The sequence below is a fragment of the Alphaproteobacteria bacterium genome (assembly GCA_025800285.1).
Taxonomy (GTDB): Bacteria; Pseudomonadota; Alphaproteobacteria; order JAOXRX01; family JAOXRX01; genus JAOXRX01.
This window is the reverse complement of record JAOXRX010000037.1, coordinates 115344-172533: the sequence shown is the minus strand read 5'-3', so window position 1 is coordinate 172533 and position 57190 is coordinate 115344. Positions and strand designations below refer to the sequence as shown.

The 57190-nt window shown below is 30.6% G+C and carries 61 protein-coding genes, 4 tRNA genes and 1 other RNA gene (1 of these 66 running past the window's edge); 25 read left to right on the top strand and 41 right to left on the bottom strand.

Features of this window, described 5'->3' with window-relative positions:
• Window positions 1-2197, top strand: partial view of a preprotein translocase subunit SecA gene (gene secA / locus OIF36_01790; protein ID MCV6599199.1) — the 3' portion only. Its footprint begins 491 nt before the window's first position; only the last 2197 of its 2688 coding nucleotides appear in the window; the start codon falls outside the window, past its left edge; it ends in the stop codon at window positions 2195-2197.
• A gap of 50 nt (window positions 2198-2247) precedes the next feature.
• Here the strand turns inward: secA and lpxB are convergent, their stop codons facing one another.
• The 4 genes from lpxB to tkt all read right to left on the bottom strand — a co-directional run bounded on the left by lpxB (window position 2248) and on the right by tkt (window position 7123).
• Entirely contained in the window at window positions 2248-3345 is a 1098-nt protein-coding gene (lpxB, locus tag OIF36_01785; protein MCV6599198.1) for a lipid-A-disaccharide synthase, read from the bottom strand.
• A gap of 10 nt (window positions 3346-3355) precedes the next feature.
• Window positions 3356-4168 (bottom strand): UDP-2,3-diacylglucosamine diphosphatase LpxI, encoded by an 813-nt coding sequence (gene lpxI, locus OIF36_01780; protein MCV6599197.1) that lies wholly within the window; start codon window positions 4166-4168, stop codon window positions 3356-3358.
• Between the two features lie 122 nt (window positions 4169-4290).
• Window positions 4291-5076 carry an acyl-ACP--UDP-N-acetylglucosamine O-acyltransferase gene (lpxA, locus tag OIF36_01775; GenBank protein MCV6599196.1) on the bottom strand — a complete coding sequence of 262 codons (786 nt, stop codon included), beginning with the start codon at window positions 5074-5076 and terminating at the stop codon, window positions 4291-4293.
• 91 nt (window positions 5077-5167) lie between these two features.
• Window positions 5168-7123, bottom strand: coding sequence for a transketolase (tkt, locus tag OIF36_01770; protein MCV6599195.1), 1956 nt, complete (start codon window positions 7121-7123; stop codon window positions 5168-5170).
• Between the two features lie 155 nt (window positions 7124-7278).
• On the opposite strand from tkt, the gene infC reads away from it, so the two are divergent.
• Window positions 7279-7818: a translation initiation factor IF-3 gene (gene infC / locus OIF36_01765; GenBank protein MCV6599194.1), complete on the top strand. Its 540-nt coding sequence runs from the start codon at window positions 7279-7281 to the stop codon at window positions 7816-7818.
• A 47-nt stretch (window positions 7819-7865) separates the two neighbouring features.
• Here the strand turns inward: infC and OIF36_01760 are convergent, their stop codons facing one another.
• Together OIF36_01760 and OIF36_01755 are read right to left on the bottom strand one after the other, a co-directional pair.
• Entirely contained in the window at window positions 7866-8402 is a 537-nt protein-coding gene (locus tag OIF36_01760; GenBank protein MCV6599193.1) for a hypothetical protein, read from the bottom strand.
• A gap of 234 nt (window positions 8403-8636) precedes the next feature.
• Window positions 8637-8712: transfer RNA gene (locus OIF36_01755), tRNA-Phe, on the bottom strand.
• Between the two features lie 129 nt (window positions 8713-8841).
• On the opposite strand from OIF36_01755, the gene OIF36_01750 reads away from it, so the two are divergent.
• Genes OIF36_01750 through OIF36_01740 form a run of 3 tightly spaced genes read left to right on the top strand, consistent with a single transcriptional unit; the run spans window position 8842 to window position 11835 of the window.
• On the top strand, window positions 8842-9546 hold the full coding sequence (locus tag OIF36_01750; GenBank protein ID MCV6599192.1) for a Bax inhibitor-1/YccA family protein: 705 nt from the start codon (window positions 8842-8844) through the stop codon (window positions 9544-9546).
• Window positions 9547-9561: 15 nt separating this feature from the next.
• Window positions 9562-10215: an alpha/beta fold hydrolase gene (locus OIF36_01745; protein ID MCV6599191.1), complete on the top strand. Its 654-nt coding sequence runs from the start codon at window positions 9562-9564 to the stop codon at window positions 10213-10215.
• Between the two features lie 3 nt (window positions 10216-10218).
• Entirely contained in the window at window positions 10219-11835 is a 1617-nt protein-coding gene (locus OIF36_01740; GenBank protein ID MCV6599190.1) for a ribonuclease J, read from the top strand.
• Window positions 11836-11921: 86 nt separating this feature from the next.
• On the opposite strand, the gene OIF36_01735 is transcribed toward OIF36_01740, so the two are convergent.
• Entirely contained in the window at window positions 11922-12197 is a 276-nt protein-coding gene (locus OIF36_01735) for an HU family DNA-binding protein (protein MCV6599189.1), read from the bottom strand.
• 361 nt (window positions 12198-12558) lie between these two features.
• On the opposite strand from OIF36_01735, the gene OIF36_01730 reads away from it, so the two are divergent.
• Window positions 12559-12828 (top strand): hypothetical protein, encoded by a 270-nt coding sequence (locus OIF36_01730; protein MCV6599188.1) that lies wholly within the window; start codon window positions 12559-12561, stop codon window positions 12826-12828.
• A 25-nt stretch (window positions 12829-12853) separates the two neighbouring features.
• Here the strand turns inward: OIF36_01730 and lon are convergent, their stop codons facing one another.
• Entirely contained in the window at window positions 12854-15157 is a 2304-nt protein-coding gene (gene lon, locus OIF36_01725; GenBank protein MCV6599187.1) for an endopeptidase La, read from the bottom strand.
• Between the two features lie 199 nt (window positions 15158-15356).
• Between lon and OIF36_01720 the strand changes: the two genes are divergently transcribed.
• From OIF36_01720 to OIF36_01705, 4 genes are all read left to right on the top strand, one after another.
• Window positions 15357-15500, top strand: coding sequence for a hypothetical protein (locus OIF36_01720; GenBank protein ID MCV6599186.1), 144 nt, complete (start codon window positions 15357-15359; stop codon window positions 15498-15500).
• Window positions 15501-15607: 107 nt separating this feature from the next.
• Window positions 15608-15994, top strand: a complete 387-nt coding sequence (locus OIF36_01715) for a hypothetical protein (GenBank protein MCV6599185.1) — start codon at window positions 15608-15610, stop codon at window positions 15992-15994.
• Window positions 15995-16072: 78 nt separating this feature from the next.
• A tRNA-Thr gene (locus tag OIF36_01710) sits at window positions 16073-16149 on the top strand.
• 276 nt (window positions 16150-16425) lie between these two features.
• Complete coding sequence (locus tag OIF36_01705) at window positions 16426-17445, top strand: porin (GenBank protein ID MCV6599184.1); 1020 nt, start codon at window positions 16426-16428, stop codon at window positions 17443-17445.
• 60 nt (window positions 17446-17505) lie between these two features.
• On the opposite strand, the gene OIF36_01700 is transcribed toward OIF36_01705, so the two are convergent.
• The gene (locus OIF36_01700; protein ID MCV6599183.1) at window positions 17506-18249 is read right to left on the bottom strand and encodes a UDP-glucose 6-dehydrogenase; all 744 of its coding nucleotides are present in this window, start codon (window positions 18247-18249) and stop codon (window positions 17506-17508) included.
• A 14-nt stretch (window positions 18250-18263) separates the two neighbouring features.
• Window positions 18264-20246 (bottom strand): [FeFe] hydrogenase, group A, encoded by a 1983-nt coding sequence (locus OIF36_01695; protein MCV6599182.1) that lies wholly within the window; start codon window positions 20244-20246, stop codon window positions 18264-18266.
• 212 nt (window positions 20247-20458) lie between these two features.
• Here OIF36_01695 and OIF36_01690 point away from each other — a divergent pair, with 212 nt between their 5' ends.
• The 3 genes from OIF36_01690 to OIF36_01680 all read left to right on the top strand — a co-directional run bounded on the left by OIF36_01690 (window position 20459) and on the right by OIF36_01680 (window position 21138).
• The gene (locus OIF36_01690; GenBank protein MCV6599181.1) at window positions 20459-20737 is read left to right on the top strand and encodes an integration host factor subunit beta; all 279 of its coding nucleotides are present in this window, start codon (window positions 20459-20461) and stop codon (window positions 20735-20737) included.
• 2 nt (window positions 20738-20739) lie between these two features.
• A complete protein-coding gene (locus tag OIF36_01685) occupies window positions 20740-20994 on the top strand; it encodes a LapA family protein (GenBank protein MCV6599180.1) in 255 nt (84 codons plus the stop codon).
• A gap of 67 nt (window positions 20995-21061) precedes the next feature.
• A tRNA-Met gene (locus tag OIF36_01680) sits at window positions 21062-21138 on the top strand.
• A 167-nt stretch (window positions 21139-21305) separates the two neighbouring features.
• Here OIF36_01680 and OIF36_01675 read toward each other — a convergent pair.
• The 3 genes from OIF36_01675 to dnaA form a co-directional block, all read right to left on the bottom strand.
• Window positions 21306-22007 (bottom strand): AsmA family protein, encoded by a 702-nt coding sequence (locus OIF36_01675; GenBank protein ID MCV6599179.1) that lies wholly within the window; start codon window positions 22005-22007, stop codon window positions 21306-21308.
• Window positions 22008-22069: 62 nt separating this feature from the next.
• On the bottom strand, window positions 22070-22285 hold the full coding sequence (locus tag OIF36_01670; protein ID MCV6599178.1) for a hypothetical protein: 216 nt from the start codon (window positions 22283-22285) through the stop codon (window positions 22070-22072).
• A 165-nt stretch (window positions 22286-22450) separates the two neighbouring features.
• The gene (gene dnaA / locus OIF36_01665) at window positions 22451-23779 is read right to left on the bottom strand and encodes a chromosomal replication initiator protein DnaA (protein MCV6599177.1); all 1329 of its coding nucleotides are present in this window, start codon (window positions 23777-23779) and stop codon (window positions 22451-22453) included.
• 443 nt (window positions 23780-24222) lie between these two features.
• Between dnaA and dnaQ the strand changes: the two genes are divergently transcribed.
• The 3 genes from dnaQ (at window position 24223) to OIF36_01650 (ending at window position 26665) form a co-directional block, all read left to right on the top strand.
• Window positions 24223-24894 carry a DNA polymerase III subunit epsilon gene (dnaQ, locus tag OIF36_01660; protein ID MCV6599176.1) on the top strand — a complete coding sequence of 224 codons (672 nt, stop codon included), beginning with the start codon at window positions 24223-24225 and terminating at the stop codon, window positions 24892-24894.
• Between the two features lie 65 nt (window positions 24895-24959).
• Window positions 24960-25397, top strand: coding sequence for a ribose 5-phosphate isomerase B (rpiB, locus tag OIF36_01655; protein MCV6599175.1), 438 nt, complete (start codon window positions 24960-24962; stop codon window positions 25395-25397).
• 14 nt (window positions 25398-25411) lie between these two features.
• The gene (locus OIF36_01650) at window positions 25412-26665 is read left to right on the top strand and encodes a serine hydroxymethyltransferase (GenBank protein MCV6599174.1); all 1254 of its coding nucleotides are present in this window, start codon (window positions 25412-25414) and stop codon (window positions 26663-26665) included.
• Window positions 26666-26668: 3 nt separating this feature from the next.
• On the opposite strand, the gene OIF36_01645 is transcribed toward OIF36_01650, so the two are convergent.
• Together OIF36_01645 and OIF36_01640 are read right to left on the bottom strand one after the other, a co-directional pair.
• On the bottom strand, window positions 26669-27244 hold the full coding sequence (locus OIF36_01645; GenBank protein ID MCV6599173.1) for a DsbA family protein: 576 nt from the start codon (window positions 27242-27244) through the stop codon (window positions 26669-26671).
• Window positions 27241-27705 carry a DUF721 domain-containing protein gene (locus OIF36_01640; protein ID MCV6599172.1) on the bottom strand — a complete coding sequence of 155 codons (465 nt, stop codon included), beginning with the start codon at window positions 27703-27705 and terminating at the stop codon, window positions 27241-27243. The genes OIF36_01645 and OIF36_01640 overlap by 4 nt, the downstream gene beginning before the upstream one ends.
• A gap of 77 nt (window positions 27706-27782) precedes the next feature.
• Between OIF36_01640 and OIF36_01635 the strand changes: the two genes are divergently transcribed.
• Complete coding sequence (locus OIF36_01635) at window positions 27783-28568, top strand: DUF4852 domain-containing protein (GenBank protein MCV6599171.1); 786 nt, start codon at window positions 27783-27785, stop codon at window positions 28566-28568.
• Here the strand turns inward: OIF36_01635 and addA are convergent.
• From addA to OIF36_01615, 4 genes are read right to left on the bottom strand one after another with little or no spacing between them, the layout of a single operon-like run.
• On the bottom strand, window positions 28537-31815 hold the full coding sequence (addA, locus tag OIF36_01630; GenBank protein MCV6599170.1) for a double-strand break repair helicase AddA: 3279 nt from the start codon (window positions 31813-31815) through the stop codon (window positions 28537-28539). The genes OIF36_01635 and addA overlap by 32 nt on opposite strands.
• The gene (locus OIF36_01625) at window positions 31802-34588 is read right to left on the bottom strand and encodes a PD-(D/E)XK nuclease family protein (GenBank protein ID MCV6599169.1); all 2787 of its coding nucleotides are present in this window, start codon (window positions 34586-34588) and stop codon (window positions 31802-31804) included. The genes addA and OIF36_01625 overlap by 14 nt, the downstream gene beginning before the upstream one ends.
• The gene (tsaE, locus tag OIF36_01620; GenBank protein ID MCV6599168.1) at window positions 34572-35039 is read right to left on the bottom strand and encodes a tRNA (adenosine(37)-N6)-threonylcarbamoyltransferase complex ATPase subunit type 1 TsaE; all 468 of its coding nucleotides are present in this window, start codon (window positions 35037-35039) and stop codon (window positions 34572-34574) included. Before tsaE ends, OIF36_01625 begins: the two co-directional genes overlap by 17 nt.
• 8 nt (window positions 35040-35047) lie before the next feature.
• Window positions 35048-35641: a hypothetical protein gene (locus tag OIF36_01615; protein ID MCV6599167.1), complete on the bottom strand. Its 594-nt coding sequence runs from the start codon at window positions 35639-35641 to the stop codon at window positions 35048-35050.
• Between the two features lie 118 nt (window positions 35642-35759).
• Between OIF36_01615 and OIF36_01610 the strand changes: the two genes are divergently transcribed.
• The 3 genes from OIF36_01610 to OIF36_01600 all read left to right on the top strand — a co-directional run bounded on the left by OIF36_01610 (window position 35760) and on the right by OIF36_01600 (window position 38656).
• Complete coding sequence (locus OIF36_01610; protein MCV6599166.1) at window positions 35760-37388, top strand: DNA polymerase III subunit gamma/tau; 1629 nt, start codon at window positions 35760-35762, stop codon at window positions 37386-37388.
• A 174-nt stretch (window positions 37389-37562) separates the two neighbouring features.
• The gene (locus OIF36_01605; protein MCV6599165.1) at window positions 37563-38126 is read left to right on the top strand and encodes an A24 family peptidase; all 564 of its coding nucleotides are present in this window, start codon (window positions 37563-37565) and stop codon (window positions 38124-38126) included.
• Entirely contained in the window at window positions 38123-38656 is a 534-nt protein-coding gene (locus tag OIF36_01600) for an HNH endonuclease (GenBank protein ID MCV6599164.1), read from the top strand. Before OIF36_01605 ends, OIF36_01600 begins: the two co-directional genes overlap by 4 nt.
• Before the next feature lie 84 nt (window positions 38657-38740).
• Here the strand turns inward: OIF36_01600 and der are convergent, their stop codons facing one another.
• From der to OIF36_01585, 3 genes are all read right to left on the bottom strand, one after another.
• Window positions 38741-40087 carry a ribosome biogenesis GTPase Der gene (gene der / locus OIF36_01595; protein MCV6599163.1) on the bottom strand — a complete coding sequence of 449 codons (1347 nt, stop codon included), beginning with the start codon at window positions 40085-40087 and terminating at the stop codon, window positions 38741-38743.
• Window positions 40088-40111: 24 nt separating this feature from the next.
• Window positions 40112-40204: signal recognition particle sRNA small type (gene ffs / locus OIF36_01590), an RNA gene on the bottom strand.
• Between the two features lie 39 nt (window positions 40205-40243).
• Entirely contained in the window at window positions 40244-40594 is a 351-nt protein-coding gene (locus tag OIF36_01585; GenBank protein MCV6599162.1) for a hypothetical protein, read from the bottom strand.
• 98 nt (window positions 40595-40692) lie between these two features.
• Between OIF36_01585 and OIF36_01580 the strand changes: the two genes are divergently transcribed.
• The gene (locus tag OIF36_01580) at window positions 40693-41181 is read left to right on the top strand and encodes a cytidine/deoxycytidylate deaminase family protein (protein ID MCV6599161.1); all 489 of its coding nucleotides are present in this window, start codon (window positions 40693-40695) and stop codon (window positions 41179-41181) included.
• Window positions 41182-41256: 75 nt separating this feature from the next.
• On the opposite strand, the gene rpsU is transcribed toward OIF36_01580, so the two are convergent.
• The 9 genes from rpsU to OIF36_01535 form a co-directional block, all read right to left on the bottom strand.
• The gene (gene rpsU, locus OIF36_01575; protein MCV6599160.1) at window positions 41257-41457 is read right to left on the bottom strand and encodes a 30S ribosomal protein S21; all 201 of its coding nucleotides are present in this window, start codon (window positions 41455-41457) and stop codon (window positions 41257-41259) included.
• 63 nt (window positions 41458-41520) lie between these two features.
• A tRNA-Gly gene (locus OIF36_01570) sits at window positions 41521-41595 on the bottom strand.
• Between the two features lie 58 nt (window positions 41596-41653).
• On the bottom strand, window positions 41654-42094 hold the full coding sequence (rnhA, locus tag OIF36_01565; GenBank protein ID MCV6599159.1) for a ribonuclease HI: 441 nt from the start codon (window positions 42092-42094) through the stop codon (window positions 41654-41656).
• Between the two features lies 1 nt (window position 42095).
• Window positions 42096-42770, bottom strand: a complete 675-nt coding sequence (locus OIF36_01560) for a dienelactone hydrolase family protein (protein MCV6599158.1) — start codon at window positions 42768-42770, stop codon at window positions 42096-42098.
• Window position 42771: 1 nt separating this feature from the next.
• Window positions 42772-42981 (bottom strand): hypothetical protein, encoded by a 210-nt coding sequence (locus tag OIF36_01555; protein ID MCV6599157.1) that lies wholly within the window; start codon window positions 42979-42981, stop codon window positions 42772-42774.
• Window positions 42982-43017: 36 nt separating this feature from the next.
• The gene (locus OIF36_01550) at window positions 43018-43452 is read right to left on the bottom strand and encodes a DUF192 domain-containing protein (protein ID MCV6599156.1); all 435 of its coding nucleotides are present in this window, start codon (window positions 43450-43452) and stop codon (window positions 43018-43020) included.
• 107 nt (window positions 43453-43559) lie between these two features.
• Window positions 43560-44021, bottom strand: coding sequence for a hypothetical protein (locus OIF36_01545; GenBank protein ID MCV6599155.1), 462 nt, complete (start codon window positions 44019-44021; stop codon window positions 43560-43562).
• 87 nt (window positions 44022-44108) lie between these two features.
• On the bottom strand, window positions 44109-44702 hold the full coding sequence (locus tag OIF36_01540; GenBank protein MCV6599154.1) for a ribonuclease HII: 594 nt from the start codon (window positions 44700-44702) through the stop codon (window positions 44109-44111).
• Window positions 44702-45244 (bottom strand): recombination regulator RecX, encoded by a 543-nt coding sequence (locus OIF36_01535; protein ID MCV6599153.1) that lies wholly within the window; start codon window positions 45242-45244, stop codon window positions 44702-44704. Before OIF36_01535 ends, OIF36_01540 begins: the two co-directional genes overlap by 1 nt.
• Before the next feature lie 110 nt (window positions 45245-45354).
• Between OIF36_01535 and OIF36_01530 the strand changes: the two genes are divergently transcribed.
• From OIF36_01530 to OIF36_01520, 3 genes are read left to right on the top strand one after another with little or no spacing between them, the layout of a single operon-like run.
• Complete coding sequence (locus OIF36_01530; protein ID MCV6599152.1) at window positions 45355-45819, top strand: hypothetical protein; 465 nt, start codon at window positions 45355-45357, stop codon at window positions 45817-45819.
• A 42-nt stretch (window positions 45820-45861) separates the two neighbouring features.
• Window positions 45862-46107, top strand: a complete 246-nt coding sequence (locus OIF36_01525) for a hypothetical protein (protein ID MCV6599151.1) — start codon at window positions 45862-45864, stop codon at window positions 46105-46107.
• Window positions 46100-46381 (top strand): cell division protein ZapA, encoded by a 282-nt coding sequence (locus OIF36_01520; protein MCV6599150.1) that lies wholly within the window; start codon window positions 46100-46102, stop codon window positions 46379-46381. Before OIF36_01525 ends, OIF36_01520 begins: the two co-directional genes overlap by 8 nt.
• An 80-nt stretch (window positions 46382-46461) precedes the next feature.
• On the opposite strand, the gene OIF36_01515 is transcribed toward OIF36_01520, so the two are convergent.
• Genes OIF36_01515 through OIF36_01505 form a run of 3 tightly spaced genes read right to left on the bottom strand, consistent with a single transcriptional unit; the run spans window position 46462 to window position 51465 of the window.
• Window positions 46462-48198: a prepilin-type N-terminal cleavage/methylation domain-containing protein gene (locus OIF36_01515; protein ID MCV6599149.1), complete on the bottom strand. Its 1737-nt coding sequence runs from the start codon at window positions 48196-48198 to the stop codon at window positions 46462-46464.
• Between the two features lie 10 nt (window positions 48199-48208).
• Window positions 48209-49483 (bottom strand): type II secretion system GspH family protein, encoded by a 1275-nt coding sequence (locus OIF36_01510; GenBank protein ID MCV6599148.1) that lies wholly within the window; start codon window positions 49481-49483, stop codon window positions 48209-48211.
• Between the two features lie 14 nt (window positions 49484-49497).
• The gene (locus tag OIF36_01505; protein MCV6599147.1) at window positions 49498-51465 is read right to left on the bottom strand and encodes a prepilin-type N-terminal cleavage/methylation domain-containing protein; all 1968 of its coding nucleotides are present in this window, start codon (window positions 51463-51465) and stop codon (window positions 49498-49500) included.
• Between the two features lie 132 nt (window positions 51466-51597).
• Here OIF36_01505 and OIF36_01500 point away from each other — a divergent pair, with 132 nt between their 5' ends.
• A complete protein-coding gene (locus OIF36_01500) occupies window positions 51598-52107 on the top strand; it encodes a LemA family protein (protein MCV6599146.1) in 510 nt (169 codons plus the stop codon).
• On the opposite strand, the gene OIF36_01495 is transcribed toward OIF36_01500, so the two are convergent.
• From OIF36_01495 to rsmG, 7 genes are all read right to left on the bottom strand, one after another.
• Window positions 52097-53149: a DNA methyltransferase gene (locus tag OIF36_01495; GenBank protein ID MCV6599145.1), complete on the bottom strand. Its 1053-nt coding sequence runs from the start codon at window positions 53147-53149 to the stop codon at window positions 52097-52099. The genes OIF36_01500 and OIF36_01495 overlap by 11 nt on opposite strands.
• A gap of 114 nt (window positions 53150-53263) precedes the next feature.
• Window positions 53264-53818, bottom strand: a complete 555-nt coding sequence (locus OIF36_01490; protein ID MCV6599144.1) for a hypothetical protein — start codon at window positions 53816-53818, stop codon at window positions 53264-53266.
• 2 nt (window positions 53819-53820) lie between these two features.
• Window positions 53821-54666, bottom strand: a complete 846-nt coding sequence (locus OIF36_01485; protein MCV6599143.1) for a ParB/RepB/Spo0J family partition protein — start codon at window positions 54664-54666, stop codon at window positions 53821-53823.
• Between the two features lie 3 nt (window positions 54667-54669).
• Window positions 54670-55449 carry an AAA family ATPase gene (locus tag OIF36_01480; protein MCV6599142.1) on the bottom strand — a complete coding sequence of 260 codons (780 nt, stop codon included), beginning with the start codon at window positions 55447-55449 and terminating at the stop codon, window positions 54670-54672.
• Window positions 55449-56000, bottom strand: a complete 552-nt coding sequence (locus OIF36_01475) for an isochorismatase family protein (GenBank protein MCV6599141.1) — start codon at window positions 55998-56000, stop codon at window positions 55449-55451. The genes OIF36_01480 and OIF36_01475 overlap by 1 nt, the downstream gene beginning before the upstream one ends.
• A gap of 12 nt (window positions 56001-56012) precedes the next feature.
• Entirely contained in the window at window positions 56013-56546 is a 534-nt protein-coding gene (locus OIF36_01470; protein ID MCV6599140.1) for a cysteine hydrolase, read from the bottom strand.
• A complete protein-coding gene (gene rsmG, locus OIF36_01465; GenBank protein MCV6599139.1) occupies window positions 56546-57154 on the bottom strand; it encodes a 16S rRNA (guanine(527)-N(7))-methyltransferase RsmG in 609 nt (202 codons plus the stop codon). The genes OIF36_01470 and rsmG overlap by 1 nt, the downstream gene beginning before the upstream one ends.
• Between the last annotated feature and the right edge of the window lie 36 nt (window positions 57155-57190).

Genomic DNA, 57190 nt, shown 5'->3' with positions numbered 1-57190 from the left:
AAAAGAAGCTTATGCCTGTGATATAACATATGGAACAAATAATGAATTTGGCTTCGACTACCTAAGAGACAATATGAAACTAAGAGAAGAAGACAGAGTACAAAGAGACTTTAACTTCGCTATAATTGATGAAGTTGACTCTATTTTAATTGACGAGGCTAGAACTCCATTAATTATATCTGGTCCAACAGAAGATTTCTCTGAGGAATATAAAAAAGTTAATAAAATAATACCTCTATTAGAAGATGATGATTTTGAAAAAGATGAAAAACAAAAAACAGTTGTTCTTACAGAGCAAGGTAATGATCATGTTGAAGAGTTACTAATAAAAAATAAAATGCTTAAAGGCGAAAGCTTATATGATATGCAAAATGTAAATTTAGTTCATCATATAAATCAAGCTTTAAAAGCTCATAAATTATTTGAAAAAGATAAAGACTATATAGTAAAAGACGATCAAGTGATTATCATTGATGAATTTACAGGAAGAATGATGCCTGGCAGAAGATACTCTGAAGGCTTGCACCAATCTTTAGAAGCAAAAGAAGATGTTAAAATACAGCAAGAAAACCAAACTCTTGCCTCTGTAACATTTCAAAACTTCTTCAGAATGTACCCTAAATTATCTGGAATGACAGGTACAGCTCTTACAGAAGAAGCAGAGTTCTCTGAAATTTATGATTTAAATGTTTTAGCAATACCAACAAATTTACCTATTGCTAGAATAGATCAAGATGATGAAATCTATAGAACAAGAAAAGAGAAATATAAAGCTATCGTTGATCAAATTCTACAATGCCACGATAGAAATCAACCTGTTCTTGTTGGAACAACTTCAATTGAAAACTCAGAAGATTTATCTAAACTACTAAAGAAACATAAAATAAAACATAACATTCTAAATGCTAAGTTCCATGAACAAGAAGCATATATAATTGCTCAAGCTGGTGTACCAGGAGCAATCACTATTGCTACAAATATGGCTGGTAGAGGTACAGATATTAAACTAGGTGGTAACCTTGAAATGAGACTTGAAAAAGAACTTAACGGTATCACAGATGAAAAGAAAATAAAAAAAATCACAGAAAAAATTGAAGCAGAAATTGAAAAAGCTAAAGAAGTAGCGATGGAAGCAGGAGGGTTATATGTTCTTGCAACAGAAAGACATGAATCCAGAAGAATTGACAATCAATTAAGAGGTAGAACAGGTCGTCAAGGTGATGCAGGTGAATCTAAATTTTTCCTATCTATTGAAGATGACCTAATGAGAATTTTTGGTTCTGAAAGAATGGATGCAGTACTTAAAACTCTTGGTCTGAAAGATGGTGAGGCCTTAGTTCATCCTTGGATTAACAAAGCTATAGAAAAAGCTCAGAAAAAAGTTGAAGCACAAAACTTTGAAATTCGTAAGAATCTACTTAAATATGATGATGTTATGAATGATCAAAGAAAAGTTATTTACGACCAAAGAAAAGAAATAATGGCTGCTAATGACCTTTCTGAAACAATTAAAGATTTCCGTCATGAAGTGATTGAAGACATTGTTTACAACCATGTACCAAAGGGGTCTTATAAAGAGCAATGGGATGTTGAAGGCATGGATATAGCTTGTAAAAAGTTCTTAAACATCGAATTTCCATTCTCAGATTGGATAAAAGAAGAAGGCTTAGGCGAAACAGAATTACTTGAAAGAATTATTAACCTTTCTAATAAATATATGGCAGAAAAAGTCTCTAAATATGGGCCTAAAGTAATTAGAAGTGTTGAAAAAGGTATTTTATTACAAGTTATGGATCACCTGTGGAAAGAACACCTTCTTTCTCTAGATCATTTAAGAACTGGCATCTCATTAAGAGCTTATGGACAAAAAGATCCTCTTAACGAATACAAAAGAGAAGCATTCAATCGTTTTGAAATGATGCTAGCATCATTAAAGGAAGGAGTTACTTCTATTCTTACTCATGTAGAGTTCCAAACTAATGAAAAAGCTATTGGAGCTTTAAGACCAGAGCAAGAAATGCACGAAACTCGCGTAGATCCAGCATTAGAAAAAACTGAAAATGAAGAAGTTAAGACAATTAAGAATGCTAAATTTAATAAAAGCAAACCAGAGACATGGTCTAAGTTACCAAGAAACTCTCTTTGTCCTTGTGGAAGTGGTAAAAAATATAAGCACTGCCACGGCAAAGTTAATTAATTAAAAAACCCGCGAAAGCGGGCTTTTTTTTACATTATAAAGTCATCTAATTATAAGAACTTCATTATAGCTTTAGCAGCTTCAATATCTGGATTAACTCTACCAACTTTTAATTTATTTTTCATCTTCTTAAAGTTATTTCTTTGTTTCAATATTTCTTTATCGTTATAAAGAAGTTTTTCCAGCTCTTCTCTAATCGCTTTTTCATTACATTTTCTTTGTAACAACTCTGGAACAATTTGCTTATTCATAATGATATTAGGCAAAGTAACCCACTTAGATTTAATCATTATCTTACCAATAAGTCCTGCAACCCTACCCATTTTATAAGCAGAAACAGTAGGTATCTCTTTTAGAGCAATTTCAAAAACAGCAGTTCCACTTGCAACCATCGCAATCTTACCATTTAGCTTTTTCTTTTTATCATCATCATGAATTAGAGTTACTTTAGCATTTATTTTTTGAGATAGTTTTTCTACTAACTCTGCAACATTTGGAGCGACAGGAATAGCAACAGATATTGTCTTATCTTTTTCATAAAGCTTATTAATAACTTTTGTAAACACAGGCAAAAGCTTAGATACTTCTTTTTTTCTTGAGCCAGGCAAACAAAGAATTTTATTTGTCTTTATTTCTTTTAACTCTTTAAACCTCATTGTTGCAGGATGCCCAACATAAAAAGTTTTTATATCTGGATAATATTTCTTCTCAAAAGGCCATAACAGCAAAACAGCATTTAAAAATTTAGATATTTTCTCTGCTCTTTTTTCTCTCCAAGCCCAAACACTAGGAGAAACATAATGAACCAATTTTATATACTTATTTTTAGCTCTAAGTTTTTTTAGAACTCTAAAAGAAAACTCTGGAGCATCTACTGTAACAACAACATCAGGATTAACTCTTAATATCTCTTCAACTGTTTCATTTATTCTCCTCAAAAAGTGTGGTATTTGAGGAACAATATCTAGCCCCATGACAGATAACTCATCCATAGAGAAAAAAGACTTTTCTAAGCCTTCCGCTTTCATTAAATCTCCACCTATGCCGAAGTATTGAACATCTGCTTTAGTGTTTATTCTTTTCATTAAACCAGAAGCTAATATATCTCCTGAATCCTCTCCTGCTATAATAAATATTTTTTTTGTCATTATCTTTCCTCTAAAATGCCTTTATGAAAATTTTAAGCTCATTAGCTTTTTTTATTAGTTCATCTTGATTTATAACCAAAACATTACCTGATTCAATTGCTATACCAGAAAACCCAGCCTCGTAAACTTGCTCTACGGTTTTAACACCTATAGTTGGCATATCAACCTTATCGCTTTGAGAAGATTTTTTCATCTTAACAAGAACTCCACCTTTTTCACTAAGCTTGTGTTTACCACATCTTTTTATAAGCTCTTCAGTTCCTTCAACAGCCTCTATTCCTACCACTACACCCTCATCAATAACTATTGATTGCCCCATGTCTAAATCTGCAGTTGCTTGTAAAACTTTTATACCTCTATCAATATTTAAAGAATCTTTTTTTGAAGGCTTAACCTTGCCCAAAACACCTTTGTTCATTGTTAGAGAAGGACAAATTTCATGAGCACCAACAACAGTTGCCCCGACTTTATCAATCTCTTTCATTATTAATCTAAGAAGAGCATCATCTCCTAGACCCTGCATTACTGCTTTAGCTAATATCTTATAAGATAAAGAGTCTAATCTTACATCAAATATAGATGGTCTTTTTAGACCCCCAGCTAAAACAACTTTATTAACTTTGCATTCTTTTAACTTACTTAGAATCTTTTTCATTTGTCCTGGGTAAAAAGAGTAATTCTCATAATCAGCATAATCATTTATATTTATAGCTCCCAATAAGGATATAACTATAAACTCTTTATTATCTTTTTTTAGTTTATTTATAATCTTCTTTGGCAATTCACCATTACCAGCTATAACTGCAATTTTATCTTTCTTCATAATTATTTCCTATTTTAAAGTTGGGGGATTTAATACTCCTCCTAACTATTATATAACATATTTATTATTAATAATATGTAACAACTTTGTCAAGTTATAATAAAAAACTGATTATATATATTTTAATGCTTAGGAGTGCAAAGAGATTGATGTCTCTCATCTGAATCAATAAAATCTAAAATCTCTGCCATAAATTGATTATCTTTATACTCTTGTCTAACTCTTTCTTTTCTTTCAGCAAAAGTTCCATCGCTTTCAAATAAATCTTTAAATGCTAACAACATCTCTTTAGTAACTTTCTTATCAATTCCACCTCTTGATAAACCAACTAAATTAAACCCTGCTAAGTTAGCTCTTTCTCCTTTTACTAAACCATAAGGGATAACATCTCCATCAACACCTGACATGCCTCCAACCATTACACCTTTACCAATTTTAGTAAATTGATGAACTGCTGACAAGCCTCCAATAATAGCTTTATCATCTACCTCAACATGTCCAGCAAGAGTTGCATTATTTGCTAAAATAACTCTATTTCCAACTTTACAATCATGAGCGATATGAGATCCAACCATAAACAAACAGTCATCACCAACTTGAGTTAAACCGCCACCTTGAACAGTTCCATTATGGATTGTTACATGTTCTCTGATTCTATTTCTTTCTCCGATGATAACTCTTGTGTCTTCACCTTTATATTTTAAATCTTGATTAACTTCTCCAATTGAAGCGAAAGGATATATAACAGTGTCTGCTCCAACTTTAGTATTTCCAACAACAGAAACATGAGACTTCAAACAAACTCTATCTCCAAGTTCAACATTAGAACCAACTATGCAGAAAGGTCCAATTTCAACATCTTTTCCTAATTTTGCTCCATCTTCAATAATTGCTGTCGAGTGTATCATGTGTAAATATCCTTATATCTTTAAATTAAACTAATTTTTATTTACTATATATACACTCTTTTGACAACTCTTATTATATTACATTTTGTAACTATTTCTTACAAGCCTCTAAAACAGCTTTAACTGTAATACCAAAATGCTCGTAAAGATCATCTATAGGAGCAGATTCTCCGAATGTTGACATTCCAACAAAAGAACCATTATCTCCTAGATATTTATCCCAACACTGTTGCACTCCAGCTTCAACCGCAATTATTTTTGTTCCTTTTTTACCAATAACACTTTCTTTATACTCTAAGTCTTGAGCATCAAAAATATCCATACAAGGAACAGAAACAACTCTTGCCTTTTTCCCTTTTAGTTTATTCTTAGCTTCAACTGCTATTTTTAATTCTGATCCTGAAGCCATAATAACCACATCAGGCTTGCCTTTGCAATCGTCTAATATATAAGCACCTTTAGCTGATAGATTTTCTTTTGCATCTTTTCTAAGAACAGGCAGTCCTTGTCTTGTTAAAGCCATTATTGAAGGAGTATTTTTACTCTTAACTGCAAGCTCTAAACATTCAGCCGCTTCTATAGAATCCGCAGGCCTGAAAACATTTAAATTTGGCATAGCTCTTAAACTTGCTACATGCTCAACAGGTTGATGAGTAGGACCATCTTCTCCTAAGCCAATTGAGTCATGAGTGAAGATATTTATGCCTCTTGTCCCCATTAAAGCAGATAATCTTATAGCACCTCTTGCATAATCTGAGAAACATAAGAATGTACCAACATAAGGTATTAAACCGCCATATAGAGAAATACCATTTTCAATAGCAACCATTGCAAATTCTCTAACACCATATCTAATATAATTACCAGAGAACTTCCCTGGCTCTATATCTTTTGATGCTGAGTTAAATGTATTATTTGAAGGAGACAAATCTGCAGAGCCTCCCATCATTTCTGGTAAAGCTAAAGATAATATTTCTAGAACTTCTCCTGATGCTTTTCTTGTAGCTTTAGATTTTTTTTCTTTTATTTCATTGTTTTTATAATCCATTAACATATCTTCAAAAGAGAAAGAAAGTTCACCTTTTACAAAAACTCTATTGAACACAGAATCCCTGTCTTCTTTCTTATATATTTCTTCCCATTTAACATAAGCCTCTTTATTTTTAGCGATGTCATCTTTCCAAGCTTGTTTGATTTCTGCAGGAACTTTAAATTTAGCATTTTCCCAACCAAGATTCTCTCTTGTCTTTGCCAAAGCTTCACTCCCTAACGGACTTCCATGCACAGAGGATGTTCCAGCTTTAGGAGATCCATATCCTATTTTTGTTTTACAAATTATAATAGATGGCTTCTTACTTTTCTGAGCCTTTATAATAGCTCTTGAAATTTCTTTTGTATTATGCCCATTTATTTTTTGAACATCAAACCCATATGCTAAGAACCTAGCTTTAACATTTTCTGTGAAAGAAAGTTTTGTAGATCCGTCAATTGTAATTGAGTTATCATCATAAAACATAATTAGTTTACTTAATTTTAAATGCCCTGCTAAAGAACAAGCTTCATGAGATACCCCCTCTTGTAAATCTCCATCTCCAAGAGTAACATAAGTATAGTTTGATATTAAATTCTTACCATATTCACTTCTTGATTTTTCTTCAGCAATAGCCATACCAACAGCCATAGCTATACCTTGACCCAAAGGCCCTGTTGTGCACTCTATACCTGCAGAGACATTAACTTCTGGATGCCCAGCACAAACACTTCCTTTTTGACGAAAATTTTTTAACTCTTTTAAGGTAATCTTTTTATACCCTGATAAATGTAGAGCAGAATATAAAAGAGATGATCCATGCCCTCCAGACATAACAAATCTATCACGACTAGGCCATTCTGGTTTTGCAGGATTAATTTTCAAATGTTTTAAGAATAGAGTGCCCACAACATCAGCAAGCCCTAATGCTATTCCTGGATGACCTGAATTAGCTTGCTCAACAGCATCAATCGCTAAAAATCTAAGTGCATTAATTTTTTGTTTATATAAATTCATATTTTACCTTTTCATAATTAAGTTAGTATCTATAAAAAACAATATGAAATATTTTACACTAAAATGCAAGTGTCTTAAGGCTTACATAGATTTTTTACTTGCAAAATTAAATAAAAAGTTATAAAGTATCAATGTTTAACAAATTTGAATAATAAATGGAGGCGGGTATTTCAAAGCAAAGAGAACCTATGGTTAGGGCAAACAACCAAATAAAAGTGGAAACTGTTAGAGTAATTGGATCTGACGGTGAGATGATTGGCGTACTATCAACAAGAGAGGCTATAAACATAGCTAAAAATGAGGGACTAGATTTAATAGAAATTTCTCCTCAAGCTAAACCTCCTGTTTGTAAAATTATGGATTACGGTAAGTTTAAATACGAACAATCTAAAAAACAAAACCAAGCTAAAAAGAATCAGGTTAAAATTGAAATAAAAGAAATTAAACTTAGACCAAATATAGAAATAAATGATTATAACACAAAGCTAAAACATATTAAGCAATTCATTGAAAAGGGTAATAAAGTTAAAGTTACAATTCGTTTCAGAGGTAGAGAAATGTCTCATAACGAATTAGGAATGAAGCTTCTTCAAAGAGTTATTGCAGATACTGCTGAACTAGCTAAAGTTGACAACAAACCTAAAATGGAAGGTCGTCAAATGGGAATGCTACTATCTCCAGAGAAAAAAGCTTAGAAAACCACCAATTAAAAAAATATGCTCTTTAAATAGAGCATATTTTTTTAGCTTAAATCTAAATTATTATTTTTATTCTTCATAAGCTTGGATACTAATTTAATACCTTTACAAGTACAGTTAACTAAAGGCCTTTTATTGTTTAATATATTAGTGAACATTAAACTTGATATACCTACACCAACACCTAATGCTGCTAAAGACACCTCATTTTCTAAAAGTTCTGGATGCTTATAACAACTATATAAAGCAGTTGATCCGAAAAAAGCCACACCAACCATGTTTGTAATTTCAGATATAACTCTTATAGAACGCTTATCTTTTGATTTCGCAAGATTATCTAGCTCAGAACTAATTTTATCTTTTTTACCAGAAATCAATAAACTTAACGAGCTCCCCAAACTCGAGCCGACCAATCCAGAACTAACCGATGCACCTATTAAAAGTGATGCAGCTATTCTAGCACTTACAGGAATATCATTCATTGTTGTTAAATTAGATGCAACTATTCCAGGCATAGCTCCTCCTAATAATGCACCAAAAAAATCACCTGTATCTTTTATGAAATTTTTTTCATCTTTCATCTTTCCCCCCGTTACAACAATCTCAAAAACAAGTAACTAACACAACAAAAAAACTATGTCAACAGTAAAAAGAGCAATAAAAGTACAAAAACACTTTTACTCAATGTTTTCAAGATTTTAAATATAAAAATAAATTTAATGTATTTGTAAATATATTGTAAATTTCTCATTTTAATAGACTTCAAAGAGAAATAACACAATAAAAAAACCGCCATAATTGGCGGCTTTTTTAAATGGTGCTCGGAGCTGGAATCGAACCAGCGACACAAGGATTTTCAATCCTTTGCTCTACCAACTGAGCTATCCGAGCTTCATTTGATAGAACACTTTTATATAACAAAAAAAAGTTTTTGTCCAGCATTTTTTTTATTTTCTTGAAATTTAGCTAAAAAAAGTCTATATATAAGTTATAAGAGCTCTAAACGAAAGGATTTCAAATATGTTAATAGATTTATCTCAAAATGCTTCAGAGGCTAAAAGAGCAAATACAAATGAAGTTATAAAATCAACAGTTCAGTCTGTATTCAACTACATGGGGATTGGTTTAATAATAACTGCAATCATATCATATGCTACAGCTCATTCTCCAATGATACTTAATGCGATATTCGGTAGCCCTCTAAAATGGCTTATTATGCTTGCTCCATTTGGATTTGTAGTTTATATGAATGCTAAATTCAAAACAGCTACAAAATCTCAATTAAAAAATGCATTTTGGACATTCTGTTTTGTAATGGGTCTATCATTATCATCAATATTCTTAGCATATACAGGAGTTGCAATATTTAGAGCATTTACTGTATCAGCTTGCATGTTCTTATCAATGAGTCTTTATGGCTACACAACCAAAAAAGATTTAACATCTATGGGAAGCTTTATGGTTATGGGATTATTCGGGTTAATTATATCAAGCCTAATAAACATATTCCTAAAATCAACAGCTATGGACTTTGTTATATCTGTAGTTGGAGTTGCTGTTTTCATGGGACTAACTGCTTGGGATGTTCAAAAACTAAAAAGAACTGCAATATTTTCATTAACAAACCCTCAAGAAACAGCTAAGCTTGGAATAATGCATGCATTATCTTTATACTTAGACTTTATAAATTTATTCTTATATATATTAAGATTTCAAAACAGATAGGAGAAATAATAATAAATGCCAGAAATGTTTTTAACAGGCCCTCAAGGTAGATTAGAGGTGAAATACCATCATAATCAAAAAGAAGATAGTCCAATTGCTCTAGTAATTGCACCTAGTCCTGAAAAAGGAGGGACTATGAATAACCGTGTAGTTTTCTCTATGTATAAAACACTGGCTCAGGCAGGTTTCTCTGTTTTAAGATTTAACTTTGCAGGTGTAGGTAAGAGTTTAGGAAGCTACTCTGACAGTGGTGAAAACGAAATTAACGATGCTATGGCATTGCTAAATTGGCTACAAGAAAACAACCCTCAAGCTAAAAGTGTTTGGGTTTGTGGATACTCTTTTGGCTCATGGGTTGGGCTACAATTAGTTATGAGAAGACCTGAGATAGAAAAATTTGTTTTAGTATCACCTCCAACAACTAAACATGACTTCAACTTCCTTGCTCCATATCCATGTAAGGGTAAAATAATTCAAGGTTCTGAGGACACTTTTGCTCCAGAGCACAAAACAGCAATACTTGCAAAAGAGCTGAACGAAGATAAGGGCATAGAATTAGAATACAGTGTTGTTGAAGGTGCAAATCATTACTTCTCTGGAGAAAATGAAGCTAAGCTTATAAAGTCTTTAAAAGACTATATTAATCAACACTTGTCTTTAGAAAATTAGCTCATGACAAAATTTAAAGATAATCATTTATATTATCTGCCGTTAGGTGGAGTAGGAATATTTGGAGCAAATTGCTATCTATATAGATATCAAAAAAAATGGATAATGATAGACTGCGGACTAGCTTTTAATAATGACAAAGTTAGATATCCTGGTGTAGATATAATGTTCCCAGACTTAAGCTTTGTAGAAGAAATAAGAGATGATTTGTTAGGAGTAATCTGTACTCATGGACATGAAGACCATATCGGAGCAATAGCAAATCTATATTCTCAATTAAATTGCCCTATATATGCAAGCGAATTTGCCAATAGAATATTGGAAAGAAAGTTTGCTAGAGAGAAAAAGAAAGCACCTATACTCAAAAGTGTAAAGCCTTATGAAAAAATCAAACTAGGTAAGTTTAATATAGAGTTTATGCCAGTGATTCACTCTGTGCCGGGAGCCTTCTCAATCAAGATACAAACAAAAGAAAAAACTTTAATTCATGCTGGAGATTGGAGATTAGACAACAATCCAATTCTCGAGTTCTCCGATGAGAAGCAATGGAAACAAGCAGGTAAAGATGAAGTCGATGTTTTTGTATGTGAATCTTCAAACTTTGGAGGGTTTTCAGAAGGGCAAGAATACCAACTTGTAAAATCTTTAGCAAAAATATTTAAATCATCTGAAGGTTGTGTTTTCACCTCAATATTCGCTTCAAATGTAGCTAGAATAAAAGTAGTTATACAAGCTGCAAAAAAAGCAGGGAGATGTGTAGGGTTAATCGGTTACAGTTTAAGGCAAAACTATAAAATAGCCGAAGATCTAGGCTTATTACATTATGATTTTCTAACAGAAGATGATATGGCAACAATACCAAAAGAAGAAATGGTTATAATTGCAACAGGATCTCAAGGGCAAAAAAACTCTGGACTTTACAGACTTGCAAATAATCAGATTAACTATATAGATATAGATTCAGATGATACTGTTATTTTATCATCAAGAGCTATACCTGGTAACGAAGATAATATTAGACATATATCTAATAAAATAAAAAGATTAGGAGCAGAGCTAATAACTTGTGATGATGATTTTGTTCATGTTTCTGGCCATAGCTCTCCCGATAACATTGCTCAAATGTATAAGTGGCTAAAGCCTAATACTCTTATTGCAATGCATGGAGAACAAGAACAAGTTGAAGCAAATATAAATCTTGCTAATAGCTTAAAAATACCAAACTCCTTAATTGTGAATAATGGTGAAATATACGATATATATGATAAAAAAGTAATAGAAACAATAGAAACAGGACTAGTATGCAAAAACCATGGTAAAATTGTTTCTATAAACGGATCATCTATTAAAGAGAAAAAAAGAATATCTTTCAATGGAGCTTGTATTGTTTCAATATGCTTAAAGGAAGAGGATAGCAGTTTACTAAAAACTCCTAAAGTTACTTTGCTTGGACTTGATGATCACAAAATAGCTTCTCAAAATACTATAGCAAATCACTTAGAAGAAGAATTAAAAAATCTTAGTTGTATAGACACTCCGCTAGTAAGAAGACTTACAAAGAAAAAGATTAAAGAGATGTTTCAAACTGAAAAACCTATAATTGAAATACATTTATTTTAAATCAGTTTAGATAAAAAATTAAGACCCCTTGTAATATTAATATATATAACAAGGGGTCTTAATTTAAAATAAATAATAAAATTTTATTATTTGTTTACTCTATCTTTGAAAGCTTTACCAGCTTTGAATTTTGGAAGAGTAGCAGCTGCAATTTGGATAGCTTCACCTGTTTTTGGGTTTCTACCTGTTGTAGCTTTTCTTTCTGAAGGTTGGAATGTTCCGAAACCAACTAGAGAAACTTTATCTCCAGCAGCAACTGTTTCGATAACAGCTTCTAATGTAGCTTCTAAAGCTCTTGTTGCATCCGCTTTTGTTAATTCTGCACCTTCTGCGATTGCTGTAACTAATTCTGTTTTGTTCATAATTAATACTCCGTTTTTTAATTTGTTTTATCAAATATCATATATATGATCTCTTAAACAAACCTTTGATTTTCAAGGTTCTTAAGTAAGTGAACCATAAATCAAAACAATAGTCAAGCAGATTTAACCAATTTTTATAAAAAAACCGTAAAAACACCTATTTTTGCCCATTTTTCCTTTGTTTTACAGGGTTTACAAGCTATTTTTTGAGAAAAACACCTGCAATTTTTCATAAAAAAAAGCAATAAAACATCATTTTACCAAATAAAAGTAATAAAAATTCAATTAATTTGACACAACATTAACATTATGATATATTGCAAACAGTTATTCATTAGAAAATTTAAAAACAGGAGAAAATATGGTAGATATTTTAAGACCATCAAAAATTGTTTTATATGACCAAGATGCAGTAAATTGCAAAAAGAAGGACATTTTAGATTTAATTTCTAAATATAGAGCAAAACTACACTATCCTGACTTTTACATTCCAGTCATAGAGAGGTGCTTCAAAAAAGATTTACCAATCATTATAGAAAAGCTCCCTAAGAACTCGAAAAAAGATTCTCGTGTTAAAAAAATTGTAAACTCTAGACTGAAGAAAAAAACAAAAGAATTAATTATATCTTAAAAAAAGAGGGATACCCCCTCTTTTTTTATTTTTCCAAAGCATTTTCCAAAACTTTTGATATGTGATCAACTGGTATAATTTCTAATCCTTTTTTGATGTTTTCAGGCACTTCTTTTAAATCCTTAACATTTCCTTTAGGAATAATAACAGTATTAATACCCACTTGTTTTGCAGCAAGCATTTTTTCTTTAAGCCCCCCTATAGGAAGAACTCTTCCTCTAAGAGTAATCTCTCCAGTCATTGCAACATCTCTTCTTACGGCTTTACCAGTTAAAGCAGAAACCAAAGAAGTTACCATTGTAACACCAGCAGAGGGACCATCTTTTGGAGTAGCTCCTTCAGGCACATGAACATGAATTGATTTTGTTTTTAAAACATCTTCTTTTATACCTAATTTTTTTACATTAGATTTAATATACATTTCTGCAGCTTTTACAGATTCTTTCATAACATCACCAAGCTGACCAGTCATAGATATTCCACCTTTACCAGGTATCAAAACAGCTTCAACTTGAAGAGTAACACCTCCAACAGAAGTCCAAGCAAGCCCGGTAGTAACTCCAACTATATTTTTCTTTTCTAGCTGACCAAAAGATAGTTTTCTAACACCAAGATACTCTTCAACTTTTTTCTTAGTTATTTTTATAGGAACTCTCTTTTCTCCTGTTAAAATTTGCTTTATAGCCTTTCTAGCAATTTTTGATATTTCTCTTTCAAGACCTCTAACCCCAGCCTCTCTAGTATAATATCTTATAATTTCTTGTATTGCAGAGCTATCTATAGAAAACTCTGTTTTCTTTAAACCTTTTTCTGACATCTGTTTCTTAATTAAATGTCTTTTTGCTATTTGTATTTTTTCATCTTCTGTGTAACCTGCGATTCTTATAATTTCCATTCTATCTAATAATGGAGCAGGCATATTTAAAGAGTTGGCTGTACAAACAAACATAACATCCGATAAGTCATAATCTATTTCAAGATAGTTATCTGAAAAAGTATCATTTTGCTCGCTATCTAAAACCTCTAACAAAGCGGAAGAAGGATCCCCTCTCCAATCAGATCCAAGCTTATCAACCTCATCAAATAGGAATAATGGATTTGAACTTTTTGCTTTCTTCATTGACTGAACTATCTTACCAGGCATAGCTCCAACATAAGTTCTTCTATGACCTCTTATTTCTGATTCATCTTTAACACCACCAAGAGACATTCTTACAAAATTCCTACCTGTAGTTTTTGCAATAGATTTACCCAAAGAGGTCTTACCAACACCTGGAGGACCTACTAAACATAAAATAGAGCCCTTTATTTTTGACACTCTTTGCTGGACAGCTAAATACTCAATAATTCTTTCTTTAACTTCTTTTAAACCATAATGCTCTTTATCAAGAAGCTTCATTGCAGCAATTAAATCTGAACTTATTTCTGTTTTCTCTCCCCAAGGGATTGAAGTTAACCAATCTAAATAATTTCTAATAATTCCCGCTTCTGGAGACATTGCATTTGTATTTTTATATTTCTTTAACTCATACAGAGCTTTATCTCTAGCTTCTTTTGTGAAGTTTATATTTTTAATCTTTTCTTCGAGTTCTTTAACCTCATCTACTCCGTTTTCATCAGCACCATCAAGCTCTTGACGAATGGCTTTCATTTGCTCATTTAAGAAGTATTCTTTCTGAGTTTTATCCATTTGGTCTTTAACTCTTTTCTTAATCTTATTCTCTAATTTTAGCAAGCTAATTTCATGTTCTATAGTTTCAAAAATCAATTCTAACCTCTTTCTAAGGCTAGATTCTTCTAAAATCTTTTGCTTTTCTTTATAACCAATAATTAAATGTGAAGAAATAATATCGCAAATATCATCTTCACTTTTCATATTAAGTATAGTAGCTAGAGCTTCCGTAGGTATTTTTTCGCTCATTTGAACATATTTTTCAAACTCAGATATAACAGAGTTCTTTAAAAGTTCGTGATCTGAATTGGATATACTTTTAAACTCTTTAGTGAAAGCCATTAGGTATTTCCTACCTTCAACTTCACCGTTTATTTTTACTCTTTCTGTTCCTTCAACAAGAATTTTAACAGTTCCATCTGGTAGTTTTAATAACTGCAGAACATTGGCCAAAATACCAACTTTGTATAAGTCTTTTGATTTAGGCTCGTTTTCTTTATCATTCTTTTGAGTTAACAGTATAATCTTACCATTGTGTTTAAGAGCTTCTTCTAATGCAAAAATAGATTTTTGTCTTCCTACAAACAGAGGAACCACCATTTTTGGAAAAATCACTAAATCTTTTAACGGTAAAACTGGATATGCTTCTATACTCATCTTCTTCCCTTTCATCTTATATATATAGTATAAGCATCGAAACTTTAAAAATCAATATGTAAATGATAAATAATCCAATTAGATTATATATTTAATAATTTTCTATACAGATTATTAACAAAACTTATAAAGTAGTATCATTATATTGATAAAAACACACTTTTATGATATAATATTCCAGAAAAAAAGGAGACCACAAATGAACTATAAATCTAAAGAACAAAAAAATGGGTATATAAAAAAAGAGAATGGAAACGATGTTGTATTAACATTAAATAAAGATGGAGATCCAAAAGCTCCTAAGGAGGTTTTCACTTTAAAAAAAATAGGCCAGAATTTCTAAAACATTGCACCTATCATTATGATGAAAATGGCAAATTAGAACTTTTTAAAGAAGTTACTAAAAATGAGCATTGGGAGAAAGAGGATACAGAAACTTATTATAAGGACATGAAAACCTTAGCACCACATATAACAACTGAAAAAATAAAAGATGGAAATGTTATTAATTCTTTAGAAATAGAACAGGATAGAGATTCTTTAAAAAAGAGAGAAACAAAAAAGCTTATTATAGACGATAAAATCAAAGATTTTTATGAAGGTAATTTTTGCCATTATGAAGACGGAACATTGAAGGTAGCGATTGAAGTTTATGAAAATAAATTGAGAACCATGAACTTAAAAGAATTTAATCCGAATGGAACTTTAAAAAACAAAAGTAGTATGATAACATATAATGGAGAAGTATTAGAGGCATCAAATACTAGAAACAATCGCACATCTATATTAAACAAAAGGGAAAGAATACAACCGAAAGATTTAGATTTTTCCTTATAATCATTATACTTCTTTCAAAAAGTAAATTCTTTATTGATTTATATTTAATTATAATGTATATTTCTCTAAACTCTTAGTGCTGATGTAGCTCAGGTGGTTAGAGTGCGCCCTTGGTAAGGGCGAGGTCGGGAGTTCAACTCTCCCCATCAGCACCATTTACACTAGGAAAATATATTTTATAGATTAACAACATGTAAATACTTTTTTTATTACATATCGTAAGAAACCGCATTATTATCTATAAAACCTAATAAAAATCAATAAAAATATTCTTTTATAATCAAATAGTTAAAACAATAACAGTGTTATTTTTAACACACATATCTAAAAAAACACTATTTATATTGACTAAGATTCTTAGAAGTGTCAATATATTTATTGAGGCGGATTGAAATACCAATCCAAGTTTAAAAAAGAAAAGGATTTTTATTATGAAAAAAACTGTATTACTAGCTAGTGCTGCTGTATTGCTTGCAGGAACTGCTCAAGCTGCAGACGGACTAAAACTAGGTCTAGAAGGTAATGCTTCTGTTTACGGTGTTTATGCAAACCAAGATGTAGACAAAGCAGAATTTGAAATTAAAAAAGAAATGACTGTTAATTTCACTGGTGAAACAATGTTAGATAACGGTATGAAGGTTGGAGTTGCTATTGAAACTAATGTTCAAGAAGATGATAACGACGGCGAAGAGGAAGCTTACATCTATGCAGAAGGCGGCTTCGGTAAAGTTATTGTTGGTAAAGAGTACAATGCTGCTTACTTAATGCAAGTTGCTGCTCCTGCAGTTGATGCTGAGTTAGACGGTATGGATCCAACATATGATGTTGTTACTAACGGAAGCAATAAAGTAGATACTACATCTTATGCAATGTTCGGCGATGGTTCTTCAGAAGATGCTGGAGAAGATAAAATCACATATATCTCTCCTGTATGGGATGGATTACAAGTTGGTGCTTCTTACTCTCTAGGTGCTGATGACGATGGTGATGACAACAGAGCTGAAATGAGTGATGAAAACAACGAAAAAATGTCTCTTGCTGCAAGATATGCGGTTGACGATGTTATGGGAGCTGACTGGGTATTTGGTGCAGGTTACAATAAAGATGTTGCAGCCGACTCTAAAGAATGGAATGTTGGTGTAAATGCAATGGTTGATGCTTGGGATTTAGGTGTTGCTTACTACACAGAAGAAGATGTTACAGATGAAGTTGAAGCAATTGCTGTTGGTGCAAACTACACAAACGGAGACTACACTTATGGTGCTTCTTACCTATACAAAGAAGTTGGGGATGAAGATGATCTAGAAAGATACATGGCTGGTGTTAATTATGAATATGGACCAGGTATGAAACTAAATGGATCAGTTGCTTATAATACTTATGATTCAGATGGTGGTAGAGATGAAAATGATGCTACTGTTGTTGCAATCGGTACTGTAATCAATTTCTAATCTAAATAAGATTTAGAAAAAAGAGAGCTTGATTTTTAAATCAAGCTCTCTTTTTATTAACTACTTTCTAAAAATAGAATTTAGGTGTTCTAAGGACTTTATAAGCTCATTTAACGGATGATTTTTTGTACTTTCATCAAATGCCATAACATCTTTAGGGAAACACTTACCACCATACCCTAAAGAACCATCTGGACCAGGAACCATTGTATGTGTTTCATTAATATATTTACTTAATAAAACCCCCTTCTTTACATTATCATAATCACACAAATTTTCTTTACAATAGTCATATATAGCATTAAAATATGTAACTTTTAGAGCTCCAAATACATTATGAGCATATTTAGCTATCTCTGCTTCTGATGAAGTCATCTCAATATAAGAGTGATTAATAAAAACATTTTTTAATAAATCTATATGATTTGTAAAAACCATAGGTTGTGTTTTAAAATCTTCAAATGCTGTTCTCTCTGTTAAAAACTCTGGCATAAAGTTAACAGATTTATTAAATTCTTCTGATAATTTTTTAGAAGTTCCTGGTTTTATTGTTGTTCTTATAAAAATAGGTCTATCAGGCACTGTTTTTAAAATACTTTTTAAAACACTTAAATTCTGTGTCCCATCTTTCTCTGAAGGAATGTGAATACTAATAAAGAATATATCTGCTTTTGTTAAATCATCATTAATTCCTTTCGGTGGATCAGATATAACCACATCATGATTTGTATTTTCCTTTAACCATTTATCAAAAGATTGACCTAAAATGCCATAACCTATTATACCTACTGTTAGTTTTTTCATTATTTTTCCTTTATTTATATTTTATATTCATCGTTTTCTTTAATTGGCTCTTTAAGTTTGCAACTACCACATTTTGAAGGGTCGCAATCTGGAGAATCAGAGTCTTGAACAACAACTTCTTCATCTCTAGCCTTATAACTTGTATGGAATAATTTATGAGATTTCCCTGTAGATGGAGACCCTTCTACAAAATCATTATAAATATCTACAACAGCTGGATTTTTATAAGATATTCTTGTTTCAGCACCAGCATCTAGCTTATAAAGACCTTCCATTCTAGCCTTTCTAATCTCATCATTTACAGGCACTGGTTGTCCACCACCGCCTAAGCAACCACCAGGGCAAGCCATTACTTCTATGAAATCAATATTTGAGAATCTTTCATCTCCTGATTTTAGCCCTTCAAGAATTTTTTTAGCATTTGCAATTCCATTAGCTACCATAACATTAACTTCAGCTCCTTTTACAAAATCAAAGTTATCAAAAGCATCTTTAACAAATTCAGGAACTTTTGAAACAACATTTTCAATTTTTATTTTTGCTGTTTTAATTCCGTCAAATCCTCTTACTGGTTTTATATCAGCATGAGTAAATAATTTTTCTAAACCTTCTTCTCCTGTAACTATTTCAATAACAGTTCTAAGAGCAGATTCCATAACACCACCTGTTGTAGCAAAAATAACACCAGAACCTGTTTCTTTACCAAAAATATCATCATATTCTGACTTAGGTTCTTTAGTTATATCCATAACACCAGCTTTTTTCATCATTTTTGCAACTTCTCTTGTTGTGATTGTTAAGTCCACATCTTGATAGCCAGAATCATTCATTTCCTCTCTTTGAGCTTCATATTTTTTAGCAGTACAAGGAGTCATTGAAACACTAACTATATCCTCTGGATTAATTCCATTTTTTTCTGCATAATAAGTTTTAATAGCAGCACCTTGTATTTGAATAGGACTCTTTGTTGTTGATAGGTTTGGAATAAACTCTGGGTAGAAGTTTTCAATATAAGAAACCCAACCAGGGCAACATGAAGTCATTTGAGGGAACACAACATCTTCCCCTTTAGATTTTTTCTCCAATCTTTGTAAGAATTCAACACCTTCCTCAACAATAGTCATATCAGCACCGAAAGTTGTATCGAAGACTTTATCAAAACCAATTTTTCTTAATGCTGTTACAATCTCTTTTGTTAGCACTGTTCCAGGAGCATAACCAAACTCTTCACCAATAGCGACTCTAACAGCAGGAGCTGTTTGAACCACAACATGTTTATTAGGGTTATCAATTGCATCCCAAACCGCATTTTCATGAGTATTAATAGATAGAGCTCCAACAGGGCAATGAGTTATACATTGACCACAGTCAATACATTTTGAGCTACCTAATGGCAAATCATTCATTGTTTGAACTTTTCTTTCAATACTTCTTCCATCCATATGAATAGCACCAATTTGCAACATATCTCCGCAAGCTCTAGTGCATCTACCACATTTTATACACTTATTCATATCTCTAATAACCGATTTTGAACTATTATCAATTTCAAAAACAGGCTGAGTAGCAGGGCGGAATGTGTATTTACCTGAACCATATAGCTCTGCTAGCTTTTGCAATTCGCACTCACCATTTTTCGGACAGTTATAACACTCTCCTATATGTTGAGAAATCATCATATCAACAATTACTTGTCTAGCTTTCCTAACTCTAGGAGAATTAGTCTTTACAGTTAATGGCTCTAAAATAGGAAAACAACAAGATGCTTGTATCTTATTTTTCCTACCACCTTGAGCTTCAACAACACACATTCTGCAAGATCCTGATATACATAAATCATCATGATAACATAATGTTGGAATATGTATACCTAACTTCCTAGCAGCTTGTAAAATTGTAGTTCCGTAAAGAACCTCTGTCTCAATACCATCTATTGATACTTTTATTTTTTCCTGATTAGATTGATTAACTTGTGTCTCTTGGCTTAAATTACACATATATTTTTCCTTTATAAATAAAATTCTATATATAATATATAGAACAAGCATATATAAAAGTCAATCTCATAAATATAGCGATAAGCCAACAAATAAGCATTTAATAAAATTTCAACTTTCAATAAAATATTAACACAGAATTAAGAAAAGAGAAAAACCCCTTGATTTTTGGTGTTTTATGTACTAACATTTATATATAAGAGAGGTGTTTTATGAAAAAATCTAACATAATTGAAAAAATGGCAGAAAAGAATCCACATTTATCAATTTCTGATTCAGAATTGATAGTTAATACTATATTATCAGAAATTATTAAAGCTCTTAAAAATAAAAAAAGAGTTGAACTTCGTGGTTTCGGCATTTTTTCTACTAGGTTGAGAAATGCTAGAAAATCTAGAAATCCTAAGACAGGAGAGGCTGTAATGGTGGAGGAAAAAACAGTCCCATTTTTCAAATCTGGTAAATTATTAAAAGAAAGAATAAATAAATAACTATGAGAATAATTTCCTCTATTTTTTCATTAATTCTCATATTTATTATAGCAATTTTTGCTATAAGCAACAGAACTGTTGTTGATGTTTCTATGTTTCCTTTAGAATCTGCATACAAAATGCCTTTATATATGGTTGTTTTAATCTCAACTTTGTTTGGTTTTTTATGGGGAATAATGATTATGTCATGGGGCTTGTTAAAAGCAACAATAAAACATAAACAACTAAGTTTTAAAATTAAAAGATCTATAGATTAATAATTTTTCAAAAAAAGCTTGACTATTTCGTATTAGCATAGTATATTCGCTAATACAAAATACTCGTGGCAGGGTAGCTCAGTTGGTTAGAGCAGAGGAATCATAATCCTTGTGTCGGGGGTTCAAATCCCTCCCTTGCTACCATTTTAAATTAAATCAATTTTATTTTTAAAAAATCTAGCGAAGTTTTAAACTGCTAGTTTTCTTTTTCTCTTTGCTAAAAATATTTCTGATTTATAAGTTATTAAAAGAAAAATACTCCGTTTTCAATAAATAACAAAAAAAGAGCAGTTTTTCAACTGCTCTTTTTTCTATTTAAAAAATCCTTTTATAAAATCTTTTGCTGTATCTTCTATATCTTTTAATGTTTCTTTACCTTTTGAAGCAAGAGCTCCTAGAGAATCTTTTGAAACAATGCTCAAAACATCATATAAAGCTGTTGAAGCTTTTAAAGGTTCCTTCTCTTCACCCAAATCTTTAATAGATATATCTGGTAAGTTAATATTAAAAGTATCTCCTACAGCCACTTTAGCATCCTGTACTAATAAACTTTTTATAATAACTTTCTTTTCAGCTGTAACCACTTCATCTTTTTTAGAAGTTTCCTTTGTTTCCTTAATTTCTTTTTTAGGCTCCATACCTTTTAATAAAGCATTAAGGTTTCTACCTTGTTTTTCAAGTGTTATTTTTGGAGACTGCATTAATATAGAATCTATAACTATAACTTCTTTAAAAACAGATTTTATATCTAAATCAACAAAAACATTATCCAATCTAAAGGCCTTGCTAGAGAATCCTTCTGGACTTGAGATTTCAAGATTTTGTAATGATATAGATCCATCTAAAATACTTAAATCAATTTTTTCTAGACTAACATCTGTTTTCATAGCTTTACTACCAAAATGTTCAATTCCCTTTGCAAGATATCTAGGAAATAATGGTGAGAACAAAAAGCCAATAACCAACAACAGTAATAAGACTAATAGTAGCACTAAATATTTAATTTTTTTCATAATAAACTCCCTTCTTTTAAACAAGATAAAGATTAACATAAAAAAATATAAAAGTCAGCAAATTATTTTTTTAAAGAGACTTTCTTTGTTGCCTTAACTCTGCCGTACATAGCAAATAATGCACCCGCAGAACCTATAGAGGTGATAATTATTTCTGTAATTTGAGTCTTATCTTCTACAGATATTTCATACCCAAACAAATTTGATAATATTAAAGCAAATAAAGCTACAAAAGCTCCAATCATAGTTTTTGATTTTAAAAAGTTTTTTTCTTCCATTTTTTCCTCCTATATAAAAAATAAGCCCTCGAATTAATCGAGAGCTTTTATCTTTAAACTCAAATGAAAACAACTGTTTTCAACCAATCTTATATAGGATTAAATTCCTTTTGTCAAGTTTTTTTATATTAACACTTTAACTTAATTAAGATAAGGATATACTTTTTATCCAAGATTACGAGTAATTATTTCTATATCTTCTTTAATACTTGCATTCTCAACTTTAAGATTATTAATAGTTTTTATTGCATGCATAACTGTTGTATGATCTCTACCACCAAATTTTCTACCGATTTCTGGCAAAGAATAAGAGGTCATTTGTTTAGATAAATACATCGCAACTTGTCTAGGTCTAGCCACATTTCTACTTCTTCTATCAGATTGCATCTCTGAATTTTTAATATTATAATGGTTTGAAACAGCTTTTTGAATTTCTTCAACCGTAACTTTCTGACTATTTGACCTTAATATATCACTTAAAAGCTCTTTAGAACTTGCTATAGTAACTGGACGACCAACTAGTTCACTATGTGCTACAACTCTATTTAGAGCTCCTTCTAACTCTCTAACATTTGAAGTAATGTTATCAGCTAAGAAATCTAGGACATCATCAGGAACAGGAATACTAAAACCTTCTAATTTTGATTGTAAAATACCTAATCTTAACTCATAAGTTGTAGGATGAATGTCTGCAACTAATCCCCATCCAAGTCTAGTTTTTAATCTTAACTCCATACCTTCCAAATCTGAAGGACTTTTATCCGCAGATATTATTATCTGTTTATTTTGATCTACCAACGAGTTAAATGTATGAAAAAATTCTTCTTGAGTAGAATCTTTTCCACAAATAAATTGAATATCATCAATCATTAAAACATCTACAGATCTGAAATTATTTTTAAAATCCATAGCATTATTGCCTCTAAGAGCATTAATAAACTGATACATAAAATTCTCAGCGGACATATATGCAATTTTTTTCTTAGGGAATTTTTCTTTAATCTCCCAAGCGATAGCATTCATTAAATGAGTTTTTCCAAGACCAACTCCTCCATATAAAAACAGAGGATTAAAATCAACTTTATCAGAATTTGCGATTCTTTTTGCTGCAGAATAAGCAAATTCATTTGTCTTACCTACAACAAAATTTTCGAATTTTAAACTTTCATCCAAAGATATATCAAATTTTATTGTTTCTTTTTCTTCTACAACTTCTTCCTTCGATTCTGTATTATCTGCTGATTTAAAATCATCCATAACCATAAAATCGATATTTACTACAGAATCGTCAATATCCTTCCAGCTAGAAACAATATTATCTATATAGTTACTAACAATCCATGTTTTCATAAAATTTGTCGGAACAGCCATTAATATAGTATCTTGAACTTGTTGGCACACATTTATTGGTTCAATCCATCTTGAGTACAAAGTATCGCCTAAGTCTCTTTTTAAGATATTTTTTGCTTCATTCCATTTATTATCAAGTGACATTTTTAGCGATTCCCTTCTTTTTACACTCTTTAATAGTAATCTATATATTATAAATAAAAAAAAATCAATGTTTTTTTCTGTGTATAACTTTGTGAATAAAATTTTACTTAATTAGTAAAAACTAAGGAAAAGTGGAAAAAACCACTCTTACAAACAAAAAATTATTTTTTTATAAACAAGTGAATAAAAGAATTAACAAAGAGGTATAAAAGATAACTTTTTATAAAAAAACCTTATAATCTAATATATATTTGATATAAACACATGTTTATTATATTGTGGATAAACTGTTCATAAAAAATAATCACCATAATTAACAGTACAAACTAAATAAACAAAAAATATAAAATATATTTATATTAATTGTATGGATTGTTAGTTAATAATTTTTTTAATAAAATTTTTCCTTGAATATAATATTTAAATGATTTATAAATTTTTTTATGAGAGAAATTGCCTTAGATACAGAAACCACAGGATTTGATCCTTTTACAGGAGATAAAATAGTTGAAATAGGTTGCGTAGAGTTAATAAACCATGTGCCTACAGAAAATGTATGTCATTTATATATAAATCCAGAAAGAGAAGTTCCTGAAGAAACTATTAGAATCCATGGATTAACAAATGAGTTCTTAGCAGATAAGCCTATATTCTCACAAGTATCTAAAGAGTTTATTGAATTTATAGGTGATTCTCCACTAGTTATTCATAATGCTGAGTTTGATATGAAATTCTTAAATTATGAGTTAGAAAATATTGGCTATAAAAAGTTAGAAAATAAAATTGTAGATACTCTTTTAATTGCTAGACAAAAGTTTCCAGGGTCCCCTGCAAATCTTGATGCTCTTTGTAGAAGATTTGGTATAGATAATTCGAATCGTGTTCTTCATGGAGCTCTTTTAGATGCTAGGTTATTATCAGAAGTTTATTTGGAGCTTTGTGGTGGTAAGCAACCTGAGTTTTTAAAAGAATCGGAAAATAATAATAAGAAAACTTTTTTAACAAGTAGTGTAAAAAGAGATTTTAAAGAGCCTAGAAGATTCGAAATAAGTAGTGAAGAGTTAGAGGCTCATAAGAAAATGTTAGAAAAAATAAAAGATTCTATTTGGGACTAATTTTTTAACTTGATTATTTTTTGCAAAGAGAATAATATCTATAAAATAATATCCAGGAGTTAATCATGTTTAAAAATAAAAAAATATTAATAGGCTCTGATCATGCAGGTTTTGATTTAAAAAAAGAGTTGATAAAATTTCTAGAAGAAAATAAATACGAAGTTCATGATTGCGGAACTTATAAATCGGGAGAATCTGTTGATTACCCCGACTATGCAAATAAATTATGTAGTTTAATTAAGTTAAACAAGGCTCCAAAAGGTATTTTAATTTGTGGAACTGGAATAGGAATGTCTATAGCTGCAAATAGACATAAAATTATCAGAGCAGCTCTTTGTTTAGATTCTGAAATGGCAAAGTTATCAAGAGAACATAATGATGCAAATGTTTTAGTTCTTGGAGCTAGAATTACAAGCTCAGAAGATGCAATTAATATAATGCAGACATTTCTAAATACGAATTTTGCAAAAGGAAGACATCAAAAAAGAATAGATAAAATATAAAGGAGAAATAGTTAATGAGATTTTTTACAAGAGGTTTAAAATTAGCTGATAAAGCTGTATATAAAAATATTAAAAAAGAGTTCAAAAGGCAAAGAGATGGAATCGAATTAATAGCTTCTGAGAACTTAGTATCGAAAGCTGTTATGGAGGCTCAAGGATCTATTTTAACTAATAAGTATGCAGAAGGCTATCCTGGTAAAAGATATTACGGTGGTTGTGAGTTCGTTGATAATATTGAGCAATTAGCTATAGATAGAGTTTGTGAATTGTTTGGATGTAAATATGCTAATGTTCAGCCTAATTCTGGTTCTCAAGCAAATCAAGCCGTTTTTTTAGCTCTTTTAAATCCAGGAGATAAAATTTTAGGAATGTCTCTTGATAATGGTGGACATTTAACTCATGGCTGTCCTGTTAATATGTCTGGGAAATGGTTTAAACCTGTATCTTATGGTGTAAATGATGATGGTTTCTTGAATTATGAAGAAGTTGAAAAGCTTGCTAAAAAACACAAACCAAAATTAATTATTGCAGGAGCCTCTGCTTACTCTAGACAAATTGATTTTAAAAAGTTTAGAGAAATAGCAGATAGTGTTGGTGCTTATTTAATGGTTGATATGGCTCATTATGCAGGGCTTATAGCTGCAAATATTTATGATTCTCCTATGAAGTATGCAGATGTTGTTACATCAACTACTCATAAGACTCTAAGAGGTCCTAGAGGTGGCTTAATTTTATGGAATAATAAAGACTTAACTAAGAAAATAAATTCTGCAATATTTCCTGGACTGCAAGGCGGTCCTTTAGAGCATGTTATAGCTGGTAAGGCGGTTTGTTTTGGCGAAGCTTTAAAAACAAGCTTTAAAAAATATCAGAAACAAGTTTTAAAAAATTCAAAGATGTTAGCTAAAACTTTACAAGAAAATGGAGTTAATGTTGTATCAGAGGGTACAGATTCTCATATTGTTCTTGTTGATTTAAGAAGTGTAAAACTAACTGGTAAAAAAGCAGAGAAAGCTCTTGAAGAAGCAGGACTAACTTGTAATAAAAACACTATTCCAAATGATCCTGAATCTCCATTTGTAACATCTGGTATAAGACTTGGAACTCCTGCTGGAACAACTAGAGGATTTAAAGAAAAAGAATTTAAAAAAATTGCCGTTATGATTTCTAATGTTCTAAAAGCTGTTGGAACATCTAAAGAAAAGAAAGTTATAAAAACAACTAGATCAAAAGTTATCAATATGTGTGATAACTTCCCAATATATTAGTATTTATTTTAAGGCAGAATTAATTTGAGATTTTATATCTTTATAAATTAAGCTGCCTTTAAATGGTTTCCCATTTATATAAATAGTTGGAGTACCTCTAACTACTTTTTTTTGCTTATATTCATCAATTCTTTTTAGAAACTCTACAAATGATTTCTTATCTTTTTGACATTCATATATTCTTTCTCTTGATATATATGGTGAAAGAACTTCTGATATAGTATTAAACCTATCATCAGCATAAGTCCAATCTTCTTGATGCTCAAACATAGCACTCATAGCATTGTAATGGTCTCTAGCATCAGGTATGCAAGATAGAATAGCTTCCACACCTATAGAGGCATAATCTAAAGGATAAGGAACATACTCTAGTGATGCTTTATTATCTACTATAAAGTCTCTCTCTATTTGAGGAGCTATTTCTGTGTGAAATTTTTTACAAGGATAGCAAGCCATAGAATAATATACTTTGATTTTTACAGGAGCATTTTTTTCTCCAATCATTATATTATTATTTATTGCAAAAGAATTTTTACATAGTATAATTAAAGCTAGTGTTAATATTATTTTTTTTATCATTTTAATTTTCCTCTTTGTGCCATTGATTTTCCTAATCTCTCTAAAGCTATTTTTAAATCATCATTCTCTATATTGCAAACTTTTTCTTCAATCTTATTTTTTAATTCACTTGGTATAATAATAGGTTTTTGATTTGTTTTTAAACTTTTGTCCTTAAAAACAAACTCTATTTTTTTAAAGCTTTTATAACCATAGAAAATATTTATTTTTTCAATAAGCATTGGAGAAATATATTTTGCTTCTAAAGAAAAATTTCTATCAGACATAACAACTAATGATGAAGTTTTTGATATTACTTTTATAGGTTTTAATATTTTAGAGTATTCTTTACCTACAATTTTATCCCAATTCTTGATTAAATTTAGAAATTGATAATCATTGTTCTTTGAGTTTTTTTTGTAAATTCTTGATAAAGACTCCGATAAAGGGAGTAATTTATAATATCTTTTATCTTTTTTCATAATGTTTTTTCTTGTTTATTTGTGTTATGTGTATTATATAATAAATTAAATATTAATCAAATAAAAATGGAGAACATATGAAAAAAACTTTTTTGATAATAGTTTTATTATTATTAACACTTACATCGAGTTTTGCTCAAGAAGAAACTAATGATAAGGTATATCAACCAAAAATAGGTAATATAATTGATACTTTTGTTAAGTTTTCAGACTCTTATCTTTTGGATGATAGATCTTTTTTAGATGATTATATAGCTATAAAATCTTGTGAAGAGAATAAATTACTATTTAGCAATGAAATTGAAAGAGAAAAATATAGAAATAAGTTAAAAGAGTCTTTATTAAAAAATAAAAAGACAAACCCACATATTTATAGATTTGTTAAATCCTTGTATATAGAAAAATATGATTTTGATAAGCAGAGAATAATATTGAACAAGAGAAGTTTCTTTAATAATATATCAAATATAAAACTACCTTTGAGTAAATCTGAGAACAAATGTGCATATCATAATATATCTTTGTTGAAAAAAACTTTTTTTGTTGATTTGGATGCTTTTATTAATTTAAAATATTTAGATCTACCTTTAGAAAAAGCAGAGACTGTTATTCCAAATTTAGCTATACATAATAAGAAGAGAATATTTTTTATTGTTGTAACATTAGATTTTAATGACTTAATATTTTCAACAAATAAGCAGGTTTTATTTGGATCAGATGTTTTAGATATTAGTTTCTCCTCTGATGTTAGAGGTGAAAATATATTTGCTAAATATGATTTCAATGATCATAGAAGAAAAACAGAAGAAGATTATTTAGAAGGACTTAATTTTAAGCTTGATTCAGGAAAATCAACTTACTAGTATTTGTCCATAATATTGCAGTTTTAATATTTTTATTTGGGTATACTTTTGAAAGTATGCCCTTATATATTTCTAATTGCTTTTTATAAGAATTAGGGGTATCTTCTGCTGTTTCTGCTGGGGGTCTGTTTGATTTATAATCAACTATTATAATTTCATCTTCTTTTATGCAAAGTCTATCAATTACACCTGAGTATTTTTCACCATTTATTTCTCCAACTATAGGAACTTCGGCAAAAGAATTTTCTGAAAATAAGTAGGAATAATTATTAAATATGCTCATAATCTCTATTTTTATTTGTAATATTTGCTCTTGCGATAAACCGTGTTTAGAGTTCTTCAAGAAATCACTACAAGCTAATTCTTTGTTGCTAGTGTTTGGAAGTATCTCTAAAAGCTTATGAATTATTAACCCTCGCTTAAAGAATATAGAATCGTTATTTTTAAATGGAGAAACACTTATATTCTCTTCAAGCAACGAAGGTGTTTTAGGAGTTTCTTCCATACCTTCATTTTCTATTTCTTTAAATATAAAGTCTTTATTTTTAATTTCAGGAGCCATTATTTTTTTGTCTTTAAGTTTGCTTTTAGATTTATTTAAATCATAAGTTGTATTTCCATAGCAATAACCACCTTCTATAGAATTACCTATAGATTTTATCGAATCGTATAGTTTATATCTCCAAGATTCAGCAATATGCTTTTCACCGTAAGAGCTGATGTATAATCTGTCCTCAGCTCTTGTTAGAGCTACATATAATAACCTTTTATGCTCTTCTATTTTTAGTTTTCTAGCCTCATTATAAGCATCTTCAGATATATCTGACATCATTTCTTTTTTTGGAAGCCATATAGGAAAATTTCGATTCCAAAAGACTCTTTCTTTTCCCATGAATGTAGAGCTTTTAGTTGTGTCTGGTAAAAATACAATAGGAGATTCAAGTCCCTTTGATCCATGTATAGTCATAACTTTTACTTTTGTTGATTTTTCAAATTCTCTTTTTATTTCTATAGAGCTATTTATAAGCTCATGTAAGAAATTCTGCATAGAAATAATATTTAGTTTTTCAAAGTTTATGCTAAATATTAACAGCTCATCAATTGTTTCTTTTACATGTTCCCCAATGTGTTTTATGAAAGCTCTTTTTCCTGAAATGTCATCATTGGGACAAGGAGATATTAAAATATAGTTTATAAAGTCATATGGTCTAATAAAATCAACTTTTTTTAATAAATTTGTTAAATAATTAACTATGTTTTTATGTTTTGAGCTTTTAAGTAGTCTGCTCCATAATGTTTCTTTGTTTCTATTGTATGCTAACTCAAATAAGTCTTCTTCACTAATGTTTATAAGAGGTGTTTTTAGTAGCTCAGCTAAACTTAAATCATCACTTGGTAGTAAAAGAAATTTTATTAGGCTAACAAAATCATCAACTAATAACTCTTTTTGTAAATAGAATTTATCAGCACCCTCAACTGGTATTGATTTAGCTTTTAACTCTCTATAAAGCAGGTTTAAAAAATTAGTTTTTCTAGAACTTAACAATATCATAATATCAGCTGGAGATATAGGCTTATTTGTTGCTGGTAAAATATCTTTGCTATCCAATAGCTCTCTTATTTTGGAAACCATTTTTTTAACTGATATTTCAAAAGCTTTTAAATTATTATCTTTATCATTTTCTATATGATCCCAAACCTCTATATATCCCGGAGAGTTTTCTTTAAAAGCTGTATGTTCAATTGTTTCTTTTGCAATACCCTCTTCATTGTTTTTAAATACTTCATCGACAAATTTTAAAACTCCAGGTAAAGATCTAAATGATACAGACATAGGAACTTCTTCAAAAGAGTTTCCAGCATGTTTAATTTTTTTCTTGAAGAAAGTCTTTTTCTCTTGGAATAATTTTAAATCAGCTCCTTGGAAAGAGTAAATTGATTGCTTTTCATCTCCAACCACAAATAAAGTTTTTTGTATAATTTCTTCAGTTGAGCTACCTACGAAAAATTCATCAGTAAGTCTATCAATTATCTCCCATAAATCAGGAGATGTATCTTGTGCTTCATCCACTAGTATATGGCTGATTCCTCCATCAAGTTTAAACATGACCCAAGGATTTATATCTGATTTTTTTAACAGGCTAAGAGCTTTAAAAATTAGATCATCGAAGTCTAAAACTGATAGAGATTCTTTCTGTTCGCTATAAGTATTAACTATTTCTAAAGATAGGTGTAAGAATGATTTGTTTAATTTATAGAGTTTTAAGTTTTTTATCTTTTCTATTGTATCTATACATCTATTTGCTTCATATGAGAAAATATCACTTTGCTCTGCTTTTTCAAAAATCTTTATGTGATTCCCATTAGGTTTAAGAGTACTGTTTGATATAAATATATTTTTGTATTTATCGAATCTTATTTCTACAGGAACAGAGTTATCTTTATATAATTCAAACAAATTTAAACAGGATATAGCTCTTTTTCCCCCGGCTTCTTTCAAAACAGATTCTATTAAATCATTGTTACTAAATTGTTTTAAAAATTCTGCACAAATTTTTTCTTCTGAAGTGCTTTTATATACTTGCCAAAAGTTAGAAAGCTCAGAAAATATATCCTCTCTATATTTCTTAAGAACTTCAAATAGTTTGTTTTTATTTGAAGTAATATTTTTAGTCAGACTCTCAAAATCTTTTTCAGATATAACAGATAGTATTCTTTTTATATCTTCTTGAATGTCCTTATTTTTTATTGCTTTTGATATAGAGTTTTGAAGTATAAGGTCTGAGTTTACTTCATCAATAACTTCAAAGTGAGGAGAGACTTCAGACTCTAAAGGAAACCTTTTTAGTATTTTTTGACAGAAAGAGTGAAGGTTTTGAATATTTAAAGGTGAATCCAAAATTATTGCAAAAAGCTCTCTTGCTTTTGACATTATTTCATCAGAGATTGTTTGATTTATTGGTAGCTTTATTAATTCTTTTCTAAGGTCTTCATCTGGCATTATGGACCACTCTTGTAGAGTATTATTTATTCTACTTGCCATTTCAGAAGCAGCAGCTTTTGTAAAAGTTAAACAAACTATCTTATGAGGAGAAACTCCGGTTAATAATAATCTTAGAACTCTATCTCTTAAGACTTTAGTTTTACCTGACCCTGCTGATGCAGAAACCCAAACTGATGACATTGGATTAGATGCTTGTGCTTGAGAGTCGTTAGCAATTTTTTGTATGTCTTTAATACTCGTCATCTAATTCCCTCCATAACTTTAATCTAGCTAAATGCTCATATTTATTGTATTTAAGATGTTTGTTATCATGAGGCTCTGCAACAAAAGGTTCTTTCCCATATTTGAACTTAGCAATTAACTCTTTTAACTTGTCTAGGGTCTGCTGTAAATACTCTTCATCAATATCTTTTTTTCTAAACTCTTTTTTTTCATCTTTTATTGACCAAATTAAAATTTTATCTACATTGTCTTTTGTTTTTGCAATGTTGAAGCCATTATTGTTTGCAATTAATGCTTCAATTGATAATTGCATATAGTCGAGATTCTCTATTTCTTTTGCATAAGGTAGTGTTCCTGTTTTATAGTCTATGATATTCACTCCATTCATACCAATATCAATTCTATCTGCTTTAGCAATTATATTAGCTCCATCTATAACAATGTTGCCTTTTGTCTCTGTAGCTATATTTTGATACCCTTCTTGTCTTCTTTTTACCTCTTCTTTAATAAAGGAGGTAATTGCTTTTTCAAATTTAGGCCACCAAAAAGAATGGTATTTGCTATCTCCAAGCTTTTCCTTAAATATAGCTTTGCTAATTTCTATCAACTCTTCTTTAGGATTATCAGGCAAATCTTTAGGATATTTTTTTATAAACTCTTCTAAGCATTTGTGTATTATATTACCTTTAGTTGCTGCAGATAATTCCTCTTCAAGTTCGTCTAATTTATAAAGCTTTAAAATTGTTTTTGCATAAAAAGCATAAGGATCTTTGGTTAGCATGTCTATAGATGTAACAGAGATATCTCCTTTTAATCTAGCTTCTTCTTTTGGGCAGGGGCAAGGTTTTACAGGTTCAATTAGATCTACTTTAGTTAACTCTTTTTCAAACTTAACCCAGTTTTTATCTATAGGGATATTTAAGCCCTTAGAGTTAAGAACTCCTTCTATTCTATTTAAGAACCTAGATTTAATGTTTATAGATGTATTAGACTTTTTTGCTCTGGTTAAATAAACTTTGTCAAAGTTAAAGGCATTACAAAAATCAAAAGCAGAAGTTCCAATATTTTTATCTGGAGAACTCATGCCAAAATCTTTTTTCATTGGTCTGGACATCCAGCCATCTATATCTGGCTCTGGAGGCCATATGTTTTCGTTCAGCCCACCTAAAACTGTAACATCAGTTGTCATTAATCTTGATTCTGTTAAACCTAATATTGATAATCTTGGGTGGAATCCATATTTTTTTCTCACCTGTTGATTCGACATCAATAATGTGAATACTTCAGCATACTCTTCAAGAGTTATTTTTTCATTGGTAGAGTTCTCAAAAACTTCGTGAATATAGTTTGCTAATTCTTCAGAAAAGTCTCCTTTCCAAATTATTTCATCTCCTGACATTTCATCTGATGCTGCTAATTTTTCTGCAAATAAAACATGAGCTTTAATTAATTCTTTGAACGAGTGTTCTTTTTTATCTTTTAGTATTCCTGCTGAATTTAAAATATACTCTGGCAAGGTAAATTTTTTCTCTGTTCTAAAGAGTACTTCTGCTTCTTTAATAGATGACTTAAAAAGAGACTTGCTTTGACCACAGCTTGCAAAAGGGTGTTTCATACAAGCTAAATATGATAGAATAGAAAAGTTATCACACACCATGTTTAAGACTAGTTTCAACCAGTTAGCTATTGGTGTATATTGAAGAGGTTGACCAGATGAATCATTAGCCATTATACCCCATCGCTCTAGCTTACTTGTTACACATCTAGCTAAGTTCCTATCAGGAGTTATTAAAGAAACTTTTTGTTCCTTTTTTTCTAATTCATATCTTAATATTAGGGAGATAATCTCTGCTTCGTCTTGTTCATTTTCACATTCTGCATAAAATAAATTATCTAAAGATTTTTCTAGAGAATGGTTATCTCTCCATTTTGTTATTTTGTTTGCAGGTAGCATAGATAGACTAGTTAGCTTTTGTCTTTTGCTTAATTTAGATGTTAAATCCTTAACTTCATTCTTATCAATATTTAAAAAATTAATTATTTCGTGATTACCAAAATTATAATTAATTTCATTTATATTGCTGAAGTCTAAACTCCTATCTAATCCTTGAAGTATTATTGTGCCATTTTTTAAACTATAAACTGTTTTTATAAGTTTAAGCATGGATGGGATTGTGCTAGAAAATCCTGCAATAATTATGTTTTTATCTGTATTCTCTTGTTTCCATATATTAGATTGTTTCTCCAATATTAAGTTTCTCTGTTTTGCTTTTGATATTAAGTTTTCTTTTTCTAGGTAAGCTTCCCAAAAGTTATAAACATTTCTTATAAAATCTAATGTTAATTGCCAGTGTTTAGAAAAGTCCTCTGGGACAATGGAATCTAAATTATCAATTGATAAGTTCTCTGTTTCTATTTTATCCATCAAAGATCCTAGCTCATAAGCCAGCTTTATTGATTGAGATTTATTTAGTTCAAAACTTGAATCTTCTAAAATAAAGTTAGATAAAACAAAACATCTTTTTATATCAGATATAGACAGAGGAATATCTGTATTTGTCAATATTGAAATACTCTCTTCATCAAACATGTTCAAAGATATTATTTGAGGAAGAATCATGTTGGTAGTTTTTGCAGAAAAAGCACTTCTTAAGTTTCTTACAGATCTTGATGTTGGTAATATAACAAGATATTTAGATAGTTCTATAACATCACCGTTTGTCTTCTCTAACAATTCATCTGCTAGAAAATCACAAAAGTCAATTCCAAAAGGTATGTTATAAATCGATCCCATTTAAACGCTCTTCCATTTCTCCATGTCCTTTAATCAAGGCTATTCTATTACTTGAGTTTTCTTCAAAAGAAATCTCTATTTCTAGCCTATCTTTTGGAGTTAAGTGTTCTAGCTTTTGAGGCCATTCAACAAGAACTACTCCATCGTAACAAGCATCTTCCCAACCTAAATCATAAACCTCTTCAGGGTGTTTGATTCTGTATAAATCAAAATGCCAAAGAGTAAAATCTGGTAAATCGTAAAATTGCACAAGTGTAAATGTAGGAGAAGGAACTTCTTGATTATCATTATTGCTAAGGTTTCTAATTAGTGCTCTTGAGAAAAATGTTTTTCCTGCTCCTAAATCTCCGTTTAGAACAACTATATCTTTTTTCTTTAAAAGAGGGCCTATTTTTTTAGCTAGGTTTATTGTGTCTTTCTCACTTTTTATTATTATTTTTTTTGTAAACATAAATCTCCTTATAGGCTGAAAGTTTTTAAACAAGAATTTGTGTCATTAAAACCTTTTTTTTCAAATTTAGTTTCAATGAAAGCTAGCATTCCTTTGTAAAAATAAACTTTAGCTGAACATGTATTGTTTTTGTATTCCCAAAGAGAAATATCGCCACTGTTTTTCTTTTTGTTTGCGGGTATCAATATTTGCTCTATTTCATAATCTCTTAAACCTTTTATAGATTCATAAGTTATATTCTTCCTATACTCGGTTGCTGTTTTTAACACTTTTTTGAGTTTCTTTTTGTTTATAGAGTTATAACCTTTTATAGGATTCTTTGCTTGAGTTTTTTCAAGTTTTGTAAATACATCATTGCTAACAACACCTCTCAAGTCTGCAAGCATCTTATCTGTTGTTGAGGTGCTTCTTTTTTTAGGTGATTTAAATCTAGAGTATTTCTTTCTAGGGACATATTTTTTTTTAGTCTGTTTTACTACTTTTTTTATTGGATCATTATTTTTAATTGCAGTAGTTTTATGCTTTACATTTCCTGTAGAGCATGAAGCTAAAAATATAGCTACAGTAAGCAATAAAAATATTTTTTTACAATTCCTAAACATGAAGAGTATTTTATATTTTTTTAATTGTAAAATCAAGAAAAAAGCAACGGTTAAATTGTTAAAGATAGTCTATGTTTTTTTCTTGCAAAAAAGCTAAATTTAATTTATGTTTATTTTTATGACAGAAGAAAATAATAATGAAAAACAGTATAAAGTTTTAGCAATAAAGTATAGGCCTCAGAACTTTGATGATTTAATCGGTCAAGAGGCTCTAGTTAGAACTCTAAAGAATGAGATTGAAAGTGATAGAATACATCACTCTTTTATGCTTACAGGTATTAGAGGTATTGGTAAGACAACTTCTGCAAGAATTATCGCAAAAGCATTAAATTGTATTGGTCCAGATGGTAAGGGCAGAGAAACTCCTAATCCATGTGGGGTTTGTGAGCACTGTAAAGCAATATCTCAAGATAGACACATGGATGTTATTGAAATGGATGCTGCATCAAGAACAGGTGTTGATGATGTTAGAGAACTAATAGATTCTGTAAAATATGCTCCAGTTTCTGCTAGATATAAAGTTTATATTATTGATGAAGTTCATATGCTGTCTAAGAATGCTTTCAATGCTTTATTGAAAACATTAGAAGAGCCTCCTGCTCATATTAAGTTCATATTTGCTACTACAGAAATAAGAAAAGTTCCTGTAACTGTTTTGTCAAGATGTCAACGATTCGATTTATCGAGAGTTTCGATAAGTGATTTGAATGCTCTGTATAAAAAAATAGCTGGGTTAGAAAATGCTGAGTTTGAAGATGAAGCAATATCTCTAATCTCAAAAGGAGCTGACGGTTCCGTTAGAGATGGGCTAAGTTTATTGGATCAGGCAATATCTCTTTCAAGTGGTAAAATAACGGCTGATCAAATTCATAATATGTTAGGTTTTTCTGACTTTTCAAGAATAATTGATTTATATGATTATACAATGAAAGGAAAATCTATAGAAGCTTTAAGTTTATTAGAAGACTTATATAACAAAGGTGTTGCTCCTAATATAATTCTACAAGATTTAATAGAGTTTAATCATTTTATAAGTAAATTGAAAACATCTACAGATATATTAAATAACTCAATATTTTCTGAAGATGAAAAACAAAAGGGCTTAGAGTTATCAAAAAGTATTTCAATGAATACTCTTATGAGAACATGGCAAATTTTATTAAAGGGAGTTGAAGAACTTAACTACTCTCCTAATCAGAATTACTCTATGGATATGTTGATTATAAAGCTTCTTTATATGAACGATATGCCTTCTCCAACTGACATAATGAAAAGTGTTGAGGGCTTAAAAAAAAAGCCTAATTTAATACCTGAACCTGTTTCAAAATCTAATTCGATAGACACTAAAATAGAGGTTATTCCCTCTAAAGTAGAGGATAGCAAACCAAATCCGCAAAGCTTTCTTGAGGTTATAGAGCTATTTAAAGCAAGTAAAGAGCTAATTATAACGGGACAATTGCAGAGCTCTGCTCATTTAGTTAGTTTTGAGGTTGGAAGAATTAAGATAAATTTATCTCATAATTTAGACTCTGAATTTACAAGAAAAGTATCAAATAAGCTTTCTGCTATTACAGGTAGAGATTGGATTGTTGAAATATCTGATGAAAAAGGTGAAGACTCTATATTCGAGCAACAAAAAAAAGCTTATGAAAAAGAAAAAATAGAGGTAAAACAAGATGATAATATCTCTGAAATATTAAAATTCTTTCCAGATGCAGAAATTAAAAAAATTAGAACAATGAACTAAATTTTCTTGCATAAAGAATAAATTAATCTTAGTATCATATATATGATTATTATGTATTATTTTTTAGCAATTATTTTAATTTTAGGGCTTTGTTATTATATAGCTCGAAACTTTTATGAACTAGCTAATTTTATCAATTATACAGAGAAGCTAACAAAGCAAGAAAAGAAAGGTATGAGCTTTCTTAAAAGCAAAAAATGCCTTTACTCTTTTTTGTTAATTAATGCTGTTATTTTGGGGGTTAATTTTTTTGTTTTTACAGGTATTCAATACTTTATATTATATTCTCTTGTAACTACTTTTTTAGTTTCATGTTTTTATATGGATTTTTCAGTAAAGCTATTGCCTGATGTGTTTACAATATCAATACTGTGGTTGGCTTTAATAGGATCTGCTTTAAATTTAACAAACATGCAAGCATCTGAGTCAATTATTGCTGCATCTGTATTGTATTTAGTTTTCTTTGGAGTCTCTACAGTCGGAGAAGCTATAGCTAAAAAACAGGCTCTTGGTGGAGGGGATATTAAAATAATGGCAGCTTTTGGAGCTTTGTTTGGTATGCAAAATAGTTTATTAATACTTATATTGTCCTGTGTTATAATGATAGCTTTTGTGGCTTTAATAAAGATTTTTAAAGTTGATTATGATAAAGAGCTTCCTTTTGGGATAGCTTTAACAACTTCTGCTTTAATAAGTTTATTTTCTTCAAATCTATTTTTCATGGGATTGTGGATATGAATGTTAAAAATGTAAAAATAGATAAAACAATACCGTTGAAAGAATTGGAGTACAGTATTCCAACTGAGAAGAAAAGGCATGCTGTTAGATATGAATACGAACACTCATTTAGAAAAGATTTTCTAGAGTTTATTGCTAATAATGAAAGAGATAATTTAAAGCAAGCAGGCTTGTGGGATAGTTTGATAGATAGAACTTTAGCTAAAGGAAAAACTCCTCCTGGTTGGGGTGTTCATCATAAGATTCCAATACATGGTGGTGGGCAAAATAATATAGAAAACTTAATTTTTATAAGGTTTGCAGAACATTTTCAGATACACAGATATATAGATTGTTTTATTGAAGATATGTCTGAGGGAGATAGTAGGTTTATAACTATGCCTTATCCAGAAGGTAATGTTTATATCCCAACAGAAAAAAATTCTGATGTTAAGCCTAAAAGTCACGAAGAGACAGATGAAGAAAGAAAGGCTAGGATTGAGCGAAACCGAAGAGAGAAGAAAAAAGAATATCGTTCAAAAACAAAATAGTTTTAACTCTTTTTATTGGATAAGTTAAAAGACAGCTTTTAGCTGGTCTTTTAATGTTTTAATATTATTAAAATAAAATATAGTCTATTTTTTATCTACATAAGGATTTTTAGATGTTCTTACCATTATTCTAATAGGAACACCTTTAATTCCGAACTCTTCTCTTAAGCCATTAAGCAGATATCTTTTATAAGAATCTGGTAAATCTTTTGGCTTTGAAACAAACAGAGCAAATGTTGGAGGATTTGTTTTTGTTTGAGTCATGTATCTAATTTTTTGTTCTCTTTTATTTGAAGTAAGTGGTGGCAAATGTTGACAAACAGCATAGTCTAACCATCTGTTTAGCTCACCTGTTGTTACTCTACTGTGCCATATATCATAAATATCTAAAACTTCATCTAGCAATTTATTTACATTCTTTTTATGTAAAGCTGACATGGTTACTACAGGAACACCTTTTATTTGAGATAGAGATAAATCTAGTTTGTCTTTAATTCTTGTTAGAGCAGCTTCTTTATTTTTAGCTGAATCCCATTTGTTAACAGCTAGAATAAGAGCTCTACCTTCTTCAATAACATGCTTTGCAATTAATAAATCTTGTTTGTCTAGAATAGCATTTGCATCAACCATTAATACAACAATTTGAGCAAGTCTAATAGCTCTAGTTGAGCTTGAAACAGAAGCTTTCTCTAGATGGTCTTTAATTCTAGATTTTTTTCTCATTCCTGCTGTATCAACAAGTCTTAATTTTCTTCCTTCGTGTTCCCATTCAACTGCAATAGAGTCTCTAGTAATACCTGCTTCAGGGCCTGTAAGAACTCTATCTTCTCCAATAATTGTGTTGATTAGTGTTGATTTACCCACATTTGGTCTTCCTACAATTGCTAATTTAATAGGGTTTTGCGGATCGTCTTCATCAAATTCATAGTTTTCATAATCATCATATATCGGTTTTATGGCCTTATATAAATCATCCATACCAATTCCATGTTCTGCAGCTACTTTTACAGGTTCACCCATTCCTAGTTCATAAGCTTCAACTAAGTTATCTAAAGCTGTTCTGCTTTCACATTTGTTTGCTACAAGTATAACTGGTATTTTTTCTTTTCTTATAATGTTTGCAAATTTTTTATCTATAGGAGTAATTCCTTGTCTAGCATCAAAAAGCAATATTGCTAAATCTACATTTTTGATTACACTCTCGGTTTGAGCTCTCATTTTTCCAGGAACACTATCATCAAACATGTTCTCCCAACCAGCTGTATCGATTATGTTAAATTCCATATCTCTTAATCTAGCTTCTGATTCTTTCCAGTCTCTAGTAACACCAGCATAGTCGTTAACAATAGCTAGTTTTTTCCCTACTAGTCTATTAAAAAGAGTTGATTTACCAACATTTGGTCTTCCTACAATTGCAATATTAAACATTATATTTTTTTTTCCTATAGTTAAAAAAGAGTCGAATAGAATAACCCAGAAAGTATATGCTACGGCTGCTTTCTTTCGAACCTGACCGAGTTCACAAATATTTCTGCCTACCTATTCGACGAATTATCTTATATCATAAAGTTAAAAAAAAGTCAAAATTTACTTTTTTCTATGCCATGTTCTGTTTAAATTTTTGTGAACTTTATTTCTGAAAGCCTCTTCAATATCTACTTTATGTTGATTTGCTATAGACATTAAAAATATCATGCAATCTGCTATTTCTTCACCAATATGCTCTTTGGAAGTTTCTCCACGAGAAGCATCATCAACAGCAGAGCCTTTCATGCTTCTTCTCACTGCACCTGCTAGCTCTCCAACTTCTTCCATTAAATGAAAGCACTCTTTGATTTGATCTGACCAGTTAAAACCTAGATATTCTTTTTGTTTTATAACCATTTCTTGAAAGTCTTTCATGGTTGGGTTTTCAATGTCAAATCTTGGTTTTTCCATAGTTATTCTCCTTTTGTTTTTAATATGCTAACACAAATAAAAACAAGTTGCAAAATGTTTTTTTATATGTTTATATTAATAAAAACAGGAGATAAATTATGTCAGATAAATATATAAGACCAACTTGGGATGAGTACTTTTTTGAGGTTGTAGAAGCTGTTTCAAAGAGAGGCTCTTGTGATAGAGGAAGAACAGGATGTGTTATTGTAAAAGATAAGCAGATTCTTTCTACAGGCTATGTTGGAGCCCCATCTGGATTGCCAGATTGTTCAGAAGCTGGGCACTTATTAAAAAAAGTTACACATGAAGATGGAAAGACAACACAGCATTGTATGAGAACAGTTCATGCAGAGCAAAATGCTATTTGTCAGGCTGCTAAAAAGGGTATTGCTCTTGAAGGTTCTACAATGTATTGTAAGTTAGCTCCATGTAGAGCTTGTGCAATGATGATTATACAGGTTGGTATAAAGAAGGTTTATGCTGCAAAAGCTTATCATGCTGGCAGTGAGGCAATTGAAATGCTTAAAAGTGCCGGTGTTGAGTTTAAAGTTTTAGATGATACTGTGCAAAAATATGATAATCAATAAAGAATAGATTTAATATTTATATAATATAAAAAAACCTCACTTTTCAGTGAGGTTTTTTATTATTCTTTGAAATCATTATTCAGATGCTCTTCTTTTTCTTTCAAGCTTTCTGATTCTACGAATCGCTTCGTCTTTAGCTTCAGCTTTTTTCACAGAAGGTTTTGTATAATGTCTTCTTTTTTTCATTTCGTTGAAGATTCCTTCACGACTAAGTTTTTTCTTCAAAGATCTTAATGCTTGTTCAACATTGTTTTCTCTAACATTAACTTGTACCATACTTTTCACCTCCTTCATAGATAAAATAAAAAAGCCTTTACGGCTTTTGTAAAACTTTTAAAATGGAGCGGAAGAAGGGATTTGAACCCTCGACCCTAACCTTGGCAAGGTTATGCTCTACCCCTGAGCTACTTCCGCATCGCCGTTAAGTGTTTTCATTTTATATCTCAATTTGAAAAAAAATGCAAGAGTTTTTTTAATTATCTTTAATTTTTTGCACTTCAGCTACAGCAAGAGCATCAGCTCTTTCGTTCTCAGGATGACCTGCATGACCCTTGACCCAATGCCAACTGACTTTATGAATTTTAACCTGGTCATCTAGTTCTTGCCATAATTCTTTGTTTTTTACAGGTTTCTTGTTAGCGGTCTTCCAATCGTTTTTCTTCCAGTTAAATATCCATTGAGTAATACCATTTTTAACATAAGAACTATCTGTAGTTATATCTACTTCACAAGGCTTCTTTAAAGCTTTTAGCGATTCGATTGTTGCTTTAAGCTCCATTTGATTGTTTGTAGTTTCTTTTTGTCCACCAGACATTTCTTTTTCTTTAGAGCCGTATCTAAGAATAGCTCCCCAACCTCCTGGGCCAGGATTCCCAGAGCAGGCACCATCTGTAAAAATTTCAACTTTTTTCACTTTAGATACTTTCCTTTAATATATTTAATCCAAATGCAATTGCTTTTTCAGGTATTTCATGAAATGCAAAATCTGAAACGAGCTCTTTATATTCTATATTATGTTTTACTAAGCTGTCAATGTTTTGTTTATGCCAGTTAAATGATACAACATCATCTAGCTTACCATGCGACAATCCTACAATCTTAGGTTTTGATTTTATTTTACTTATTTCGTTATCAAATAAGATTCCTGAATATGCTAAAACAGCTTTTACTGGGGTCTCTCTGTTAATAGCAGTGTAAACGGACATGGTTGCACCTTGAGAAAATCCTACTAGATATAAATTTTCCGCCGGTATTTGCTTTTCTTTCATAATACTGTCAATAAATTGATTTAATTCTGAAATTGATTCTGATACTTCTTTTTTCAGTCTTTTCATGTCTAATTTAGAACTATCACAGTTATTTATGCCTTCCATATCACAGTTATATAATTGGAACCACTGGTATCCATTTGGAACAAACTCACAATCTTGACAAGCATTTGGAGAGACAAAAATTGCATTTGGTAATGCTGTTGAGAATATATCTCCCAAAGCTATTAAATCATCTTTATTTGAGCCAAGACCATGTAAAAAAACTACTAAGCTTTCAGGTTTCCCTTTTGGTTCTATTATTGAATATTTATTTATCATATTAGTGTACCGTAGCGATATTTATGTTATGTATAGAGGCTAAGTGTCTAGCTTCAAATTCATCTGATACAGTAGCTAGCTCTGTGCCATCTGCCGCATACATAATTATAAGATTTTCATTACCTTCTTGAACTTCTCTAACATAAGCTAGTTTGTTTACTCCAACAAACATTAGCTCTCCTTGTGTTAATTTTTTTTCTAAATTTTCCATACTATTCATATAGTGGTAATACGATTTTTTTTCAAGTTAATTCTTTAAAATATAAGCTTTATCGCCAACTTTTATATCAAACTTATTAGCGAATCCAGATTTTGTCTCAATTACATATAAAGATTTTTCTTTTGATCTTATGTGTTTTAAAGACAGAGGGGTATTATTTTTTTCTATTTGAGAAATTATACCATCTTTATTTATAAAGAATATGTCCAGAGGAATATATGTGTTTTTCATCCACATAGATATATATTTTTCTTTATCATATTTAAATACCATTCCATATTTCTCAGGAATATTCTTTAAGAACATTAAGCCATATTTCTTTTGTTCATCTGTTCTTGCTATTTCTGCTTTTATGGTTATGTTTTTGTTAAAGTTTATAAAGCCTGTATCAAATTTAGGTCTTCTGTTTGAGCAACAAGCTAAACACACGAGCATTATAAATATAATCTTTAATAATTTCATATTTTCCACCTTTGTTTTATTTGTAGCAAAAAAAAATAATAAAAGCTATAAATAAAAAAACAACCGAAAAAAATATTCGGTTGTTTTTTTAAACTATAGATAACTAATTAAGCCGTATAAGCTAATTTTTTAGCTGCTGGCTTGTTCTGAGCTTTAAGTTCAGGAGCCTTTTTCATTTTTCCTTTAGCTTCTTGTAAATCTTTTTTGAAGCTTTCTTTAGCTTTATTGATTAATTCGTTCATTTTTTCTTTATCATAAGAATATTCTTCTTTTGCATTTTTAATTCTATATTGATAAACACTTTTAGCATATTGATAATCTTTCTTGAAATCTTTTGCAGAATATTTGTTTACTTGATTGTTTTTATTGTAGTGGCCAGTGCTGTTGTCTAATTCTACATTCAAGCTTTTTTGTACAACGGCTTTGTTAGTACCCATGTCTCCTAGAATTAAGTTATCAATTGCATAATTAGCTATGTTTCCACACTTTGAAACTAGTAAAGATGTTCCAAGTAATATCCCTGCTACAATTGGTAATGCTTTTTTAAAATCGCTATTATTTTTTCTCATGGTTATCTCCTTGTTTTATATAAGTAATAATATCACAAAATATGCCAAAAATCAATAAAAATGTTATAAAATATTAAAGTAATAAGTTTATTTGCATGGAGAGAAACTTTTTCTGTGTTTTGAAGTGATACCGTGTTCTTTTATTGCTTTTAAATGAGCTTTAGTTCCATATCCTGCATTATTTTCCCACATGTAATAAGGGTGCTTTGATGCTAGCTCTGTCATTACTCTATCTCGTTCTACTTTTGCAATAATTGATGCTGCTGCAATAGAGCATGAAAGAGAATCGCCTTTTATTACTGTCTCGACTGTAAATTCGGGCAAATTTGGAGACTTATTTCCATCTATAAGACAAACATCAGGCTTTTTGTTTAACCCTTTTATAGCTCTTTCCATAGCTAATAGTGCTGCATTTAGAATGTTTGTCGAATCGATTTCTTCTACTGTTGACTTTTCAATACTAAATATAGCATGTTTCTTTATCTCTTGAGAAAGAGTTTCTCTTTTTTTAGCACTTAACTTTTTACTATCTTTTAATTGTTTGAGTATATCGTCTGGAAAGCTATTTGGTATTATTACAGCAGCTGCATATACATCTCCTGCTAAACAACCTCTTCCTACTTCATCTACTCCACAAACCACTTGCTCAGAGTATTTATTTTCTATAGATAAATCTGGCATTATTCCTCCTCTAAAGCTTTTTTTGCAATATCATAACTGAAACCAGCTCGAGCCATTGAAGCTAGTTCTTTTTCTTTTGTTTTTTCGTTAATCTCTTTCGTTCTAAATCTTCCGATTCGTTTTTTCTTAGCATATTTTATAGCTGTTTCAAGCTCTCCTTCATCTGAATCGTATAAATCTTTATCTGCTTTTTGTATAGATTTATTAATCATTTCCTCGCTTAAACCTTTTTGTCGAAGCTTATATGCAATTTTTCTTTTTGAATTTCCTGAATACCTTAAGCTTCTAGCTTTCATGTTTGTGTACATTTCATCGTTTAAATATCCGATTCGTTGTAATTTATCTATTAGCTCATTTAACCATTCTTTTTTTTCCTCAATATTATCATCTTCATAGAACTTACAAGATCTTATAATTTTAGTCATTATGACTCTTCTAAGGTTTTCTGAAGAGCTGGAGAACCGTTCTAGATAATATAGAGCATAGTTCTCTAGGTATCTTGGAGTTATTTTTTTAGGTTTTTTATTTCTGGTTTTATTCATAACACAGGATTATATAGCAAGAGTTTTTTATTTCAATAAAAATATTTGAATTTAAAGAGTATATATGTTATATTTAGTAGTGTAACAACTTATTTTTTAAGGAAAATAATATGAAATCTAGAGCTGGTCTTGACAATCAAATTATTAAAGCTGTTGAATATAGCGAAGATGGATATCGTCATGAGATATATAATCAAATTGTTGATAAAAATGGAAGAGAAATTAGTCCATTATATGAAGCTGTAACGGTTGATCATGAGAACAATTGCTATGAAGTTCAAGATGATGGACATAAATTTCGTATTGGTTCAGATATGCAGCTTATTAGTGAGTTTAAGAATAGACCATCTATAAAATGTTCTCGTGTTTCAGATAATAAGAGTTTATCAGAGTCTCTTGAAACAGAAGATGGTTCTTTATGGAAATATGCTAAAGAGCACTCTAAACCTATAGTTTCAAAGAAGAAGATTGAGCCTGTAAAAATTAAAGTTAAAAAAGTTGCAAATCCAAAGCTTAGAAGAAAAAAGGATATAAGAGTTATTCCAGGAATTGGCTCTATAAATCTTTTTAGATAAAATTTATTGAAAAGTTCTTGTTATTAGTATATAAATATACTTATGAGTAAAAGAATTTTAGAAGAGTTAGATAAATTAGAACAAGAATTAGAAGCTGTTGAAAAGTTTCTAATAAGTAAAAAGCATAACTATAATAGCTATAAGAGTGATTTGCTAGATAAGTGTGATGCTTTAGAAAAAGATTTGCAAACCGAAAGAACTAAGAATAAAAAAATATCAGATATTATTTATAAAAATATAAACAAACTAAACTCTATTATAGAAAAAGAGGAGAAGAGGAATGCCTAATATAAATGTAAGTATCAATGGTAGGTCTTTCTCTGTTTCTTGCCAGCCAGGAGAAGAATCTCGAGTGCAAGACTTGGCTAATTATGTTGATGAAAAAACCAGAATTGTTACTAGAGCTGGTACAGGTATATCAGAAGCTCAAGTTTTAATGCTTTCTTGTTTGCTTTTAGCAGATGAGGTTAAAAGTGGAAAGACAAATTCTTTAAATGAAGACGAAATTATGGCTAGAATTGAAAAGATAAGTGTTAAAGTCAAAGCATTGTCCAATAAATAGATTTTTATTTATTTTAATAAAAAAGAGACTAAATTTTTTACTGTTATGTAAATTTTAGTCTCTTTTTTTATGTTTAAACTCTATTTGATGTATCCAATTACATTGATTTCTAACAAAGGGTTACCATCGTTATCTAAATTTATAAATTCATCAACATTAACAATTATATTTTGATTTATAGGAACAGGAATTATACTTTGGGATGTTTTGTTATTATCATAGGAATGAAATATATTATAAGTAACTCCATCAACTATTATATCAGCTGATTGGTTAATATCAGATTTTGTTTCTAATATTAAGTGTTTTATATTATTAGAATCTAAACCTTTATCTGTTAATTTTTCATTATATCTTGCACTAGAGAATTCATAAATTCTTGGACATAATTTTCTATCTCTACATGGGGAATTACAGCTATATTTATGAGTATTAAAGCTCCATATTCCTCCACAGGTATAAATCCAAGGAGGATTTAAAGGACCGTTATCTATAGCATATTGTCTACATGTTGCTGCAGATGTTCTTTCGGTAAATATCATATCACTAAGAAGAGGTACAGGACCGCTTAAAAAATACATTGATTTTTTCCAGTCAATTTTTCTCCAATCACCTACGAAAGGAGTATCAATATTTCCATCATTATCGCTATCTGGATTGTATTTATAGTTTTCATTTTCATAACATCTTAAAAGCTCTCCAGTTGCGGAGTCAACAGCAATTACATTCTGAGTCTTTTTTAAATCACAGCTTGTTCCTTCAGCTGCTGAGAAATTAGTTTTAAACCCACCTTTTGATTTAAATACAGGAACTTCATCTTCTCCAGCAGAGTTTTGTTTATTACTACTAAATGTTAAAGAAGGTGCTCCTATTTTAGACAAAACATTATCACCATTATTATCTGTTATTATATTTCCATCGCTATCTAATTGTAAAGAAGATAACCCTTCATTATATGTTAGGTGGCTTCCTTGTAGAGCATTTGGCTCTGCATTTATATCTGTATCTGGAACAGCATTAAAGAATATAGATGAGGCATCAGTAAGAGAGTTATCTATATTTAAATCTGTTTCCATAGTGTTTTCATTTCTATTATCTAGATTTTCATTTTGTGATAAGTATTTAGTTGCAGCATCGCTCTCTGTTATGTTGCTGATTATAGCTATAGCAGGAGATCTATCTACAGGTATTTTTGCTAAAATATCATTAATTCTTGTTGTTATAGAGGTGTTTGCTATTGGCAAATCATCTTCTATTTTCCAAATACCATAAGGATTGCTGATGCAGAAGTTCGTTGATGCTGTGCAAGGGTTTACAAGAGATGAAGGAGAATAAACTATACCTCCTTGAGCATCTTTTATAATTCTGCTTAAATTTTTAGAGTCTAACCAAGTTATATAGCTCTTATCATTTATAGCATATATAATAATTTGCAAGCTTTTCTCTTCTGGTAAATTTACTGGGTTTAAAGTGTTGTAAGGTATTCTCACTACCGCTTCATAATCACTTGAGTAAGGAGACTTGCCTGTATAAGAAAGTAGATCTGAAGACTCTTGAGTATAAACATTGTCTAAATCTAGAGTTATAACTCCTCCGTTTGCTAGAGCATCATTATACATTTTAGTAAATCTAGATGATACATAGTCAGTTGAGTCATCAATAGTTCTTTCCATTTGATGAGCTGTTGTTTGTAGCTTTAATTCTTTAGCTTTTTCATTTATGTATTTTATTAAAATTAAAATAACTATTCCTAATAAACCTAAGACTAGAACTAATTCTAATAATGTTATACCTTTTTGCTTATTTCTTTTTAGCATAATTTTCTCCCTACTCTAAATAACCTAAATATCTTACAACTGTATAATCGTCTGGTAAATTACTTAAATCTTTATATAATACAACAATATACTCTTTTGATGTATCGCTATTTCTTAATAGAACAACAACTGATGATGCAGAGTCTGGTATGTTACCTATTGAGGACTCTTGTATATATGCAGTCTTTGAAATTTCTTCCCAATTGCTATTTGCACAGTGCAAGAAATTATTATTCTTATTAAGAGCAAGTATTCCAGAATCTTCACAAGATGGGTAATTTCCAGATGAGTCTTTCTCTATTACTAAACCAGTTGAAAGCCCCCCGTCAGAAACTAGAGTTGGCTGACCAATTGTTGGATTGCTTTTATCTTGTAGAGTTAGTGTTGGATGATTATATCCAATTATTTCATCTGTATTTCCGTCGCCATCAATGTCATTCTCATCTTTTATATCTTGCCCAGGAGTATAAATTAGCTGTGTTCCATCAGAGAACTTTCCATCTGCTCCAATGTTAGCATTAAAGAATATACTAACATCTTTTTCCTCAGAGTTTACATCAAAGTTTGTTAAATTAAGGTTTGTGTTTAAACTATTATTATTTAGATTGCTACCTATTTTTTTTCTGTAAACAAAAGCACTTCCGTTTCCGTTATCAATAATAGATCTTAAGAATACAGAGCTTTCCCCTTCAACAGGCAGGAATCCTGTGAAAGCAGTTGTGAAGTCAGCAGTTGGTTGATATGACCATAATGCTAAAATTCCTTGAATGCATGAAGTTACATTACCTGAAGAATCTTTACATGGATTTGTAGGAGCTGTATTTGTGAAATAAATTCCTCCAGAACCACTAGGAGCCATTGAGGCAATTCTTACATCGTCAAAAGTTTTAGAGTCATTTGTATCAGGTAGGGTAACAAATAGCTCAATGTTATCTACATTTTTTATTGCTCTAATTTCTGCAACATTTTTATAAGGAGATTGGTTGTTATTAAAGCTTTTTGCTAAATAACCATTGTCTATTAAATCATCTTTTATGCTAATTTCTTTGAAGTTACCATTAACATTTATGTTTATGTCATTGAATATAGTTTCATAGTTTTCTACTAAAAAAGTCTCTGAAGCTTTTAAAACAGAATTTAGATATGCAGAAGTTGATTGATTCTTTAAGATTCTTTCTTTTCTTTGCATAAGAACAGCTACACCTGCTAAAAACAGAGCAAGTAAAAATGTAGCAAAAATTAACTCTAATAGAACTACACCTGATTGTTTTTTATTCTTTTTCATTAACATATCTACCTCTATTCTATATAACCTATGATTTTTGCACCAATTCCATCCGCAGCACCAGCACCCCCACCGCCTCCAGGGTTGTTGTTTCTTACATTTATGTTAGCTCCAATTGTTCCTAAGCTTCTCCTTCCTACGCGAGGTATAAAACCCCATACAGTATTTGAAAAATTAAAAGACGAAGAGATGTTTGTAAAAGTTATACCTGTACATTGACCGCCCGCACCCAAGCATATACTACTTGGGGAAGCTGGTTGATATATAAAAGCCCCTGGATAAGCACATAAGCTACAATGTATTCCAACATTTAATGTTATGTTAGCTCCTTTTGTTACATTTATAGTATTGTTAATAGATGTTAAGGTAAATGTGCTACCTGAAGGAGATATGCTAGGGTTATGAGGAGTGCTAACAGTGAAGTCTCCGACTCTTTTATAAGTTAGTTTTCCCTCTTTTATAGGAAAGATTCCTTGTCCAGAGAACTCATAGCTATCGCTTGGCTCACTCGCAGGAATGTTTATATCTAATAGCTTTCTATAAAGTCCAGAAATAGGATCTTTAATCTCAAAAGAAACAGCTGATTTTGTACCATGAGTATGTTCTACTGTCGCTTTATCTATTTGAATGACTACAGCTGAGGCATTCTCTAAACTAGCATCGTAAAACTCGAAGTCAGTATCATTATCTGTTGGCTTTGTTAGCTCAATGTCTGTATTATTTAAATAATTTACATCTCCAAACTCTTTCCAAGTTCCTGCTGTTGCATCATTTGTATCTCGATTTGAGATGCATTTTAAGAGCTTACCATCGCTTGCTCGTGCAATTAGTCCAAAATCACTATAAATGTTTGCCGCATCAAACAAGCAACTTGTTCCTGCAGTTTTATCAAGTTCTGTTATAATTCCGCCTTCTGCAGAAAAATAAGGAGATTCTCCGTTGCTACTATTTAAAGATAAGACCGCTTTAGTGATTGGCTCTTCAATTCCGTCATTATTTCTATCAGCAAACTCTTGTTTGTAAGTTAAGTTACTTCCAGAGAAATCTTTAATACCATCTGCATTTAAATCTCTATTCTTCATTGCATTAAAGAATATACCCTGTTCTTTTTTTACAATAGGTTTTCCGTCTGCATCAACATCATCAATTTCATCAGGAACAAAATTTAAATCTGAATCTACAAAATTAACCTCTGGATGACTTGCTACAGGATTTTTGTATAGAGATTTTCGATCCAGTTTATTTCCGTCAATAAATGTTACAGCTAATGGTATAACATCAGTAGTTAAAGGTGTTGGAGTAAATACCCCTTTAAAAACAACGGCAGGATCTTTTAGCTCCCAATTGCTATACATACCTCTTATACAGTTGTTGCTAGTTTCTGTTCCGTCTGCTTCAACTGTTTTCTTACAGAAATTCATAATTGAGTCAGCTCCATACCAAATAGCTCCCATACCGTCTTTAATTCCTGAAACAATGTCATTTTTATTTATAGTTGTTATATCATCACTATTTGTGTTAAATACTGCAAGTTGTATTACATTCTCTTTACCAACGAAAGATACTCCCACTTGGAGGTCTGTTTTCCAAGGAGTTTTCTCGATAAAGCTATTTCTCAAATATCCTTGAGCCTTTAAATCTGCAATATCAATTTTCAAAGCAGCAATTGTTATTTTGTCGTTTTCATCAATAACTCCATCGCCGTTTATATCTGAACTTGCTTGATGTTGATTCGTTCCAGATGCAGAGTTAGTGCTTTTGGCTGTGTCTAAATCTCTCTGAATTTCCGCGAAATTATCAATTACATAATCATTTGAAGCTTCAATAAGCTTAGTCATCTTAGCAGATGTTAATAGATTTTTTACATTATCTGTTTGTTTTGCTATTAATATGATTATACCTATCGCTATAATTGCAATTATAGCTACAGTTAGAATCATTTCGAACAGTGTTACACCTTTTTGGTTACTTCTTTTTATCATACCAAACCCCATATTATTTATCTATAGTTTAATTTTAAGAGATTATATGTTATAAGTCAAACAAAAACATTGACTTTTTGAGCTTTTTGTTTTTATAATTAGCTATATTTATAACATAGAAATGGGGTTAATATGCCAATATTGAACATACTATTAATAGTGGGGATATCTTTTTTAATATATGGAGTTGCTATATATGCAGTTTTAAGTCATCTGAAAACATCATCAGAGAGCTTGTTAAATTCTCTTAAAAGCAAATTTATTAAAAGGAGTGATTCACTAGAGGGGCTTATTAAATTAATAGAGCCATCTCTTAAGAAGAATGACAAAACGATTAAAGAATTAAAAGATTTCTTATCTAAAAAAGAAAACGACTTATTAAAGCAAGTATTGGTTCAAAATAATATATCTAAAAAAGTTGCTGAGATTTTTAGCAAAGTTTCAAAAGATAAAGATTTAAATGCAGATAAAAACTTTAAAAGGCTTAAGTCTTCTTTTGAAAAAGATACAAAAGAAATAGAAAGTGTTATCAATAAATATAACTCTATTTCATCTAGTATAAATGAGGCTTCAGAAGAATTTCCTAAAAACATTATTTTCAGAGTTCTAAAAATTACAAAGATTGAAAAGATTAATCTTTAATTTCTTCGTTTAATCTATCTCTTATTTTTTGCCTTAGTTTATCAATAGGGTACAGTCTTCCGTTCTCTTCATAATACCAATATGTCCAGCCATTACAAGATGTTTTGCCATGTATGAATGCTCCTGTTTTGTGTATAGAGCTTCTTAGTTTTCCATTTTCGCACTCTACTAGCAATGAACCGTCAGCAAAAAGCTTCCCAGAGTGTTTTCTCTTATTAGAATATAAGGTTATTCCTGGCTTCAAAAGTCCCTCTTCCAATAAAATGCCAAAAGGAACCTTAGGCTCTTTTCTTTTTAGAGGTTGTCTTAGTAATTCTTCTTCTTTTATAGGCTCTACAGATTCAATTCTAGCGGTGGCTAATTCTACATAAGCTTTCTCTTGATCTATACCAATAAAGTTTCTTCCTAATTTTTTAGCAACGGCACCACTTGTTCCTGTTCCAAAAAATGGATCAAGAATTATATCTCCCGGGTTTGTTGATGCCATGATTATTCTATAAAGTAAGCTCTCAGGCTTTTGTGTTGGATGAGCTGTTTTCCCTGCTTGATTTTTAACTCTTTCTGCTCCTGCACATATTGGCAGAACCCAGTCGCTCCTCATTTGAGAATCGTCATTGATTATCTTCATAGAATCATAGTTAAATGTATATTTCGATGCTTTGCTTTTGCTTGCCCATATCATTGTTTCATGAGCATTCGTGAATCTTGTTCCTTTGAAATTAGGCATTGGATTTGTTTTTAGCCATATAACATCATTTAAAACCCAAAATCCTAAATCTTGCAATATTGCTCCACATCTAAAGATGTTGTGGTAAGAGCCAATAACCCAAATAGTTCCGTCATCCTTAAGTATTCTTCTTGCAGCAGACATCCATTTTTTTGTAAATTCATCATATGCCTGATTTGAATCAAATTTATCCCAGTCTTCAGATACTCCTTTTACATAAGTTTGATCTGGACGAAATAAATCTCCATAGAATTGCAGATTATATGGAGGATCTGCAAAAATCATATCTACAGATTTTTCTGGTAAAGAATCCATGAAAGATATTGAATCTGTCGCATAAGCTTTATTTAATTTGTCTTCTGATATTTTATTTTTTTTATTTATAAACATAAGCACAACATAAATGTTTTTATAGAATCTGTCAATTTATTAATTCTTTTTGCAGTATGTAAGAGCAATAAAAGGTTGCATATTGTTAACAGGCTCTGCATCACTGTTTCCTAAATCTATTGTGTAAGGTCTAGGTGGGTATCTGGTGCAGTGTTTTTGTCTATCTATACATTCTTCACTAACAACTGAAGTATCAGCAACCATAACATAAGGAGGAGTCTTATCCTCTTTTACCTTTAGAGATATTCCTTGAAGTTGTATTCTTTCTTTTTTTATATTTTTAGCACTTATTTCTGTAGTCTCAGATCCTCCGACTTGATTGTTTCTATAAGTTGAACCGTTTCTGTTTCCTGTTCCTACAATAACTCTGCCAGCACCTTTTCTCCATACTGACCAACCAGCGGGACAAGAGCCTCCCAAATCAAACGGCATAACTGCACCTGATGGAATAGATTCTCCTGATGAGCTGTTTAAAGCTCCAGTTCTTCCTGTCTTTTCTGATATTCTTGATCTGTACTCATCAAGTGATGATTGAGCTTTAACTGTTGAGCTTAATAATAAAAATAATATGGTGTATAATAGTTTGTTTTTCATAATTATTTTCCTAATCTGTTTAATATTTTTTCTAAGTCAGAGAATGACTCGTAAGAGATTGTTACACTTCCCTTGTTGTATGATTCTTGGTTTACAAAAGCATTTAATTTAGTTTTCTTTTGAATTCTTGCAACAATATCAGAAGCTGACATGTTCTCAACTCTTATTTTTTCATTGTTCGGGCTAATTTTAGAGCCTTTCTTTTGAGAGGCAACTAGTTTTTCAGTTTGTCTAACTGATAGTTGTTTGCTCATTATTATTTTTGCTAGTTCTTCAGGCTCCTCTGCTGATAGTAAAGCTCTTGCATGTCCCATAGATATGTCTTCATTCTCTAGCATTTGTTTGATAACATCTGGCAGATTAAGTAGTCTTAAAAGATTGGCGATATGAGAACGGCTCTTGTCTACAGCTTTACCTATTTGCTCTTGAGTATAACCAAACTCATCCATCATTTTTTTATAGCCTAAAGCTTCTTCAATGGATGATAAATCTTCTCTTTGAAGATTTTCGATTAAAGCTATTTCAATTGCTTGATTATCGTTAAAGTTTTTTATTACAACAGGGACAGTGCTTAATCCTGCTAACTTAGAGGCTCTATATCTTCTCTCTCCTGCAATAATTTCATATTTATTATCGTCAATAGCTCTAACTAATAAAGGTTGTAATACTCCATTCTTTTTGATAGATTCAGCAAGAGACTTCAAGTGTTCTTCTTTGAACTTATGTCGTGGTTGGTATTTACCCGGAGATAATAATTCTAAAGAAAGCTCTTTTTCTTCGAGTTTTTCATCATATATTAAATCTGCATCTCCTAATAATGCTGATAATCCTTTTCCTAAGTTTCCCATTTCTTAATTTACTCCTTCTTCTCTCTTTACTAACTCTCTAGCTAGGTTTATATATGCTTTTGACCCAAGGCATCTGTGATCATAAAGTAATGCAGGAACACCATGAGATGGAGCTTCTGACACTTTAATATTTCTTGGTATAACTGTGTTGAAAACTTTGTCTTTAAAGTAATCTCGGACATCTTTTTCAACATCTTTTGTTAGGTTGTTTCTACCGTCATACATTGTTAGAACGATGCCGTAAATATCTAGCTTTGGATTTAGCTTTTGTTTAACTTTTTGAGTTGTCTTAATTAAATAGCTTAGTCCCTCTAAAGCATAAAATTCACATTGCATAGGAACTAATAGTCCATCTGCAGCCACCAGTGAATTAAGAGTCAATAGCCCAAGTGATGGAGGGCAATCTATTAATACATAATCAAATAGATGTCCATAGTTATCAAAGGCATTTTTTAAGCGAAACTCTCTTTTGTCAGCATTAACTAATTCAACTTCAGCTCCTGAAAGGTGTATGGAACTTGATGCTATGGATAAGCCAGGGACACAAGTTTCTGCTATCGCTTCTTCCAAAGAGTTGTCATCGAAGAGGATTTCATAACTTCCTCTTTTTCTTGCTTCTCTGTCTATACCAAAGCCTGTTGAAGCATTTCCTTGAGGATCCATATCAACTATTAATACTTTTTTATCAATAGCTGCCAAAGCTGTTGCAAGGTTTATACATGTAGTTGTTTTCCCCACACCACCCTTTTGATTTGCAACCGCTAAGATTTTTGGCTTTTTCATTACATTAATATCTCCACAACTTTATGTTCAAGCTTATCTTTAATTTCATCGAAAGTTAAAACATTATCTTCTCCAATTTGTCTTCTTGCCATTTTTAGACCCATTTCGTGATTTGTTTTTCCTCTGCAACTAGCACAGGCATCAGAAATAATTATTGGTTTAACTCTAAAGTCAAATAGGTCTAGAGCTGTTTTATATACAGAAACATCTGTCTGCAATCCACATACATAAACTGTATCTATTTTATTCATTTTTAAATACATTTTTAACTTCCAGTTTAATTTACTATAGCCTATAGTTTCATGAACTTTCATGTTGTTGCTCTTGTTAATAGCAAGCTCTAAGTATTTTTTATCTTTATGTTTAGAAAAGTTATGCCAGTGCAATACTTCCTTATATAGAGCTTTATCAGAATTGAAAAATACTGATGTGAAGATTACATCAAAATAACTAGATATTTCATCAATTCTACTTAATGCTTTCTCTGTGTTTTTATTTTTAAATCCATTTTGTGGATCTACTATTATTAAAACTTTTTTATCTTTTTTCATTATATCCTCCTTTTAAATTTTTGGTCCTTGTTTTAAGTCGTTTGACTTAACTATTTGATTTTTACCGAATGCTCTAATCATTGTTTTTATGCCCTGAGAGTGCAAGTTGTCGCCACCATGGCTAGCACAAGCATCTTCTATTATAAAGGGTGCTATTTTGCTATCCCACATTGCAAAGGCTGTGCTGCTTACACACATGTCTGTATCTACTCCACATATATATACTTTAACAGATTTTTTACTTATATATCTTTTTAATTTAGGAGTTAATTTATTATATTTATCTGTTTCATAAAACACAACTTGCTTGCCCTTTGGTATTTTTATTGCAAGTTTTCTATCCTCAGATGAGTTTTTATCACATCTATCCCAGTGTCTTATTGTTTTGAAAAGAGAGTTTTTCTTATTAAAGAACTTTGCAACCCAGATATCATCAAATTCTGGTATTATTTCTTCTTCTATTTTTTTTAACACATCTTTTGTGTGCTCGTTTTTAAATTTATTTAAAGGGTCTATTATTAATAATAGATTTTTTTCTTTTTTCATTATTTTTTCTCCTTTAATCGCTCGATTTTCACGACCTTCGCTTCATTAGAGGTCATGCTTTTGAATGTTTGAGCCTGAAAATCGAACTGTTCCTGTGCTTTTTTTATCTCTTCTTCTGCTGTTTTACCTTTTAAAAACAGATACTTAGTTTCTTTTTTCGTTATGTTTTTTGAGAGATTTAAAAGTAGGTCTATTTTTGCTAAAGCTCTAGATGTAATTATATCTGCTTTTAAATTATTAACTTTTTCTATTCTTTTGTTAATAATGTTTATTTTTGTTTCTGTTTGCTTTGCTACTTCTGCCATGAATAAGCATTTTCTTTCATCGCTTTCTATAGCACTTACATTTGTGTATCCCGCTATTGCTAAAACCAAAGGGGGAAACCCTCCTCCGCTACCAAGGTCAACAATTGAAACATCTTTGTCTTTAGGTAAGTAATCTATTAATTGTAGAGAGTCTAGAATATGTCTTTCCCAGGCATTTTCTATAGTGTTTTTACTAACTAGGTTGATAGCTTTTTGCCATTTTTTCAACAAAGCTTCATATTTTTTTAATTTTTTTAGTGTTTCACATGAAACATTTTTTTCTAAATCAGATAAGTTTTTCATATATAAAATATATAACTAAAAAATGGTAAAGTAAAG

Coding starts and splice junctions, on each gene's coding strand:
- lpxB (MCV6599198.1), bottom strand. CDS start 3,345: ATGACAAAAAAAATATTTATTATAGCAGGAGAGGATTCAGGAGATATA.
- lpxI (MCV6599197.1), bottom strand. CDS start 4,168: ATGAAGAAAGATAAAATTGCAGTTATAGCTGGTAATGGTGAATTGCCA.
- lpxA (MCV6599196.1), bottom strand. CDS start 5,076: ATGATACACTCGACAGCAATTATTGAAGATGGAGCAAAATTAGGAAAA.
- tkt (MCV6599195.1), bottom strand. CDS start 7,123: ATGAATTTATATAAACAAAAAATTAATGCACTTAGATTTTTAGCGATT.
- infC (MCV6599194.1), top strand. CDS start 7,279: ATGGAGGCGGGTATTTCAAAGCAAAGAGAACCTATGGTTAGGGCAAAC.
- OIF36_01760 (MCV6599193.1), bottom strand. CDS start 8,402: ATGAAAGATGAAAAAAATTTCATAAAAGATACAGGTGATTTTTTTGGT.
- OIF36_01750 (MCV6599192.1), top strand. CDS start 8,842: ATGTTAATAGATTTATCTCAAAATGCTTCAGAGGCTAAAAGAGCAAAT.
- OIF36_01745 (MCV6599191.1), top strand. CDS start 9,562: ATGCCAGAAATGTTTTTAACAGGCCCTCAAGGTAGATTAGAGGTGAAA.
- OIF36_01740 (MCV6599190.1), top strand. CDS start 10,219: ATGACAAAATTTAAAGATAATCATTTATATTATCTGCCGTTAGGTGGA.
- OIF36_01735 (MCV6599189.1), bottom strand. CDS start 12,197: ATGAACAAAACAGAATTAGTTACAGCAATCGCAGAAGGTGCAGAATTA.
- OIF36_01730 (MCV6599188.1), top strand. CDS start 12,559: ATGGTAGATATTTTAAGACCATCAAAAATTGTTTTATATGACCAAGAT.
- lon (MCV6599187.1), bottom strand. CDS start 15,157: ATGAGTATAGAAGCATATCCAGTTTTACCGTTAAAAGATTTAGTGATT.
- OIF36_01720 (MCV6599186.1), top strand. CDS start 15,357: ATGAACTATAAATCTAAAGAACAAAAAAATGGGTATATAAAAAAAGAG.
- OIF36_01715 (MCV6599185.1), top strand. CDS start 15,608: ATGAAAACCTTAGCACCACATATAACAACTGAAAAAATAAAAGATGGA.
- OIF36_01705 (MCV6599184.1), top strand. CDS start 16,426: ATGAAAAAAACTGTATTACTAGCTAGTGCTGCTGTATTGCTTGCAGGA.
- OIF36_01700 (MCV6599183.1), bottom strand. CDS start 18,249: ATGAAAAAACTAACAGTAGGTATAATAGGTTATGGCATTTTAGGTCAA.
- OIF36_01695 (MCV6599182.1), bottom strand. CDS start 20,246: ATGTGTAATTTAAGCCAAGAGACACAAGTTAATCAATCTAATCAGGAA.
- OIF36_01690 (MCV6599181.1), top strand. CDS start 20,459: ATGAAAAAATCTAACATAATTGAAAAAATGGCAGAAAAGAATCCACAT.
- OIF36_01685 (MCV6599180.1), top strand. CDS start 20,740: ATGAGAATAATTTCCTCTATTTTTTCATTAATTCTCATATTTATTATA.
- OIF36_01675 (MCV6599179.1), bottom strand. CDS start 22,007: ATGAAAAAAATTAAATATTTAGTGCTACTATTAGTCTTATTACTGTTG.
- OIF36_01670 (MCV6599178.1), bottom strand. CDS start 22,285: ATGGAAGAAAAAAACTTTTTAAAATCAAAAACTATGATTGGAGCTTTT.
- dnaA (MCV6599177.1), bottom strand. CDS start 23,779: ATGTCACTTGATAATAAATGGAATGAAGCAAAAAATATCTTAAAAAGA.
- dnaQ (MCV6599176.1), top strand. CDS start 24,223: ATGAGAGAAATTGCCTTAGATACAGAAACCACAGGATTTGATCCTTTT.
- rpiB (MCV6599175.1), top strand. CDS start 24,960: ATGTTTAAAAATAAAAAAATATTAATAGGCTCTGATCATGCAGGTTTT.
- OIF36_01650 (MCV6599174.1), top strand. CDS start 25,412: ATGAGATTTTTTACAAGAGGTTTAAAATTAGCTGATAAAGCTGTATAT.
- OIF36_01645 (MCV6599173.1), bottom strand. CDS start 27,244: ATGATAAAAAAAATAATATTAACACTAGCTTTAATTATACTATGTAAA.
- OIF36_01640 (MCV6599172.1), bottom strand. CDS start 27,705: ATGAAAAAAGATAAAAGATATTATAAATTACTCCCTTTATCGGAGTCT.
- OIF36_01635 (MCV6599171.1), top strand. CDS start 27,783: ATGAAAAAAACTTTTTTGATAATAGTTTTATTATTATTAACACTTACA.
- addA (MCV6599170.1), bottom strand. CDS start 31,815: ATGACGAGTATTAAAGACATACAAAAAATTGCTAACGACTCTCAAGCA.
- OIF36_01625 (MCV6599169.1), bottom strand. CDS start 34,588: ATGGGATCGATTTATAACATACCTTTTGGAATTGACTTTTGTGATTTT.
- tsaE (MCV6599168.1), bottom strand. CDS start 35,039: ATGTTTACAAAAAAAATAATAATAAAAAGTGAGAAAGACACAATAAAC.
- OIF36_01615 (MCV6599167.1), bottom strand. CDS start 35,641: ATGTTTAGGAATTGTAAAAAAATATTTTTATTGCTTACTGTAGCTATA.
- OIF36_01610 (MCV6599166.1), top strand. CDS start 35,760: ATGACAGAAGAAAATAATAATGAAAAACAGTATAAAGTTTTAGCAATA.
- OIF36_01605 (MCV6599165.1), top strand. CDS start 37,563: ATGAGCTTTCTTAAAAGCAAAAAATGCCTTTACTCTTTTTTGTTAATT.
- OIF36_01600 (MCV6599164.1), top strand. CDS start 38,123: ATGAATGTTAAAAATGTAAAAATAGATAAAACAATACCGTTGAAAGAA.
- OIF36_01585 (MCV6599162.1), bottom strand. CDS start 40,594: ATGGAAAAACCAAGATTTGACATTGAAAACCCAACCATGAAAGACTTT.
- OIF36_01580 (MCV6599161.1), top strand. CDS start 40,693: ATGTCAGATAAATATATAAGACCAACTTGGGATGAGTACTTTTTTGAG.
- rpsU (MCV6599160.1), bottom strand. CDS start 41,457: ATGGTACAAGTTAATGTTAGAGAAAACAATGTTGAACAAGCATTAAGA.
- OIF36_01560 (MCV6599158.1), bottom strand. CDS start 42,770: ATGATAAATAAATATTCAATAATAGAACCAAAAGGGAAACCTGAAAGC.
- OIF36_01555 (MCV6599157.1), bottom strand. CDS start 42,981: ATGGAAAATTTAGAAAAAAAATTAACACAAGGAGAGCTAATGTTTGTT.
- OIF36_01550 (MCV6599156.1), bottom strand. CDS start 43,452: ATGAAATTATTAAAGATTATATTTATAATGCTCGTGTGTTTAGCTTGT.
- OIF36_01545 (MCV6599155.1), bottom strand. CDS start 44,021: ATGAGAAAAAATAATAGCGATTTTAAAAAAGCATTACCAATTGTAGCA.
- OIF36_01540 (MCV6599154.1), bottom strand. CDS start 44,702: ATGCCAGATTTATCTATAGAAAATAAATACTCTGAGCAAGTGGTTTGT.
- OIF36_01535 (MCV6599153.1), bottom strand. CDS start 45,244: ATGAATAAAACCAGAAATAAAAAACCTAAAAAAATAACTCCAAGATAC.
- OIF36_01530 (MCV6599152.1), top strand. CDS start 45,355: ATGAAATCTAGAGCTGGTCTTGACAATCAAATTATTAAAGCTGTTGAA.
- OIF36_01525 (MCV6599151.1), top strand. CDS start 45,862: ATGAGTAAAAGAATTTTAGAAGAGTTAGATAAATTAGAACAAGAATTA.
- OIF36_01520 (MCV6599150.1), top strand. CDS start 46,100: ATGCCTAATATAAATGTAAGTATCAATGGTAGGTCTTTCTCTGTTTCT.
- OIF36_01515 (MCV6599149.1), bottom strand. CDS start 48,198: ATGCTAAAAAGAAATAAGCAAAAAGGTATAACATTATTAGAATTAGTT.
- OIF36_01510 (MCV6599148.1), bottom strand. CDS start 49,483: ATGAAAAAGAATAAAAAACAATCAGGTGTAGTTCTATTAGAGTTAATT.
- OIF36_01505 (MCV6599147.1), bottom strand. CDS start 51,465: ATGATAAAAAGAAGTAACCAAAAAGGTGTAACACTGTTCGAAATGATT.
- OIF36_01500 (MCV6599146.1), top strand. CDS start 51,598: ATGCCAATATTGAACATACTATTAATAGTGGGGATATCTTTTTTAATA.
- OIF36_01495 (MCV6599145.1), bottom strand. CDS start 53,149: ATGGATTCTTTACCAGAAAAATCTGTAGATATGATTTTTGCAGATCCT.
- OIF36_01490 (MCV6599144.1), bottom strand. CDS start 53,818: ATGAAAAACAAACTATTATACACCATATTATTTTTATTATTAAGCTCA.
- OIF36_01485 (MCV6599143.1), bottom strand. CDS start 54,666: ATGGGAAACTTAGGAAAAGGATTATCAGCATTATTAGGAGATGCAGAT.
- OIF36_01480 (MCV6599142.1), bottom strand. CDS start 55,449: ATGAAAAAGCCAAAAATCTTAGCGGTTGCAAATCAAAAGGGTGGTGTG.
- OIF36_01475 (MCV6599141.1), bottom strand. CDS start 56,000: ATGAAAAAAGATAAAAAAGTTTTAATAATAGTAGATCCACAAAATGGA.
- OIF36_01470 (MCV6599140.1), bottom strand. CDS start 56,546: ATGAAAAAAGAAAAAAATCTATTATTAATAATAGACCCTTTAAATAAA.
- rsmG (MCV6599139.1), bottom strand. CDS start 57,154: ATGAAAAACTTATCTGATTTAGAAAAAAATGTTTCATGTGAAACACTA.